The 56790-nt window shown below is 69.6% G+C and carries 49 protein-coding genes and 1 rRNA gene (2 of these 50 only partly in view); 23 read left to right on the top strand and 27 right to left on the bottom strand.

Annotated features, from left to right (window positions below; genetic code table 11):
- Positions 1-302, top strand: a 23S ribosomal RNA gene (locus POL67_RS24825); it begins 2704 nt to the left of the window's first position.
- A 156-nt stretch (positions 303-458) separates the two neighbouring features.
- Here the strand turns inward: POL67_RS24825 and POL67_RS24820 are convergent.
- The 3 genes from POL67_RS24820 to POL67_RS24810 form a co-directional block, all read right to left on the bottom strand.
- Positions 459-899, bottom strand: coding sequence for a DUF488 domain-containing protein (locus POL67_RS24820; RefSeq protein ID WP_271921239.1), 441 nt, complete (start codon positions 897-899; stop codon positions 459-461).
- Positions 865-1095, bottom strand: coding sequence for a hypothetical protein (locus POL67_RS24815; protein ID WP_271921237.1), 231 nt, complete (start codon positions 1093-1095; stop codon positions 865-867). The genes POL67_RS24820 and POL67_RS24815 overlap by 35 nt, the downstream gene beginning before the upstream one ends.
- Before the next feature lie 68 nt (positions 1096-1163).
- Positions 1164-1580, bottom strand: coding sequence for an organic hydroperoxide resistance protein (locus POL67_RS24810; protein WP_271921236.1), 417 nt, complete (start codon positions 1578-1580; stop codon positions 1164-1166).
- Positions 1581-1788: 208 nt separating this feature from the next.
- On the opposite strand from POL67_RS24810, the gene POL67_RS24805 reads away from it, so the two are divergent.
- The 4 genes from POL67_RS24805 (at position 1789) to POL67_RS24790 (ending at position 6421) form a co-directional block, all read left to right on the top strand.
- Positions 1789-3552 (top strand): DUF1549 and DUF1553 domain-containing protein, encoded by a 1764-nt coding sequence (locus POL67_RS24805; protein WP_271921233.1) that lies wholly within the window; start codon positions 1789-1791, stop codon positions 3550-3552.
- 14 nt (positions 3553-3566) lie between these two features.
- Complete coding sequence (locus POL67_RS24800; protein ID WP_271921231.1) at positions 3567-4853, top strand: DUF1501 domain-containing protein; 1287 nt, start codon at positions 3567-3569, stop codon at positions 4851-4853.
- Between the two features lie 51 nt (positions 4854-4904).
- Positions 4905-5909 (top strand): sigma-70 family RNA polymerase sigma factor, encoded by a 1005-nt coding sequence (locus POL67_RS24795; RefSeq protein ID WP_271921229.1) that lies wholly within the window; start codon positions 4905-4907, stop codon positions 5907-5909.
- A 95-nt stretch (positions 5910-6004) separates the two neighbouring features.
- Positions 6005-6421 carry a VOC family protein gene (locus POL67_RS24790; RefSeq protein ID WP_271921227.1) on the top strand — a complete coding sequence of 139 codons (417 nt, stop codon included), beginning with the start codon at positions 6005-6007 and terminating at the stop codon, positions 6419-6421.
- A gap of 13 nt (positions 6422-6434) precedes the next feature.
- Here the strand turns inward: POL67_RS24790 and POL67_RS24785 are convergent, their stop codons facing one another.
- The 3 genes from POL67_RS24785 to POL67_RS24775 form a co-directional block, all read right to left on the bottom strand.
- A complete protein-coding gene (locus POL67_RS24785; protein ID WP_271921224.1) occupies positions 6435-7049 on the bottom strand; it encodes a hypothetical protein in 615 nt (204 codons plus the stop codon).
- 91 nt (positions 7050-7140) lie between these two features.
- On the bottom strand, positions 7141-8376 hold the full coding sequence (locus tag POL67_RS24780) for a hypothetical protein (RefSeq protein WP_271921222.1): 1236 nt from the start codon (positions 8374-8376) through the stop codon (positions 7141-7143).
- Positions 8373-9011 (bottom strand): RNA polymerase sigma factor, encoded by a 639-nt coding sequence (locus POL67_RS24775; protein WP_271921220.1) that lies wholly within the window; start codon positions 9009-9011, stop codon positions 8373-8375. Before POL67_RS24775 ends, POL67_RS24780 begins: the two co-directional genes overlap by 4 nt.
- A gap of 271 nt (positions 9012-9282) precedes the next feature.
- Here POL67_RS24775 and POL67_RS24770 point away from each other — a divergent pair, with 271 nt between their 5' ends.
- A complete protein-coding gene (locus tag POL67_RS24770; protein ID WP_271930888.1) occupies positions 9283-10461 on the top strand; it encodes a cytochrome P450 in 1179 nt (392 codons plus the stop codon).
- Between the two features lie 70 nt (positions 10462-10531).
- Complete coding sequence (locus POL67_RS24765) at positions 10532-11665, top strand: hypothetical protein (protein ID WP_271921218.1); 1134 nt, start codon at positions 10532-10534, stop codon at positions 11663-11665.
- Here the strand turns inward: POL67_RS24765 and POL67_RS24760 are convergent.
- The 3 genes from POL67_RS24760 to POL67_RS24750 form a co-directional block, all read right to left on the bottom strand.
- Entirely contained in the window at positions 11662-12135 is a 474-nt protein-coding gene (locus POL67_RS24760) for an HAD domain-containing protein (protein WP_271921216.1), read from the bottom strand. The two genes, POL67_RS24765 and POL67_RS24760, sit on opposite strands and share 4 nt — an antisense overlap.
- Positions 12136-12396: 261 nt before the next feature.
- Entirely contained in the window at positions 12397-13158 is a 762-nt protein-coding gene (locus POL67_RS24755; RefSeq protein ID WP_271921214.1) for a hypothetical protein, read from the bottom strand.
- Between the two features lie 34 nt (positions 13159-13192).
- On the bottom strand, positions 13193-13522 hold the full coding sequence (locus POL67_RS24750) for a hypothetical protein (RefSeq protein ID WP_271921212.1): 330 nt from the start codon (positions 13520-13522) through the stop codon (positions 13193-13195).
- 202 nt (positions 13523-13724) lie between these two features.
- Here POL67_RS24750 and POL67_RS24745 point away from each other — a divergent pair, with 202 nt between their 5' ends.
- Positions 13725-15041 (top strand): MFS transporter, encoded by a 1317-nt coding sequence (locus tag POL67_RS24745; protein WP_271921210.1) that lies wholly within the window; start codon positions 13725-13727, stop codon positions 15039-15041.
- A 170-nt stretch (positions 15042-15211) separates the two neighbouring features.
- Here the strand turns inward: POL67_RS24745 and POL67_RS24740 are convergent, their stop codons facing one another.
- Together POL67_RS24740 and POL67_RS24735 are read right to left on the bottom strand one after the other, a co-directional pair.
- The gene (locus tag POL67_RS24740) at positions 15212-15637 is read right to left on the bottom strand and encodes a hypothetical protein (RefSeq protein ID WP_271921208.1); all 426 of its coding nucleotides are present in this window, start codon (positions 15635-15637) and stop codon (positions 15212-15214) included.
- A gap of 3 nt (positions 15638-15640) precedes the next feature.
- Positions 15641-17062, bottom strand: coding sequence for a phospholipase C (locus tag POL67_RS24735; protein ID WP_271921206.1), 1422 nt, complete (start codon positions 17060-17062; stop codon positions 15641-15643).
- Between the two features lie 171 nt (positions 17063-17233).
- Here POL67_RS24735 and POL67_RS24730 point away from each other — a divergent pair, with 171 nt between their 5' ends.
- On the top strand, positions 17234-17947 hold the full coding sequence (locus POL67_RS24730; protein ID WP_271921205.1) for an SPOR domain-containing protein: 714 nt from the start codon (positions 17234-17236) through the stop codon (positions 17945-17947).
- Positions 17948-17971: 24 nt separating this feature from the next.
- Here POL67_RS24730 and POL67_RS24725 read toward each other — a convergent pair whose 3' ends face one another.
- The gene (locus POL67_RS24725) at positions 17972-18565 is read right to left on the bottom strand and encodes a hypothetical protein (protein ID WP_271921203.1); all 594 of its coding nucleotides are present in this window, start codon (positions 18563-18565) and stop codon (positions 17972-17974) included.
- 93 nt (positions 18566-18658) lie between these two features.
- Between POL67_RS24725 and POL67_RS24720 the strand changes: the two genes are divergently transcribed.
- Entirely contained in the window at positions 18659-19060 is a 402-nt protein-coding gene (locus POL67_RS24720) for a group II truncated hemoglobin (protein WP_271921201.1), read from the top strand.
- 15 nt (positions 19061-19075) lie between these two features.
- On the opposite strand, the gene POL67_RS24715 is transcribed toward POL67_RS24720, so the two are convergent.
- Positions 19076-20401: a cytochrome P450 family protein gene (locus POL67_RS24715; protein ID WP_271921199.1), complete on the bottom strand. Its 1326-nt coding sequence runs from the start codon at positions 20399-20401 to the stop codon at positions 19076-19078.
- 160 nt (positions 20402-20561) lie between these two features.
- Positions 20562-23939: a protein kinase domain-containing protein gene (locus tag POL67_RS24710; RefSeq protein ID WP_271921197.1), complete on the bottom strand. Its 3378-nt coding sequence runs from the start codon at positions 23937-23939 to the stop codon at positions 20562-20564.
- Between the two features lie 305 nt (positions 23940-24244).
- On the opposite strand from POL67_RS24710, the gene POL67_RS24705 reads away from it, so the two are divergent.
- Complete coding sequence (locus tag POL67_RS24705; protein WP_271921195.1) at positions 24245-24733, top strand: hypothetical protein; 489 nt, start codon at positions 24245-24247, stop codon at positions 24731-24733.
- 9 nt (positions 24734-24742) lie between these two features.
- Here the strand turns inward: POL67_RS24705 and POL67_RS24700 are convergent, their stop codons facing one another.
- The 6 genes from POL67_RS24700 to POL67_RS24675 form a co-directional block, all read right to left on the bottom strand.
- A complete protein-coding gene (locus POL67_RS24700) occupies positions 24743-25936 on the bottom strand; it encodes a choice-of-anchor L domain-containing protein (RefSeq protein WP_271921192.1) in 1194 nt (397 codons plus the stop codon).
- A gap of 11 nt (positions 25937-25947) precedes the next feature.
- Positions 25948-27090: a choice-of-anchor L domain-containing protein gene (locus tag POL67_RS24695; RefSeq protein WP_271921190.1), complete on the bottom strand. Its 1143-nt coding sequence runs from the start codon at positions 27088-27090 to the stop codon at positions 25948-25950.
- A gap of 68 nt (positions 27091-27158) precedes the next feature.
- Positions 27159-27932, bottom strand: coding sequence for a hypothetical protein (locus tag POL67_RS24690; RefSeq protein ID WP_271921187.1), 774 nt, complete (start codon positions 27930-27932; stop codon positions 27159-27161).
- Complete coding sequence (locus POL67_RS24685; protein WP_271921185.1) at positions 27929-28558, bottom strand: RNA polymerase sigma factor; 630 nt, start codon at positions 28556-28558, stop codon at positions 27929-27931. The genes POL67_RS24690 and POL67_RS24685 overlap by 4 nt, the downstream gene beginning before the upstream one ends.
- Positions 28559-29518: 960 nt before the next feature.
- Complete coding sequence (locus POL67_RS24680; protein ID WP_271921183.1) at positions 29519-30550, bottom strand: hypothetical protein; 1032 nt, start codon at positions 30548-30550, stop codon at positions 29519-29521.
- Positions 30531-31697: a hypothetical protein gene (locus tag POL67_RS24675; protein ID WP_271921180.1), complete on the bottom strand. Its 1167-nt coding sequence runs from the start codon at positions 31695-31697 to the stop codon at positions 30531-30533. The genes POL67_RS24680 and POL67_RS24675 overlap by 20 nt, the downstream gene beginning before the upstream one ends.
- Positions 31698-31807: 110 nt before the next feature.
- Here POL67_RS24675 and POL67_RS24670 point away from each other — a divergent pair, with 110 nt between their 5' ends.
- Complete coding sequence (locus tag POL67_RS24670) at positions 31808-33397, top strand: PAS domain-containing protein (RefSeq protein ID WP_271921178.1); 1590 nt, start codon at positions 31808-31810, stop codon at positions 33395-33397.
- A 94-nt stretch (positions 33398-33491) separates the two neighbouring features.
- Positions 33492-35039, top strand: coding sequence for an alkaline phosphatase D family protein (locus tag POL67_RS24665; RefSeq protein ID WP_271921176.1), 1548 nt, complete (start codon positions 33492-33494; stop codon positions 35037-35039).
- Here POL67_RS24665 and POL67_RS24660 read toward each other — a convergent pair.
- Complete coding sequence (locus tag POL67_RS24660; RefSeq protein ID WP_271921175.1) at positions 35036-35932, bottom strand: LysR family transcriptional regulator; 897 nt, start codon at positions 35930-35932, stop codon at positions 35036-35038. The genes POL67_RS24665 and POL67_RS24660 overlap by 4 nt on opposite strands.
- Before the next feature lie 128 nt (positions 35933-36060).
- Here POL67_RS24660 and POL67_RS24655 point away from each other — a divergent pair, with 128 nt between their 5' ends.
- Both POL67_RS24655 and POL67_RS24650 read left to right on the top strand, forming a co-directional pair.
- Positions 36061-39231 carry an efflux RND transporter permease subunit gene (locus POL67_RS24655; RefSeq protein ID WP_271921173.1) on the top strand — a complete coding sequence of 1057 codons (3171 nt, stop codon included), beginning with the start codon at positions 36061-36063 and terminating at the stop codon, positions 39229-39231.
- Positions 39228-40499, top strand: a complete 1272-nt coding sequence (locus POL67_RS24650) for an efflux RND transporter periplasmic adaptor subunit (protein ID WP_271921171.1) — start codon at positions 39228-39230, stop codon at positions 40497-40499. Before POL67_RS24655 ends, POL67_RS24650 begins: the two co-directional genes overlap by 4 nt.
- 144 nt (positions 40500-40643) lie before the next feature.
- Here POL67_RS24650 and POL67_RS24645 read toward each other — a convergent pair whose 3' ends face one another.
- Complete coding sequence (locus POL67_RS24645) at positions 40644-41000, bottom strand: hypothetical protein (protein ID WP_271921169.1); 357 nt, start codon at positions 40998-41000, stop codon at positions 40644-40646.
- Positions 41001-41418: 418 nt separating this feature from the next.
- Between POL67_RS24645 and POL67_RS24640 the strand changes: the two genes are divergently transcribed.
- The 4 genes from POL67_RS24640 (at position 41419) to POL67_RS24625 (ending at position 45941) form a co-directional block, all read left to right on the top strand.
- Positions 41419-41802: a ribosome-binding factor A gene (locus POL67_RS24640; protein WP_271921166.1), complete on the top strand. Its 384-nt coding sequence runs from the start codon at positions 41419-41421 to the stop codon at positions 41800-41802.
- Positions 41799-42926 carry an RtcB family protein gene (locus tag POL67_RS24635; protein ID WP_271921164.1) on the top strand — a complete coding sequence of 376 codons (1128 nt, stop codon included), beginning with the start codon at positions 41799-41801 and terminating at the stop codon, positions 42924-42926. Before POL67_RS24640 ends, POL67_RS24635 begins: the two co-directional genes overlap by 4 nt.
- 424 nt (positions 42927-43350) lie before the next feature.
- Positions 43351-44505, top strand: coding sequence for a multiheme c-type cytochrome (locus tag POL67_RS24630; RefSeq protein WP_271921162.1), 1155 nt, complete (start codon positions 43351-43353; stop codon positions 44503-44505).
- Between the two features lie 134 nt (positions 44506-44639).
- Positions 44640-45941 carry a hypothetical protein gene (locus POL67_RS24625; protein ID WP_271921160.1) on the top strand — a complete coding sequence of 434 codons (1302 nt, stop codon included), beginning with the start codon at positions 44640-44642 and terminating at the stop codon, positions 45939-45941.
- Here POL67_RS24625 and POL67_RS24620 read toward each other — a convergent pair whose 3' ends face one another.
- The gene (locus POL67_RS24620) at positions 45942-46544 is read right to left on the bottom strand and encodes an RNA 2'-phosphotransferase (protein ID WP_271921158.1); all 603 of its coding nucleotides are present in this window, start codon (positions 46542-46544) and stop codon (positions 45942-45944) included.
- A 76-nt stretch (positions 46545-46620) separates the two neighbouring features.
- On the opposite strand from POL67_RS24620, the gene POL67_RS24615 reads away from it, so the two are divergent.
- Both POL67_RS24615 and POL67_RS24610 read left to right on the top strand, forming a co-directional pair.
- Entirely contained in the window at positions 46621-47487 is an 867-nt protein-coding gene (locus POL67_RS24615) for a LysR family transcriptional regulator (protein ID WP_271921156.1), read from the top strand.
- A 38-nt stretch (positions 47488-47525) separates the two neighbouring features.
- Entirely contained in the window at positions 47526-48086 is a 561-nt protein-coding gene (locus POL67_RS24610) for a hypothetical protein (protein WP_271921154.1), read from the top strand.
- Positions 48087-48101: 15 nt separating this feature from the next.
- Here POL67_RS24610 and POL67_RS24605 read toward each other — a convergent pair whose 3' ends face one another.
- The gene (locus tag POL67_RS24605) at positions 48102-48497 is read right to left on the bottom strand and encodes a VOC family protein (RefSeq protein ID WP_271921152.1); all 396 of its coding nucleotides are present in this window, start codon (positions 48495-48497) and stop codon (positions 48102-48104) included.
- 70 nt (positions 48498-48567) lie between these two features.
- Here POL67_RS24605 and POL67_RS24600 point away from each other — a divergent pair, with 70 nt between their 5' ends.
- Positions 48568-49389, top strand: a complete 822-nt coding sequence (locus POL67_RS24600; protein ID WP_271921150.1) for a TetR/AcrR family transcriptional regulator — start codon at positions 48568-48570, stop codon at positions 49387-49389.
- Between the two features lie 24 nt (positions 49390-49413).
- Here POL67_RS24600 and POL67_RS24595 read toward each other — a convergent pair whose 3' ends face one another.
- From POL67_RS24595 to POL67_RS24585, 3 genes are all read right to left on the bottom strand, one after another.
- Entirely contained in the window at positions 49414-52887 is a 3474-nt protein-coding gene (locus POL67_RS24595) for an ATP-binding protein (protein ID WP_271921148.1), read from the bottom strand.
- A gap of 39 nt (positions 52888-52926) precedes the next feature.
- The gene (locus POL67_RS24590; RefSeq protein ID WP_271921146.1) at positions 52927-53520 is read right to left on the bottom strand and encodes a glutathione S-transferase family protein; all 594 of its coding nucleotides are present in this window, start codon (positions 53518-53520) and stop codon (positions 52927-52929) included.
- Positions 53521-53667: 147 nt separating this feature from the next.
- Positions 53668-54816, bottom strand: a complete 1149-nt coding sequence (locus POL67_RS24585; protein ID WP_271921144.1) for an iron-containing redox enzyme family protein — start codon at positions 54814-54816, stop codon at positions 53668-53670.
- A 449-nt stretch (positions 54817-55265) separates the two neighbouring features.
- Here POL67_RS24585 and POL67_RS24580 point away from each other — a divergent pair, with 449 nt between their 5' ends.
- Positions 55266-56790, top strand: partial view of a protein kinase domain-containing protein gene (locus POL67_RS24580; RefSeq protein ID WP_271921142.1) — the beginning only. Its footprint extends 2450 nt past the window's final position; only the first 1525 of its 3975 coding nucleotides appear in the window; it begins with the start codon at positions 55266-55268; its stop codon lies beyond the right edge, outside the window.

Raw genomic sequence — 56790 nt, 5'->3', positions numbered from 1 at the left:
CAGTTTGGTCCCTATCTGCCGTGGGCGTAGGACACTTGAGAGGAGCTGCTCATAGTACGAGAGGACCTGAGTGGACGTACCTCTGGTGTTCCGGTTGTTCTGCCAAGGGCATAGCCGGGTAGCCATGTACGGAACGGATAACCGCTGAAAGCATCTAAGCGGGAAGCCGGCCTCAAGACTAGGTGTCCCGAGCCGCAAGGCTCCTAAAGACCCCTCGTAGACCACGAGGTTGATAGGCCGGGTGTGGAAGCGGAGTAATCCGCGGAGCTAACCGGTACTAATCGGTCGTGCGGCTTGACCATACCTTTGAGGCAAACGTCGAGAGGCGTGCCCAGAGCTCGGATGACGAGCCGGCGCGCGCGAACGCAGCAACGAGACGCACTACATTCCGTTGTCCGGAGCCTTCAGGCCCGCGTGAGGTTTTCTCACGCGGGCCTTTTTCGTTCCATCCCCCGGCGTCAGGCCCTCGCGGCCGCGTCGTGCTCCAGGAGCCCGGCGAGCAACGTCCGGTGACATCGACCCGGATCGACGCACGACGACGAGCAAAGCAAGGTCATCCGCTCCCCGAGGCGGAGGCGCTCGGCGAGCGAGCGGATGAGGTCGCGCTCGGCCTTCATTTCGGCCCGGTACTGCCGCGCAAAGTCCTTCCACGGAAGCGGCGGGCCGCTCTTGCCCTGGAACGCGGCGAGTAGCTCGCGGCTCGGGCCCAGGTTCTTCGCCCAGAGATCCCAGGTCTCGTCCTCCTTGCGCACGCCACGCGGGCGAAAGCGGCACACGAGGACACGCAGCCCGTCGTCCGGCTCGACGGGCTCGTTCCAGCGCTTCGTCTTCAGGGGCAGGCGCGCGGCCGAGCGGCCGAGCGTCTCAGAACCCGCCGTCCTCGTCGCTCGATGCGCCATGGCCATTCGGACCGGACCCCCCCGGGCCCGACCGACCTCCCTGGTGTGTGCCGCCGGGGTTCTCGCCGGTCTCGTCCCGGCGCGCGCTCTCCTCGGAGGAAATCCCGCCGTGCTGCGACTCGGCCGAGCGCCGCTGGGCCTTCTCGTCGGCGTGCGCGGGCTCGGTTCGGCCGGGATCCTTGGGGCGTTTGTTCATGCGACGTCTGTGGGGCGTGGCCTCCGCGTGGCCAGTGTCGGCCGCGGATCCACGCCCCGATCGAGACGTCAGGCGACGGAGAGCTTGACTTCGATGTTGCCGCGCGTGGCCTTGGAGTACGGGCAAACCTGGTGCGCCGCGTGCATCAGCGCCTCGGCCTGCTCGCGCGGGAGGTTCGGGATGTGGCCGATGAGCTCCACGGCGAGGCCGAAGCCGCCGCTCTCATCCTGGCCGAGCGAGACCCTGGCCTCGATCTGCACGGGCCCGGTCTGCACCTTCTGCATGCGGGCGACGAGGGCGAGCGCGCCGCCGAAGCAGGCCGAGTAGCCCATCGAGAAGAGCTGCTCGGGGTTCGTCCCCTCCCCGCCCGGCCCGCCCACGCTCTTCGGCAGGCTGAGCTGGAGGTCGAACTTGCCGTCCTCCGTCTTGACGCGCCCCTCGCGCCCGTTCGTCGCCGTCCCCGCCGTCGTGTACAAAATCTTCATGACTTGCTCCTCTCCAACGTAGATGCGGGATTCCTTTTCGGCCGCGAGGCCGCGGCTGCAATCGAAATCCGCGTGGCTCCCGTGCTCCCGCGGAGCGTCCGCCGCACCGCTCGGGCGCGCGGCAGGCCGTCCGCAGGCCACGCGCCCCCAAAAGGCCGCGTTTTCAGGGAGGCTCGGGCTGGCATTGGTCCTGCTTGGGCGGCCCTTCATGCTTCGACGGACCTCGGCTTGGGTCGCGCTCGCCTTGCTCTCCGCTTGCTCGGGGGGCGGCGCGGGCGGTCTCCCCTCCCCGTCTGCCACGCCCTCGGCTCCACGGAAAGACGCGGCCACGGCGCCCGCGACGACCGACATCCCCCAGCGCGTCGACGCTCTCCTCGAGGCCGAATGGAAGGCCGCGGGCGTATCTCCGGCCAAACCTGCCACGGACGCCCAGTTTCTCCGCCGCGCGTGGCTCGATCTCGTGGGCACGTTGCCGCCGCCCGAGGTCGTCACGAGTTTCCTCGCCGATCCCGCGCCGGACAAACGCGCGCGGGCCGTCGACGCGCTGCTCGCGAGCCCGCATTTCGCCGAGCGCTGGGCCGCGTACTGGGAAGACGTCCTCCTCCGTGACGACGCGAAGGGAAACCTCGTCGACCGGGCCGCGTTCCGGGCCTGGCTGCGGGCGCGGTTTGCCGACAACACGCCCTGGGATCACGTCGTGCGCGAACTCGTCGGGGCGACCGGGAAAAGCAGCCCCGGCGGCCCCGCCCGCGAGCGCCGCATGGCCGCGCAGAACGCGGCCGCCGAGGCCGAGGCCGAGGGCGTGAACGGCGCGACGAACTGGATTGTGCAGTATCGGGGCGGCGTCGAGGACCTTGCGGGCGCCACCGCGCGCACGTTCCTCGGCGTGCAGATCCAGTGCGCGCAATGCCACGACCACAAGACCGAGAACTGGACGACCACGGACTTCCGCCGTTTCGCCGCGGCCTTCGCGCGGACCCGCGTCAAACCCGTCGAGGAGAAGGAAAAAGGCATGGCCCGCGCCTTCGAGGTCGAGGACGGCAAGCGCGGGCGGCCCGGGAAAAAGGCGACGGACGAGGCGCGCGAGATCGCCACCCTCGCCCCGGCCGCGCTCGACGGGACCGCGCTTGCCGGCGAGGTGCCGCGGGCCGAGCTCGCCGCGTGGATCACCTCCCCGACGAACCCCTGGTTTGGCAAGGCGCTCGTCAATCGTGTATGGGGGCTCTTTTTCGGACATGGATTCGTCGAGCCCGTCGATGATTTGCGCCCCTCGAACCCGCCCCGCGCGAAGGCCGTGCTCGACGCGCTCGCCGCCGATTTCGTGGAGCACGGTCACGATCTCAAGCGGCTCTTGCGGACCGTTTGCGCGACGCGCGCCTACGGGCTCGCGGCAGGACCACCCGCGGCGGAGGCGACGTTTGCGGCGTTTGCCCCGCGTCGTTTGCCGGCGCCGGTGCTGCTCGACGCGGTTCTCGCGGCGACGCGCCTCGATCCGTGGATCGAGGACACGCTCGGCGAGCGGGCCGACGCGCTGCGGGCGAAGATGCGCGAGCGCTTCCGGTTCGTGTTCGACGTCGACGAGGATGGCGCGCGCGCGGAGTTCGACGGGACGATCCCGCAGGCGCTCTTGCTCCTGAATGGCCCGCTCGTCGGCTATGGGTCGACCGCGCTCTCGGGCGGCGCGCTCGCGGACGTGCTCGTGATGCCGGGCGGCGACGCGGCCAAGATCGAGGCGCTTTACCTGCGCACGCTCTCGCGCAGGCCGACGGCCGAGGAGATTTCCCGTTGGGTGCAGTTCCTCGACGAGGCCGCGGCGGCTTCCGAAGAACACGCCGCGCCGCCGAACGGCTCGGGTCCGCTCGGGAAAATCGGCAAAAAACGAGGCTGGGTCGCGAAGACGCCGCGCGACCGGGCCTACGAGGATCTGTTCTGGACGCTGCTCGATTCGAGCGAATTCGCTTTCCAGCACTGAGACCGGAGGACGCCATGGAGACCCAAGACAAACCCGTGACGATCGATCGCCGGCGCCTCCTGCAGGCAGGGCTCGGAGGGCTCGGGGCGTGGCTCGCGCGGCGATGGCTCGTGGCGCCCGAGGCGCGCGCGGCCGAAGCGAGCGCGACCCCCACAAAACCCCGCGCGGATGCCTGTATCGTGCTCTGGATGAACGGCGGGCCGAGCCACGTGGATACGTTCGACCCGAAGCCGGGCACGAAGGACGCCGGGCCGTTCCGCGCCATCAAGACCCGCGCCAAGGGCGTGTCGATCTGCGAGCATCTGCCCCGCGTCGCCGCCGAGGCGCACCGGCTCGTGATCCTGCGCGGCATGACGAGCCGCGAGGGCAGCCACGAGCGCGCCCGGCAGCTCGGCCATACCGGGCACATCCCCAATCCGACCGTTGATCACCCTGCCCTCGGCGCATGGGTGAGCGCGCGACGCGGCGATCCCAAGGCGGAGCTGCCCGCCTTCGTGAGCCTCGGCGGGCCGAGCGCGGGCGGCGGGTTTTTCGGGCGCGCGCATGGTCCGTTCGTGGTGCGCGAGCCGGGGCGACCACCCGAGGACATGGCATACGGGCCGGGCGTCTCGGCCGCGCGGTTCGATCGGCGGCGCGCGGCCCTCGGGATGCTGGAGGACTCGTTCGAAAAAGAGACGCAGAGCGCCGCGGTGGCCGAGCGGCGCGCCGTGTTCACGCAAGCCGTCCGGATGATGCGATCGCCGGCCGCGGCCGCGTTCGACGTGTCGAGCGAGCCCGCGGCCGTGCGCGAGGCCTACGGCGACACGGCGTTCGGGCGCGGCTGCCTCGCGGCGCGGCGGCTCGTCGAGGCGGGCGTGCCGTTCGTCGAGGTCTCGCTCGACGGCTGGGACACGCACGAGGACAACTTCGAGCGCACGAAGCGGCTGATGGGCGTGCTCGATCCCGCCATGAGCGCGCTGCTCCGCGACCTCGCCGAGCGCGGCAAGCTCGATCGCACGCTCGTCGTGTGGATGGGCGAGTTCGGACGGACACCACGCCTCAATGGGCGGGGCGGGCGGGATCACCACCCCGCCGCGTGGAGCGCCGTGCTCGCGGGCGGCGGCGTACGCGGCGGGATCACGCTCGGCGCGACGGACGCGCAAGGTGAAAAGGTGGTCGAGCGGCCGGTGCCCGTGGCCGACCTGTTTGCCACGATCACCTCGGCGATGGGCCTCGATCCGTTGGAGACGGTCCCGTCCCCGGGCGGCCGCCCGATCACCCTCACGGACGGCGGGCAGGTCGTGCGCGAAATCTTGCTTTAGGCGGCGATCGGGGTTTGTCCTCGGGGGGCGAACCTGTTAGACACGGCCGAGATGGCTGACCTCTCGGCACCGAGGAAGCACGCCGCCGGCTTCGACGTCACCCAGGCGACGGCGCAACAGCTCGAGGAACATCGCGCCGCGCTCACCGGGCATTGCTACCGCATGCTCGGGTCGGTCTCGGAGGCCGAGGACGCGGTGCAAGAGGCGATGCTGCGCGCCTGGCGGAGTTTTTCCCAGTTCGACGGCCGTTCGTCGCTGCGCACCTGGCTCTATCGCATCGCCACGAACGTCTGCCTCGACGCGCTCGCCGATCGCTCGCGCCGCATCCGCCCGATGGAGTGTGGCCCCGTCGGCACGGTCGACGACACCCTCAGCACCCTGCCCACGTCGAGCTGGGTCGAGCCCATCCCCGACGCGCGGGCCCTGCCCGACGACGCGACGCCGGCCGAGCTCGTCTCGATGCGCCAGAGCATCCGCCTCGCGTTCGTGGCCGCGCTCCAGCACCTCCCGCCGAAGCAACGCGCGATCCTGCTCCTGACCGAGGTCCTCGGCTGGGCGGCCGCGGAGGTCGCCGAGAGCCTCGGCACCTCGGTCGCCGCGGTGAACAGCGCCCTGCAGCGCGCCCGCGCCACGCTCCAGGCCCGCGACCTCAGCGAGCCCCCTGCCCCGCTCGCCGACGTGCAGACGACGATGCTCGACCGCTACGTCGACGCGTTCGAGCGGTACGACATGGACGCCTTCGCCGCGCTCCTGCACGAGGACGCGACGCTCTCGATGCCGCCGTACTCGCTCTGGCTGAAGGGGCATGCCTCCATCCTGGCCTGGCTCATCGGCCGCGGCGCAGGGTGTCGTGGCTCGCGGCTCGTGCCGACGGCGGCGTGTGGCTCGCCTGCGTTCGGGCAGTACCGTCCCCCGCACGCGCCGGGCGAGCCCTACAAAGCGTGGGCGCTCATCGTGCTGGAGGTCTCGGGCGACCGGATCACCGCGATGAACTCCTTCCTCGACACGGCGGCGCTTTTCCCGCGGTTTGGCCTGCCGCTGGAGCTCGCGCCGTAGCCGGCTCGGCCGGGTCGAACTTTTTCTCTCGCGGACCGATGAGTTCGGACCCCCCGCGGGGTCCATACGCCGAACCCACAGACATGGAGGCGCCTATGACCACGACCCGTTCCCGCAAGCTCTTCGTCAACATCGCCGTCAAGGACCTGAAGCGCTCGGTCGAGTTCTTCACGAAGCTCGGCTTCACGTTCAACCCGCATTTCACCGATGAAACCGCGACGTGTATGATCGTGAGCGAGGAGGCGTACTTCATGCTCCTCGTCGAGTCGAAGTTCAAGGAGTTCACGAAGAGGCAGATCTGCGACACGAGCACGGCCACCGAGGGCCTCTATTGCCTCTCGTGTGAGAGCCGCGACGAGGTCGACCAGATGGTGAAGACCGCGGTCGAGAATGGCGGGTCACGCGCGATGCCCGCCATGGATCTCGGCTTCATGTACAACGGCAGCTTCTACGACATCGACGGCCACCACTGGGAAGTCATGTGGATGGATCCGGCCGCGGTCCAGAAGTGATCACGTCGCGGGCTCAAGGGCAGACCGAGCCACCCGCCGTGCAGAAATAGGTCATCTTGATGGCCTCCGCGGGGCTGCAATCCCCCGCTTCGAGGACCAGATCGAAGAGCTGCAAGCCCGCCTGATTGCAGGCGTCGTGCGCCGCTTGCTTGAGGAAGTCCCGCGATTGGCAGGAAATCCCGTCGCCGATCGAGCCGCTCGCGCAGATGGCCGGCGGCTCGGGCGGCGGCGGATCGACCGGCGGCGGCGGATCGACCGGCGGCGTGGGGGGCACCGGACAACATTCGTAATGGGCTTGTGTGGTCTGCCAGCCGCAATCGCCACCCTGGTACTCGAAGACCGTGAAGAGGAGACCGTTCTCCTGGCAGATCGCAAAGGCCTGATCCTTCAAGATCCCCGGATCCTCGCAGGTCGGGCTCTCCACGGTGCCCTGCAAGCAGCCGGACGGCAGCACAGGGGCCTCGGGGCTCTCCTCGCTCACCTTCCCGTCCCCCTCCTCTTTCCCGTCGCCTTCGAGCGCGCCCTGCGCCATCTCCTGCCCGCTGTCCTTCACCTCCGCCGTGCAGGCGACGAACCCGGACGCAAGAAATACGACCACGAGCGACCGCAATCCATTCGACAAACGCATGGGTACCTCCGCGCGCCCCGCTGCGGGGCGCCGTCGTGACATCCGTTCTTCTTCAATCGCGAGGTGGCCTCGCGTTTCCTCTTTTTTTACGTCAAGGCTCGCAGCACGAAAAACCGACCTTCGACGCCTGGTCGGCCGGGCAATCCCCCGCGGTCTGAAGATCCGCGAGGGAAAGGCCGAGCGCATTGCAGGCCGCGTAGGCCTTGTCCTTGAGCAAACCCTTGTCGAGGCAGGTCACGCCGTCGCCCAGGGCGCCGCTCTGGCAAACGAGCGGCGGCGGTGGCGGCGGCGGCGGATCGACGATCGGCGGGCAACACGTGTAACTCGCCTGCCGCGTCATCCAGCCGCAATCGCCTGTCGTGTACTGAAAATCCACCATCTGCTGCCCCGCGATCTGGCAGACCTGGGAGGCGATGTCCTTGAGCTTGCTCGGATCCTGGCAGGTGACACCGTCGCCCACGGTATCGATCGTGCACACGTCGACCTCGGGATCGGGCTCGGCGCATTCGTGTTCGGCGCTCCGGAAGAGGCCGTCGCCGCACGCATCGAGGTAGGTGATCTCGGCGAGGATGAGGCCATTTTCGTCGCAATCGAGCTCGGCGCGCTCCTTCCAGGTCTCGGGCGTCGCGCAGGAGGCCTGCGGACCGGCCGGATCGACGGGGGGCTTTGGCATATTCGTCGTCGCGCCGCGCGCCCCGCCGAGCGAGCCAGTCGCGGGTGCGCCGGATTCGCCGGCGAGGGCTTGCGTCGGCGACCAGAACACGAGCCCCTCGGAGCCGTCCACGTCCCCGGACCCGCCGGGCGAATGCATGCGAGACCGAGGGCCCGAGGGCACGTCGCGTCTCGGGCCGCGCCCATCAAGCTCGATAGGCCGCCGCTCGGGATCCGCATCAAAAGGCGAAGACGGATCCAGCGCGCGCCACGAAGGCGACGGCGCGTGCGGCCGGGCATCGGGCGCGCTCGGAACGGGGGCCCGCGGCGGGCCGAGCACGCGCGGGTTCGTCTCCGGCGCGCGATCGGCGGCCGGGGCCACGTCCGGATCGGCCGCGAATTCGGTTTGTTTCGGCGAAACGAGCCCGGAGCGGGCGTGTGGTGTGTCGTCGTCGAGCGACAGGAAAAGCACGAGGGCGCAGGTCGTCACGAGGGCCAGAGGACGCGCGAGCCCGCGGAGCGACGTCGACCCCACAACACGCGGCGGCTTCGCGCCGAGGCTCCGCAGGCGCGCGCCGAGCCGCGCTTCGAGCGTCGGATCCGGCGTGACCTCGGCGTACAGCTCCTCGGCCGCGCGCAGCCGCGCGAGCAGATCGTTCGACGCGGGTGTGGTCATGGGGAAACCCCCCAGCCGTCCTTCTTCAGCCTCTCGACGGCGCGCTGGATCAATTTGCAGACGTATCCCTTCGAATGCCCCAGGATCTCGCCGATCTCCTCCTGCTCCTTGCCGTCGAGCCAGTACATTGAAAAAGCGACCTGTTCCTTCACCGGCAGCGCGGCGATCGCCTCGATCGCGCGGCGTAAATCCTCGCGGGCCATCACCAGCGTGTCGGGCTGCTGCGGCTCGGGCTGGTCTGCGCCGAAGAGCCAGCGGATCGGCGCGAGCGAGCGGAATCGATCCCGGCGCATGCGGCTGAAGCAGCGGTTCGTGGTGGCGCGATACAGCCAGCCCGCGAGGTCGTCGTGGTCGTCGAGCGCCGGCAGCGCCTTCATCAGGTCGAGGAAGACCTCCTGCGTGATGTCCTCGGCCCAGGCGACGTTGCCCTTGCCGTAGCGGAGCGCGAGCCGGTACACGAGCCCGTGGTGCTTGCGGTAGACGACCTCGACCGCGCTCGGCGTGGCCGTCCGGGGCAACTCCGCGGCGCGCGCTTGGGCCTCGCCCGGGGGCGGACGCTCCTCGACGAGCCTCTTTCGCGCGAGGGGCGCGAGGAGGTCGGCGACGTCCGGGGGGGCGAGGTTCGGGCTCGGCACGAAGGTGCTTCCTTCGCTCCCATCATGCGCGAGGGGCCGGCCGGTTTCCTCGGCAGCGCGTTTTTTGGGAGGGGCGGGCGGCGCCGCTCCGTTCGCGGGGCAACGGCGCCGCCGTCCCGAGCCCGTTCGTCGTGAAGACGCGCGGACGAACGGCCGTCCGCGTCCCCGCGCCAAAAGCGCAAGCGCGAGCGGCTGTGGGCTCGCGCTTGCGCGGGGCGTGCTCGAAGGGGGGCGCGTGGTCCGCGGGCGCGGACCGGGGAGGCACGCCGTGATGGAAGAACGAATCAATGTCCTTTCGCCCTCGTTTCGGGCGAATCCGTACCCTCGTTACGCTGCGATGCGGACGTCCTCCCCCGTGTGCCAGGTCGATCCCGGCGGCATGTGGGCCGTGAGCCGCTGGGACGATGTCCTCTTCGTCCTGAAGAACCCGGCGCTCTTCTCCTCGCAAGGCTTCAAGGCGGCCCTGGAGCCCCCGTGGATCGGGTACAACCCGCTCGTTCATTCGATGGTTGCGCTCGATCCGCCGGCGCACACGCGGCTCCGCGGCCTCGTCACCCGGGCGTTCGGCGGGGGCGCCACGCGCCGCCTCGCGCCGAAGGTCGAACGCCGCGCGGAAGAGCTCGCGGGGAAGCTCGTGGGGGATGTCGATTTCGTCGAGGCCTTCGCGATCCCGCTGCCGGCGTTCGTGATCGGCGAGATCCTCGGCCTCGATTCCTCGCTGCACGTGCATTTCAAGCGCTGGGCCGACGAGATCGTCGCGATCACGCCCGAGCCTTCGAGCGCCGAGCACGCCGCGCAGGTGCGGACCACGATCGCCGAGCTTTCGGGGTATCTCCGGCAGGTCGTGGCCGCGCGGCGGCAGGCGCCGGCGGACGACACGGTGAGTGATCTGATCCACGCCGAGGTGGACGGCCATTCCCTCACGGAGGAGGAGATCCTCGATTTCCTCGTGATGCTCCTGCTCGCCGGCCTGGAGACCACGACGCACCTGCTCGGGAGCTCAATGCTCTTCCTCGCGACGCATCCGGCGTTATGGGAAAAGCTCCGCGGAGATCCCGCGCTCGCCTCGCCGTTCGTCGAGGAAATGCTCCGGTACGACGGACCTGCCCACGCGCTGCCGCGGATCACCACGGCGGAGGTGACGCTCGCGGGGATGACGATCCCGCCAGGATCACTCGTGCTCGTGCTCCTGGCATCGGCGAACCGGGACGAGCATCATTATGCGGATCCGGATCGCTTCGACCTCGATCGTGCCGCGCAGGGCAGCCTCCCGTTCGGGCACGGGATCCATGCCTGCATCGGCGCGCTCCTCGCGCGAATGGAGGTGCGGACCGCGCTGGAGGTCCTCACGCGGCGGTTTCGGCGGGTGGAGCTCGGCGCGGGCGAGATCCGCTACAACCGGACGATCCTGGTCCGCGGGCCCGTGGCGCTTCCGCTGCGGTTCTCGTGAACACGCGCGCGGCGCTCGGGCCGGCGCGACGTGGCCCTGCGGGAATGGTTTTTGAAACGGATCTCGCATCATGACCGCGCACGACGAGGCCCCTGCCGCGCTCCCCTTTCCGCTCGAACGTTCGGATGAGATCGGCTGGGCGGACGAGTTCCTCCTCCGGCTCGTCTCGACCACGATTCGCCGGTACAACGAGGCCGCGGACGAGGCGGGCCCTTCGGCGGCGACGGGCGTGACCGAAGCGGGGCGCGGCAAGGCGATCATTCGGGGCGGCGCGCTGTTTTCCGCGCTCGCTGGCGCCGGCGCCGGCCTCGTCTCCACGGGCGGGGCCTTGTTCACGGCCGGCACGGAAGGGGTCGGCGCGCTCGTCGCGCTCCCGGCGACCGCGCTCGGCGCTGCGCTCGACGCCGCGCTCCGCCTCGTCACGCAAACGTACACCGCTTGCCGCCTCGCGGGCTGCGTCGGCGTGCGCTTCGATCCGGACGACCCGGCCGACGTGTGGGCGCTCTTCAAGCTCGTGCAGGGCGCCGAGCAGGCCCCGGAAGAGCAGGATCGCCCGGGCGCCGCGCTCGCCCGCCTCGCGCGCACCGACCTCGAAGGCGCGACGCAGGGCCTCGCCGCGCGCCTCTTCGGCGGAAGCCTCGCCCGCAGCTTCGTCCCGTTCGTGGGCATCGTCGCCTCGTCCGTCACGAATTACCTGGGCACGCGCAGGCTCGGCCAGACCGTCCTCCGGTACGTGCGGTATCGCGCCGCCTTCGACCGCGTCCTCGCCGACGAACGCCTTTCCCCCGTGAAAGATCGGCTCTTCGAAGGCCTGTGGTTCCTCTTCGAAGCCGACGGATGGCTGCGGCCGGAGGAGACGGCGCTCCTGTTCACGTTCTTGCGCGGCTGCGAGACGGACATCTCGATCGGCCTCGACGAGCGGCTCGCGGATCCGATCGGCTGGTATTTGCGGCTCGGCGACGTCCCTTCCCCGGCGCGGGGGCCTTTTTATCATGCGCTCGAGATTGGCGCGGCCGTCGACGCGCGCGCCTCGCTCCGGGAGCGCGAGCTCCTCGCGCGCGCGGCCGAGGCGCTCGGCGTCCATTTCGACGAGGCGCGCCTCGAACGAATGATCCACGAGATGCACGAGAGCGGGATGCTGTCGTCCGAGCTCTCCGCGGATGGGCTCACGCAAAGGGAGGAGCGCGGCCGCAAGGCAGCTTAGGGGGTTTCTCCAAGAAGGTCGACCGAAAGCTCCACGTGCTCGTCGAGCAGCCCCATATCCGACTCCGTCTTCACGTGGTAGGCGGCGAGCAGCTCGAGGTCGAGATCGTCGAGGGCCACGAAACGCTCGGGCCGCTCGGGCCGGGCGTCGATCCATTGCATGATTTCCATGCACCGGGTCTGGCCGGGGTTCGGGTCGGGAAAGCGCTTCGTCCTCGGGTGCAGGATGGGCGTGTGATCGAGGACCTCGCCCACGAATCCTTCCTCGGCGAGCAACGTCCGCAGCCTGTCGACCGTGTTCCACTCCCGCCAGGTCGAGCTGACCACGACCCGCGCGCCCGTGCGCTTCACGATCGTGTTGAGCCGCTCGACGGCCGGCGGGCTGAACTGTTTCCGCGTGTCGCGGTCCTCGTGCAGGAGCATGAGGTAATGGTTCAGCACGCCGTCGAAGTCCAGAAACACGATCTTCATGGCGGATCGAGGACACCACGAGGCGGGGCCGAGCGTCAAGCCGGGGCTGGAGGACGTCGGCGGCGGGGCTGAGGAGCGTCAACCAACCATGGAGACGACCCGCAGCTCGTCGTCCCGCCCGTGCGCGGCTCTCGGGGGGGCCCGGCTTGAACAGGAAGACTGGTAGGGTGCGCAGGGAAATCCCTCCGGCACGGTCCAATCGCCGGAGCGACGGGTCTCGACATGGAAGTAAAAGTCGAGGCTCATCGGAGGCGCCGGCCCCTATTCGAGGAACGGGAGGACCACGATGGCGCGGCCCGTCGGAGGCGGGAATCGCAAAGGCTCGAACACGCGAACGAGGCAAGACACGAGCTCCGGGCTCGCGCCGCTGAGCGCGGAGAACCCGATCGGGCCGACGAGCTCGACGTGTCCATCCGCAGCGATATGGAGCTTCATCTCCAGCTTCCCCATCTTGCGGTCGGGGGCGCGCTGCTTTTCTTGGAAGTGACATTCGCTGATGGCGGGCGTGCGCTCTTTCAACGTGGTCTGGAGCGCCTCCCCCCATTCCGGCGATTGGTCGCGGGACCCGTCGTCGATGCAACGCGCCCGCGCGCTTCGATAGGCGAGCTCGCGCTGGCGCGTCGCGACGTCGGCCGCGCGATCGAACGGGGCGAGGTCCGGCTCGCCCCGGTGCGCGAGCCCGAAGACGTGCGCCGTCGTGAGCAGCAGGTAGGCCGTCGCGAGCCGGAACTCGTTCGCCTCGGAGGCGAGCGTGGGGTCTTGGAGCTCGTCGCTGAGGCGCTCGCTGGTGTCGCAGGATTGCTCCAGGCGGTGCATCAGCGCCTCGACGCGTGGCATGGGCGTCGTCGAGCGAATCTCGGCGGCCGGCACGTCGCGCATTTCCGTGTCGAGTACGGCCTGAAGGCGCGCGCATTCCGCGGCGCGATCTCCCGCGACCGCGGCCGGAGCGGCCGGTGTCGCAACCGGTGTCGCAACCGGGGGCGCGCCGCAGGCCGCCACGAGGGTCGCTGCAAGGGTCGCCATCACAAGCGCGTGGGCAGGGCGAAACATGCGCGGGTCAGGACCCGAGCGGCAGAATCTTGGCCTGACACGTATGGTCGACGCATTCGGCGACCGCATCGCCACATCCGCGGCGGGTACACGCGACGCCTTCGCAGCCTTGCGGGCGGTGCGCGTTGGCGTGCGCCTTGTTGAACGCCTCGGCCTTTCCGCCGTTGCAGTGGTCACAACACGCGGTCTCGACGACGACGCAGTCCGCGTCCGACTGACACGTGGTGTCCGCCGAGGCCGCGCTCGGCACGTCGTCGCCGGGCGCCGCGCCGGCGCAAGCGAGCGCGGCGAGCGTCCACAAGGAGAATCCCAACGTCCCGAGCACGCGTCTGTTCATGGAGCATCTCCTCGTCGAGGGGGGAGCGAAGCGTCTGCACCGGAACGTACGAGATCCCCGCCTCTTCCACCAGGGTCTGCGCCCGCTTCTGCTTCCTCCGGAACGCCGCCAGGCTGGCGCGCTTGTTGCCGATCCCCGACCGTGGCAACCTCTCCGCGAGCGTTTCCATGATGCGCCCCTGTCCACCTGAGGTCGTCGCCTCGTGATCCCGAAGGCGCCCGTCGAATCGACGCTCCGGGCCATGGGACGGGCGCTCCTGCACCGCAATTACCGGCTCTTTTTCTTCGGCCAGGGCGTCTCGCTCATCGGCACGTGGCTCACGCGCGTCGCCACGAGCTGGCTCGTGTATCGGCTGACGGACTCGGCGCTGATCCTCGGGCTCGTCGGCTTTGCCGGGCAAATCCCGACGTTCGTCCTCGCTCCGTTCGGGGGCGTGCTCGTCGACCGCTGGAACCGCCACCGCATCCTCGTCGTCACGCAGGTGCTCGCGATGGTGCAATCGGCGCTCCTCGCGTTTTTCGCGCTCACCCACACGATCACGGTCGCGCACGTGCTCGCGCTCTCGGTGTTCCAGGGGGTCATCAACGCCTTCGACACGCCGGCGCGGCAGGCGTTCGTCGTCGACATGGTGGAAGATCGGGCGGATCTCCCGAATGCAATCGCCCTCAACTCCTCCATGGTCAACGCCGCGCGGCTGCTCGGCCCGTCCGTCGCGGGCGTGCTCATCGCGGCCGTCGGCGAGGGAACTTGTTTTTTGATCGACGCCGTCAGTTACGGGGCCGTCATCGCCTCGCTCCTCATGATGCGCCTCCCGCCCGTGGCGCGGGCGCCGGCGCGGAGCCGCATCCTCGCCGAGCTGCACGAGGGCTTCCGGTATGCGGCCTCGTTCGCGCCCATTCGAGCCATTCTGCTGCTGCTCGCGCTCGTGAGCCTCACGGGCGTGCCGTACACGGTGCTCATGCCCGTCTTCGCCGCACGGGTCATCGGCGGCGGCCCGCATATTCTCGGAATCCTCATGGGCGCGTCGGGCGTCGGCGCGGTCGCTGGGGCGCTCCTCCTGGCGTCGCGCCGGAGCGTGCTCGGCCTCGGGCGCACGATGGTCATCGCCGGCGCGCTCTTCGGCGCAGGGCTCATCGCCTTCTCGTTTTCGAGGTGGCTGCCGCTCTCGATGGTGATCATGGTGGTGGTCGGCGGCGGCATGATGGTGCAAATGGCGGCGAGCAACACGCTGCTGCAAACGCTCGTCGACGAGGACAAACGCGGCCGCGTGATGAGCTTTTACACGATGGCATTTTTCGGCATGGCTCCGTTCGGGAGCCTCGCAGCCGGCTGGCTCGGGGCGCATGTCGGCGCGCCGATGACGGTGCGGCTCGGCGGCGTGGTGACGCTCGTCGGCGTGGCGGTCTTCCTGCACAAGCTGCCCGCGCTGCGCCGCGCCGTGAGGCCCACCTACGTCCGGCTCGGGATCCTGCCGGAAATCGCAGCCGGCATCAGCCAGACGACGAACAAGCAGGGATAGGAGCGGAGCGCTTTCGCGGGGGGCGGCGTCGCGCCGGGGCGCTGCCCCGGACCCCGCGGGGGCTGTTCGCCCAAAGGCCCGAACCAGGCACGACCTGGACCGAGGGTGGAAGAATCGCGCTCCGCGCAGTTCTTCCAAACGGGCCCGTGGCAAGACCTTGAAGGTGGGTTTCAAGCCGGCGACGCGTACGCTGCCGGTGAAACCTGCAGCGCCGCGGTCTTGGTGGGCAGGCCCGTCGCCGGTCTTGGCCTGGCCGTTCGATGAACTGCGCAGGTCGAGCCTTCGATCGACGTGTCGTTGATGAGATCCGGCATCGGCACCGGGGGACGTCCTTCGTTCGGCCGGTAGACGAGCGCGTGCATGGCGTTGCCGAAACAGAGCATGTCGTCCGTCCCCGTGTCCTCGGTCAGGAAACGCAAATGCACCTCGCCCAGGTAGTCGTCACTGAAATAGAGGTGGGATCGAGGGAACGCGACGATGATGCCGTCGGGCAAATCGTCCTCGAGCTCATAGGGGGCGGGCCACGCGAACTCGGCCAGCACCTCGCGGAGGAGGGCCATCGTCAGGTAGGATCGCGTGAGGAACGGATCCTCCATCCTCTATTCGCCCCAGAGCGCCCTGCATTCGCTCATGATGGCCTCGTCCACGGGCACGTTCGGCACGTTCGGGAGCTCTTTGGCGGGGGTGGACTTGAAATCGAAGACGTCCCACGGCGCGAGCGCATTGGCGTCGCGATGGGTGAGCGCCGGGATCTGGAAGCGCGCCTCGATGAACCGAACGACCGAGGTGTGATCGTAGACGTCGTGGCTCACGTAGCCCTTTTTCGCGTACGGCGAGACGACGAAGAACGGGACACGGACGCCGTACGATTCGAAGACGGCGCGATCGGTGTCGTCGAGCTCGCGATCGTCGGGCGCGCAGGCCTTCGGCGGTGGCACGTGGTCGTAAAGCCCGCCGTGCTCGTCGTAGTTGATGAACATCGCCGAGCGGCTCCAATGCGGGCTCGCCACGAGCGCGGCGATCGCCTCGGCGAGCCAGTTCTGCCCGAGCGTCGCCGGCGTCGGGGGGTGCTCGTCGGTATGGTCCATCTGCCCGCTGCTGGTGCCGTCGGGATCGATGAACGCGACCTGAGGCAACTTGCCCTCCGCCGCGTCGGTGAAGAACTGGCTCATCGGCACGAAGCGGTTCTCCTCCTGCCGGAGCTCGAGGTACCGCTCGATGAACATGGCGAACGTGGGCGTGTTCTCGTAATAGAAGCGCCACGAGATTTTCCGCTTGTTCAGGTAATCGATCAGCGTCGCCTCCACGCCCTGCGGAAAATCGTTCGACTTCAGCCCGAACGAGGTCGCGGCGTGCATGAACATTCGATTGGGCCAGGTCGCGGTGGGCGCCGACGCGAAGTACCGATCGCCGATCGAGAAGTTTTTCGCGAGCCAGTACACGAGAGGCAGATCGGCCTCGGTGTAATACCCCATCGCGCGTCGTCCGAGCAGCATGCTGAGATCGCCGTTCATGGGGAGCTCGTGCGCGCCCTCGTTCGTGGTGACGAAGCCGCTCATCGCGCCGCCGGCGATCTGCTGCTTGATGGCGCCCCAGCTATGCGCGGTGTCGACGAAGCAGTGTTGATCGAGCGGGAACGGCGCGATGGGGTTCCCGTCCGGGTCGAGGTTCGTGAAGCCTTCGGGCGCGACGTCGGCGTCGATCCCCACGTCGCCGATCTTCTGGAGGTAGTGATCGAAGGAGCGGTTTTCCATCATCGCGACGATGATGTGATCGATCGGGATCTCCGCGCCGACGGGGTGGCTCTCCCCTTGCGTCTCGGCCGGCAGCGCGCCCGCGCGGTAGGCGCAGCTCTCGCGCGCCGTCGCGGCTTCCTGGTCCGCGGGCTCGACGACGTCGCGATTCCACTCGGGCGGGCCAGGCAGCTCCGGATCCGCCGGCGCCGGCGGCGAGGACGGCGAGGTGCACGCCGGAATGCACGAAACGAGCGCCAAGGCGAAGAGCGGGCGGGGGATGCGCATGCGGCGGAGTATCGCCCATGCGCGGGACGAGGTCCATAGCGCGGGAGCGGAGGCGGGCGTGGTGCAGAGCGTCCGAGGCTCGGCCGACTCGGGCGGCGATTTTGATCCGATGCGGCAGGGGCAGGCGGACGGCGCGGAATACGCCTCGCGCCCGGGAGCGTTCGGCCCATCATGCGTAGCTCCCTCCATGCGGTTCTTCGCCCCTTTTTGGCCCTCGGCCTCGCGGGCCTGCTCTCCACCGCCACACGCGACGCTGCGGCTTGCTGGGACGGCTGGTACGCCGAGGTCGGCGGCGTTGGCATCACCCGCGGCCTCGGCGTCGCCGAATGGAACCCCGAGCACGCCCGCGAGGCCGCTCGCTGGGGCGCGCGCATAAATGCCCTTCTGCCGCCTGGCGCGGCGCTCGCCATCGAATGGGACGAGGCGACGTGTGCGAGCGACCAGGGCGCGTGTGGCGCAGTGACGACGATCGCGGCTGGCTCGGAGGACCTGCCGGCGACGTTCCGCGCCGTGGCGAAGGCGTTTCATGTTCCCGCCGCCAAGGTGCGGAAGGCGCGCGCGCTCGATCCCGAGCTCTACACCGTGCAGATCTTCGCCGGCAGCAAGCGCCGCGCCCTCGCCGTGAAGGACCACGTGGCGGCTCTCGACGCCGGCGATCACGGCTTTTTCGTCGAGGGAGGGTTTCCCGCCCCCAAGCAAACCGCGCACGTGCTCCGTGATCCCGAGGCCGATGGTCCGCACCGGGTGATTGTCGGCACGTTCTTGAGCCGCAAGGAGGCCCGGGCCGCGCTCGCCGGGCTGCGCGCCAAGGGGTTCGGCGGGTACGTGCGCGCGTTGCCTGCGGGCAAGGCAATCCAGGAGGAGTCGTTCACGAAAATGGGGTGACGGGCGAAGGCAGCCGGCCCTGATCTACTTGCCCTTGCGCCGCGTCGCTCTCGCCAAGGCGAATGCCGCGCCGACCAGGAACGTGGTGGCCGCGCCTCCCTCCTCGCCGACCGCGCAGCCCCCACAACCGCTGCTGCGTCGGGGCAGGCCCGTGGCCTCGTACTGGCCCGGCGGCGGCACGTAGACCGTGGCGACTTCGCCGCCGCGCACGCAGACCGAACGTTTTTCGCAGCGGCGCGGCGCATCGCAGGCCGCGCCGGGGCCACAAATGCCTAGCTCCGCGTCGTAGGACATCGGCATGGCGAGCGGATGGCGCCGATCGAAGAGCGGCCTCGTTTCGATGCAGGCCATCACCTCGTCACACGTCTCGTCCCCCGCGCAGTCCCTGTCGCTCCGGCACGTCGCGATCCGACATTCGCCGCCGATCACGCCGCCCCACCCCGGCGGGCAGTTCGTCGGCGCCTTCTTCTCGCAACGCGAGCCTTCATGACTGGAGACGCCGACCTTGCCCGGCCCGCAAAAAAACGGCTTGGGGCCGACGACGTCGGCGCGCGCCGGCTCGGTCCGCGCGAGCATGGCGACCGCGAGGCCAAGGAGGATGCGGGCGAACCGATGCATCCAACGACGATCATCGCACCGAGCCGCGCGCGTCAAGCCCGGATCACCCGAGCGCCTCATCCGACCCGCCTCGACGTGCTACACAGCCCCCCGATGTCCGAGCCCCAAGAGACCCCGTTCGATCGTATGGGCGGCGAGGCCGCCGTCCGGAACCTCTGCGAGCACTTTTACGATGCGATGGACCGCGACGAGCCCGTCCTCGCCAAGCTGCACGAGCTCGACGAGCAAGGCCGCGTCTCGCGCCGCAGCCGCGATCGGTTTGCGCTGTTCCTGATCGGCTGGCTCGGCGGGCCGCAGGATTACATCGCGCAGAACGGCCACCCGCGCCTCCGCATGCGCCACGCCCGCGTGCCCGTCGATATCGCCATGCGGGACGCCTGGATGCGGGCGATGACGACCGCCATGGATGAGGTCGGCGTGGCGCCGGACCTCCGCACGTTCCTCCTCGGCCGCCTGGCCGACGTCGCCGACTTCATGCGCAATCAACCGGGCTGAGCCCGCGTCGTCCCGCTAGAACAAGACCGGCAGCGCCGTGAGGCCCCGCAGGAAGGATTTGTTCCAGCGGACGTCGTCGGGCGGCACGGCGAGGCGCATCGCGGGAAACCGTCGGAACAAGGTGTCGAAGGCGATCTGGCCCTCCACCCGCGCCAGCGGCGCGCCCACGCAGAGGTGAATGCCTTTTCCGAAGGCGACGTGCCGCTCGGCGCCCTGGCGCGTGATGTCGAAGGTGTCGGGGTTCGGGAAGCGCGCCGGGTCGCGGTTCGCCGCGGCGAGGCCCACCATGACGGGCTCGCCTTTCGGAATGCACGCCCCGCCGAGATGCACGTTCTCCTTGGCGATGCGCGCGGCGACGAAATCGACCGGGCCCCAGTAACGCAGCGTCTCCTCGACGACGCCCTTCGCGAGCGTCGGATCCGCCTTCAACTTCGCGAGCTCCGCCGGATGCTGGAAGAGCGCGAAGGCCCCGTTGCCGATCAGGTTCACGGTGGTCACGTGCCCCGCGAGGTACAGGAGAAAGACCGTCGACAGCACCTCGTCCTCGCAGAGCTTGTCGCCCGCCTCCTCGGCCCGCAGGAGGTCCGTGATCATGTCCTCGGCCGGGGTGTTTCGCTTGAGGACGAAGAGATCCCGCAAATACGCGGTGAACTGGCGCAGCCCCGTGATCGTCTCGGCATCCATGCCGCCGGCGCGGCGACGGTCGGCGCGCAGGAGGTTCTCCGTCCATTGTTTTACCTGCGCGCGGTCCGCGATCGGAATGCCGAGCATGTCCGAGATCACCGTGACCGGCATCGGGTATGCGAAGGCCTCGATGAGGTCCATGCAGCGATCGGGCGCGCGCTCGCCGCGGGCCTCGGCGGCGCGCTCCGCGGCGTCGAACAGGTCGTCCGTGAGCTTCTGGATGCGCGGGCGCATCGCCTCCATGGCGCGCGGCGAGAAGCTCGGCTGGATGAGCTTGCGCAGGCGCGTGTGATCCGGGGGATCCTTGGAAAGCAGGGTCTCCGAGAGCAGGCGTAGCTCCTCGATGACGGGCGGCAATTTCTCGCGTTGCTCCGGGGTCATGGCCGTACGTCGATCGGACGAAAAGCGGCCATCGACCAGGGCGGAGAGCACTTCTTCGTAATGCGACACGAAGAGATGCTCGCGCGCGAGGAAGGCTTCGAGGTTGGCCGCGCTTTCGCCGCCGCCCGCGTCCATGTCCGCGTCCGTGAAGGAGACGGCGACGACGGGGCCCTGGGCCCGCGCGGCCGCGTAGTCCTCGATGGCCCGTCCCGGGTCGAGCGACAACGTCACGGTCCCCGTCGCCTTTTCGCTCTCTCCGCTGGATCCGTTTTGCATGACGTCCTCCGCCTGCACACGCGCGTAGCGCTCGCGGCGCCTTGCCATTCTAGGGGCCGCGCGCGGCGCGTCCACGCAGGGAGGCGCTTCGTCAACGGGAAATCGTCAGGCGGGAATTCAGGGATTGGCGGGCAGCCAGGCGAAGGTCTCGGACGCGGCGTCACACCTCGCGACGCGCGACGCGCGACGCCCGGATCCCGCGGTGCGCCGGCAAGGACTCGATCGTCATCGCCTCGGCTTCCTCGGCCGCCCGCGCGACGTCGTCGTCGACGAGGACCTCCCCGTCCCGCGCGGCGCCCGCGAGCTCGGTGGCCTCCTGGACCGCCGCCCCGAGGATCATGCAATGCGAATGAAAGGGCGCGCCGAAGGTGCCCACCGTCAAGAGGCCCCGCGCCACGCCCACGCGCGCGCGGACGAAAGGCGCCCCATGCCGCGCCGCGATCTCGGCGGTCTGCTCGATTTGATGGAGCGCCGCGCGCATGGAGGCGAGCTCGACCGCGCTCCGATCCTCGCCGAGCGCGCCGAACGCAAAGAGCATCTCGTCCCCGCGCGAGGCGTGCATCGTGCCGGCCATCGTGAACGCCGCCGTCGCCGCGGCCTCGGAGAGCTCGTCGACGAGGACCTTGAATCGGCGCGGCGGCAAGCGGTCCGCGGCCATGTCGAGCCCGGAAAAACGCAGCACGAGCGCCGTGGCGAGGCCACGCGCGGGCACACCCCCGACGAGCTCCGCCCCCGGCGCGCCCGTCTCGCCGCGCGCGGGGCCAAAACATCGATCGAGCAGCAAACGTTTCTCGGCGTCCGCGCGTTCGCCGAGCGCGTGCAGGCGGAGCGCCGCGATCCGCAAGAGGCCCGTGACGAGCGAGGCGTCGTACGACGAATACGCTTTGCCGTCGGCGCGCGCGCCCACGACGACCACGGACGCCGGCGCGGCGGCGGCCCCGGCGGCGCCCTCGGCCCCGTCGAGCGGCAGGACCAGGAAGGCATGGGCGTCGAAATGGCCAAGCCGCGTGAGGCTGCGGCGAATCTCGTCCACGGGCGTGCCATGTGCAGGCTCGCGGGTCGCGCCGCTGAAATCGCCGTCGACCTCCGTGCGGGGCCCGGTGACGGAGCGCGGGCCCGTCATGGATTGCGAGGGCGGCGCGCCGGGGGCACGCGCCCAGTAAATGCCGCCGTCGCCGCGCTCGAGGAGGCGCGTCGTGCGCGGGGAGAAGCAGCGCCGGATCGTGTCGACGAGCAGCGTGACGACCTCGTCCTCGGAGGCGGCATTGGCCACGGCGCCGGCCATTTCGTCGAGCACGGAGGCCGCGTCGACGTCGGCGCGGCGCTCGAAGAGGCGGCGGATCCGGAGCGAGACGGGCTCGGCCGCCGCCACGACCGCAGCGACCCCAAACGTGGCGCCGAGGCCGAGGTACATACCTTCGGAGCCGGAAAACGCATAAGCGAGGCCGCCGAAGGAGAAGGCCACGGCGGCGAAGACGGCGCCGAGCACGACGAGCATGGCGAGGACACGGGAGACCTCGCGGAGCGCGACGTCGACGTCGAACATCTGCCGGCGCTGGATCTGGTGCGCGAAGGCCGCCGGAAAGCCCGCCAGGGGGAACATCGCAAGCCAGCTCAAGCCGGCCACGGACGACGTGTGGAGGCCGAGGCTGATCGGCACGAGCTGGAGCACGAGGCTCGGCAGGACGGAGAGGCCCGCGGTCCACAACATGAAGCGCGCCGATTGCCGCGCGGAGAGCGTCCGGCCGCGGAAGCGCGCGTAGAGGAAGGAGCCGAGCAGCGCGAGGAACCCGAGCAGCATCATGCCAATGCCGGCCCGGGTGCAGGCGTTGCCAATGGCGGGATCGACGCCGATGGTCGTCCACGTGACGAGCAAGGCGAGCGCCGGCACATACGGGAGCCAGAGGAGCCACGGGCGTTTTCGCGTGGCGCCGCCGAGGCCGGAGAACACGAGCGCGAGGTGGACCTCGGCCGCGCCGGTCGACGAGCAGCCGAGGTAATAGATCCAGGTGAAGGCGCTGTCGACGAGGTCGAAATCGACGGAGGCAATGAGGAAGAGGCCGACGGCGCTGGTGAAGGCCACGAGCGCCTGCACGGGGCGCAAGGTCGGCCGTTTCCAGCCGGCGATGCCGCCGACGAGGAGGAAGAGAATCGCGGCGATGAGCCCCGAGGCGTAGAGCTTGAACAGCGAGGCCCAGCCGAACGGCGTGACCGGCACCGCCACGTCGTACGTGCGATCGTCACGGCGCAGGGTATACGTCACGAGCGTGCCCGGGGCGAGCCGATGCACGTATTCGTGGACGTCCCTGCCGCGATGCACGGGCGTGCCGTCGACCGCGAGGAGCGCATCGTAGGGCTCGATGCCCCGCTCGATTCCGGGCCAGGTCGGCTCCACGACGGCCGAGACGAGCAGGCCCGCCTCCACCGTGAATCCGGGGAACGTCGCGCGCGCGACGCGGGGAAACTCGGCCAGCGCGACGAGCGCGAAGAGGCACGTGGCGAGGATCCACCCGCGCATCCCGAGGCTCGTGAGCCGCCCCGCCTCGGCCACGGGCGCCGGCGCAGGCTCGCTCTGGAGCGCCCGGAGATCCTCGGCCATCTCGGCGGCCGTCGAATACCGCGCGTTCGGGTCCTTTTCGAGCGCGCGCATCACGACGCGCCCGAGCTCGAGGGGAATGCCGAGATCCGGGCGGCGCTTGTCGGGCGGGACGGGCGCCTTGTGCGTGAGCGCATAGGAGAGCTCGGCCACGCTCGCGCCCTCGAACGGAGGTTCGCCCGTGAGCGCGCGGTACATCATCGCGCCGAGCGAATAGAGGTCGCTGCGGCGATCGATGGGCTGTCCCCTCGCCTGCTCCGGGCTCATGTAGCGCGGCGTGCCCCAGATGGCGCCGGTCTCGGTGAGCTCGGTGGATTCGTGGTCCTCGAGCTTGGCGATGCCGAAATCGAGGAGCTTGACCACGGGCTCGCCGTCCTTGCCCGGCCCGCGCGCGGCGAGGGCGAGGAAGACGTTCTGCGGCTTGATGTCGCGGTGGACCACGCCGCGCCGATGGGCGTCCGCGAGGACGTCGAGCAGATCGAGGGCGATGCGGGTGACGCGCGCCGGGGCGAGCGGCGCTTCCCGCTCGATCAAGCTGCCGAGCGTCTCGCCCTCGAGGTACTCCATGACGAGGTAGAGCGCCCCGTCGTCGGTTTGTCCGAAATCATGAATGGCCGCGGCGTGCGGGCTCGATAGCTCCCGCATGATGCGCGCCTCGCGGCGGAAGCGGTTCACGACCGTGAGGTTGTCCGCCATGCGGCGGTGCAGGATCTTCACGGCGACGCGGATGTTTTTCCACGCGTCGCGGGCGAGGAAGACCTCGCCCATGCCGCCCACGCCGAGCTTTCGTTCGAGGCGATACCGCCCGGCAATGGTGGCGCCGACGTCGGTCACGGACGCGGGCGGCGGCACGCTCGGCCGCACGCTGCGCGGCGGCAGCTCGACCTTCGTCGGCGCATCCTCGCGGCTCCGGCTCTCGTCGCGCTCCGTGTCGCCCTTCACGCCCGAGACGGTACCACGAGGGAAGCCCCCCGCGAAAGCGCCTCGTCTTTCAATACGAACGGCGCTCCCGGTCCGAGGTGGGATCGTAATGGGGCACGCCCATCATCTCCGACTTTTCGGATCCCGCGCGAGGAAGTACGCGTGGGGCGGCAATCGTCCTAAGGCCCCGAGGGGACGTGGTGACGGAACGGGCGCCGCGCGTACCGCAGGGTGGCAACGATCAGGGCATATGCATTGCACCGGGGGCGCAGCGAGGGTCGGGCGCGAGAGGGTTCGCGCGTCGTCCTCACCGTAAGGAGGAATGTATGAGCAAGGGTCGTACGATCGGAATGGGTCTCGGAATGGCGATTCTCGTGATGGCCGGCGCGGCGTCGGCGGGCACCCCGGGCGGATTGTTCGGCAAGCTGAACAAGGCGCGCGCGCGGCATCACGCGTCGCAGTCGACGCAGGTCGAGCGCACCGTCAAGGAGCGCGCCGGGGCGAAGATCGAGCGCACCGTCAAGGAGCGCGCCGGGGCGAAGATCGAGCGCACCGTTCAGGAGCGCGTCGAGTCGCAGCGGGATGTCGGGATCCAGGGCGAGGTCGCGCTCCAGGGCGAGTTCGGACTCCAGGGTGAGTCCGGAATCCAGGGCGAGATCGCGAGCCAGGGCGAGATCGCGAACCTGGGCGAGGCCGGACTCGAGGCCGGACTCCAGGGCGATGCCGCGCTCATCGAGGATACCGGGAGCATCCAGGAGGCGCTCGGGACGCAGGAGAGCTTCATGGAAGCGGAGGAGGTCGAAGCCCAGGAGTAGACAAGCGGATCACGGAGGCACGGGCCGGTAGGTCTTCACGACCGGCTCGCCCGTGCTGATCCAGCGGAAATGGTCGATGAGCGTGGCGCTGTCGAGCACGGCGTCGCCGGAATCGTAGACGGCGAAACGGATGGTGAACGTCTTGCCCCCCTGCATTGGCGCGGTGGTGGTGAGCCAGCCCGTGGCGCCGTTCCCCGACCCCGAATCGTATCCCGTCCCCAAAAGCTCGCTCGTGCCGAGGCTGCAAGGATAGACCGCGCCGCCGACGCTGCAGGGCGGGCCGCCCTGGCAGGCGCACACCTCCAGAAAGACGTTGTTCACGCTGATGACGTTGCCCTGGCCGTCGAAGGAAATGTTGCCGTCGGTTTGTCCCGGCGGCGGCGGCGAGAGCAACGCGACGAAGGCGTCATTGAAGGTGGAGCAGGTAAAGGCCGGGAACTCGGTGGTGTAATAGTTGAATTCGAATGAGAAGCCCACGGTGCCCATCGGGGCGCGGAGTGTCACCTCCAGGGCCACGCCGTCATAGGGCTGGCCCGTGAGGACGCCGGGGCACGCCGGCGAGCTTTTCGGAAACCCCTCCGGCGCGGCGTGCGAGTAGTTCTTGGTATACCCGGCCATCGGGGTCGTGTAGCCGGGATCGCCGGGACGGCGGGCGGCGCCGCTGGAGAGCGCGAGCAATCGTTTTCCAGCCCGCGGGAGCACGTTCGGGCCAAAACCGTCGAAGAGGCCGTGCCCGAGCGCATAAGGGAGGTCGTATCCCGAGGGAATGGGGTCGCCGTCGGGGAGCACCCAGCGCGCATCCTGCAAGCCCGCGCTGTCCGGGCCCGCGGCGAGCGTGCAGATCTCGATGGCCTGCGCGGCATGGAACGGATCCGCGTCGTCGAGCGCGAGGTCGTCGTCGCACGGCGAGGTCCCGCTGCCGCCATTTCCACCGCTGCCGCTGCCGCTGCCGCTGGACGACGACGCCCCGCCCTCCCCGCCGGCGCCGCTGCCGCCACCGCCGTTCCCGGTCGTGGCGCTCGTGGTCACGGAGCTACCGTCGCTCGTGCTGCTGCTTTCGGGATCCCCCGAATCGGGGCCGCCGCCCGCTCCCCCGCTGCCGCTGCCGCCGCCGAGCGAGACGAATTGGCCGCAGGCAGCGGCAAGCGCGGCGAGCGCGGCGAGCGCGGACAGGAGGGAGAGCGGGAGGGGCCTTGTGCGCATGGGCGAGAGGATCACTCCATCGGGCGTTCGGTGGCTACGACGCTGGCCGGCTGCGTGCTCCAGCGGAAGTGGTCGATGAGGGTGGCGCTGTCCATGATCGCGTCGCCGTTGTCGTAGGTGGCAAAGCGCAGGGTGAAGGTGTCACCGCCCGTGATGGGCGCGGAGGTCGTGAGCCAGCCGGTGGCGCCGTTGTTCTCGAAGCCCGTGCCCGTGAGCTGCCCCGGGCCGAACGCGCAGCTCGGGCTGCTGCAGACGTCGAGGAAGACGTTGTTCACGCTGATGAAGTTGCCCAGGGAGTCGAAGGAGATGTTGTCGTCGGTCTGGCCCGCGGGCGTCGGCGAGAGCAAGGCGACGAAGGCGTCGTTGAAGGTGGAGCAGGTAAAGGCCGGGTACTCGGCGGTGTAGTAGGTGAAGTCGAAGGCGAAGCCGTGCGCGACGTTCGGAGCACGGAGCGTGACCTCGAGGGCCACGCCGTCGTAGGGCTGGCCCGTGATGACGCCGGGGCAGGCCGGCGAGGGCTTCGGGAAGCCGTCGGGCGCGTCGTGCGTGTAATTCTTGGCGAAGCCGCCGCTCGGGGCCGTGTAATTGGGATCGGTCGGGCGGCGCGCGGCGCCATTGGAGATGCCGAGCATGCGGTCGCCTTTGCGCGTGGCCACGTTGGGGCCGAAGCTGTCGTAGATGGCGTGGCCGAGGGCATAGTTCGCCTCGGAGCCCACCGGGATGTCCGAGCCGTCGGGCAGCACCCACTTGGCCTCGATGAGGCCCCAGCTATTCGGGCCATTCGACAATTTGCAGATCTCGATCGCCTTGGCGGCGTTGTACGGATCGGCGTCGTCGAGGGCGAGGTTGTCGTCGCACTTGGGGGGGCCGAAATCGTCGGGCGGCGCGCCACCCGAGCCGCCCGTCCCGCCGCCCGAGCCACCCGAGCCACCTGTGCCACCCGTCCCACCCGTGCCGCCTGTGCCGCCGCTGCCGCCGGGGCCCGCCGTCGGGGTGCCGGAGCTGCTGCTCGAGGTGTCGGGATCGGGGGCCGCGCCAGTGCCGCCGTCGCCGTCGCCGCCGCCGCCCTCGGCGACGGTGCTGCCGCACGCGGCGAGCACGAGCAAGGACGCAAGCGAGAGCGACAACGTGGAAAGAGCAAGTCGATTTTGCATGGGGGGTCTCCTATGCCGACGTGAAAAGAGGGGCCGACGCTACCGATGGCCGGGGAGGGCCGAATCGATCACGGAATCGACGGGCCGCCGGCGAGAGGGCGGAGGCGCTCGGCATACGGGCTCTGCGGGTGCGCTTCGAGGAAGCGGCGGGCACGGGCGGCGGCCGAAGCGTCGCCGGCGCGGGAGAGCGCTTCGATTCGAAGAACCTCGGCCTCCAGGGCAAGGTGGCCGCGCGGAAACCTCGTGGCGTAGTCATCGAGCGCGTGGAGGGTGCGGGGGCCGTCGCCGGAAGCGAGCGCCTCACGCGCGACACGCAAGGCCTGGAGTTCTGCCGCGAGGCGCGCAGCGCGGTCAGCCGAAGCGCTCGGCGCGGGGGCCGCGGGGGCACGTTTTCCTTTGGGCGGTGCCGTCGGCTCGGCGGGCGCCGGTTCTTGCGGCGCGCGTGGGGCTTCGGGGGGCGTCTCGGCGGTCTCGTTGATCTCGTTGGTCTCCGGGGCGGATGCTACGGCGACCGGGGACGGGCGCTCCCGCCACGCCGGTGCAAATCGGCTCGCCGCAACGGGGACGTCGCCCTCGCCCGCCGCCACGCCGACCGCAATCCCAAGGCCGAGGGCCGACACGCCGATCGTGAGCGCGATCCATTTCGCGAACACCCCCTGCAACAAGCCCTTCGTCGTCCCAGCCGAAGCCGCCTTCGTCGCCGCAATCGCGCCGAGCCCCGCAGCAGCGCCAATCAGCGCAGCTCTCCGCTCGCGGGCATGCCTCGCGTCGAGCGTACGAGCCGAGCGCAAGAGCTCCGCCCCCAGGTCGTCCCCCTCGACGAGTCGCTCGGGATCCGTCATCGAATGCTCCGTTTCTTGCGCGCCTGGATCCGCGAGAGCTCCGCCTGGAAGAGCTCACGGCCACGGCGCAGGCGAGACGCCGCCGTCCCGAGCGGGATCCCAAGCAAGCTCGCAATCTCCGGGACCCGCATCTCTTCAAGCTCGAACAGGACGAAGACCGCACGCACGTCGAGCGGCAGCGACTCCAGGACCTCGTCCAGCATCGCCCGAGCCCGCCGCTGCGCAAGCAGCTCCTCCGCATCAGGCCCCGTATCCGGCGGCTCCAGCGGAAGCCCCGGCGCCTCATCCTCCCCCGAAAGCGAGACCTCGCCCCGGCGCCGCACCGTTCGCCGGACCTGCATGGCCACACGCATCGCCGTCCCAAACAGGAAGGCCCGCTCACTGCCAGGAGCAATCTCCTCGAGCCGTCGGCTCAGGACGATGAAGACCTGTTGCGCAGCATCGTCCACGTCGGCATCCGGCACCCCGAGGCGGCGCACCGAGCGCCAAACAAACTCGAAATGCTCATCCCGAATCGCCCGGAAGCGCGCCGCAGCCTCCCCATCCACCGGGGCAACCGAGAGCGGCGACGAGAGGGTCCAATCCACCCCCTCGCCGCCCTCCCGCGTGGTCCCCACAGTCGTCATCGTCCCCCCGATGTCGCAAGGACCGCGTTTCGATCACGAAAACGACAGGTCTCGTCGTGGGGCGTCGCGCCGGGGCGCTGCCCCGGTCCCCGCGGGGGCTGTCCGCCCCTCGACCCGGACCAGGCACGGCCTGGACCGGTGATGGAAGAACTGCGCGGTGCGCAGTTCTTCCAACGGGCCGGTGGCAAGACCATGGAGGGGGGTCTCAAGCTGGCAAGGGGCACGCTGCCGGTTGAACCTGCAGCGCTGCGGTCTTGGTGGGCAGGGTCGTTGGCAGTCTTGACTTGCGGCTGTTCGAGGAACTGCGCATCGCGCAGTTCCTCGACCCCGCGTCCAGCGCTTGCGCTGGTCCGGGTCCAGGGGCGGATAGCCCCGGTGGGGCCTGGGGCAACGCCCCAGCTCCGCGCCCCCAACCTGAGACCCATCCTCAGCTCCAGGTCCCTCATGGGGTCAGCACCGGGCGCGGAAGGCCTTGCGTCCCCGCAAGATCGTGATCGCTCCTCGGGGATTGCCGCCTGCCGCGCCGCAACCTGGCCCCCGTCCGAGCGCCTGCCGACCTTGGGCGTCGTGAACCGCTGCTCCCCGGGCGCGTCCTCTGCCCTGCGGCGCTGCAGGCGGCCCTCCGCGCTCACCTGCACCTGATCGACGGCGCCGCGGCTCGAAGACACCCCTCTGGAGACGCCGACTTGCGGCGCGGCAAGTCTCCCTCCGCGAGGCCGCCTCCCGTTCGACGGCCCCGGAGGTCCCCGAGCGCGCTCTGCGCCCTCCATCCTGCAGCGCCGTGGTCTTGGTGGGCAGGGTCGTTGGCAGTCTTGACTTGCGGCTGTTCGAGGAACTGCGCTCCGCGCAGTTCCTCGACCCCGAGTCCAGCGCTTGCGCTGGTCCGGGTCCAGGGGCGGACAGCCCCGGTGGGGCCTGGGGCAACGCCCCAGCTCCGCGCCCCCAGCCTGAGACCCATCCTCACCAGAACACCCACCCTGCCCCGATTGCGCCGTAGCCTCCGAGGGCGGGGGTTGCGTGGAGGATGCGCCGGGGGTCTTCGAAGCCGAAGAGCTCGCGGATGAGGGGCACGACGAGCCCGGCTTCGGCTTCCAGGGAGAGGGATGGCAGGGGCCGGGCTTGGAGCCGGCCTGCGGCGGTCACGGCGAGCCAGGGGCGTGTTGCTTGTTGGGGGTTGACGATGGTGAGGCCTTGGCCTTGGAGGGCGCCGAGGTCGATGCCGGCGCAGGGCCGTGTGACGACGGGGCCGATGGCCCAGGTGAAGGGGCAGCCTGAGAGATGGGCGGCGATCCAGCGGAAGCGGGCGGCTCCGCCGTCGGTCTCGGTGGTCGGGCTTTGGGCGATGGCCAGGCCGAGGCGGAAGGCGGGCGCGAGGCCTGTGTGGCCCCAGGAGGCCCGTTCGGCGAAGAGGACGAGGCCCCAGGCGGGCTCGGGGGCGAGCGCGCTCCAGACGGCTCCCTGCACGCCGACCTGGACGTGGTGTGCAGCCCCCGGTGGCGGCGATGGCGGCGGCGGCGGCGGCGGTGGCGGTGGCGGCGGCGGCGGCGGTGGCGGTGGCGGTGGCGGTGGCGGTGGCGGTGGCGGCGGCAGCTCGATCGGCTGGTTGAGCCCTCCCTCGATGGCCAGCGCCGTCACCAGGGAAAGCGCCTCCATCACCTCCTCGCAGCTCTCGCCGGACACCTCTCGCAGCGAGCTCTCCCCTCCTGGCACCTCGATGCGCAGCTCCCCCCGCAGCCGCCCCCTGTTCTCCTCGAACAGGCTCGCCGTCAGCGTCCGCGCCTCCTCCCCGTCCTTGGCCACGTGTAGGTCGGGCACCTCGGCCCGCACGGCTGCGAGGAAATCCTCGGCGCTGGGACAACGGGCGGGGGCCGTGTACACGAGCCGGACCGGGGCGAGCTCGCCCTGGGAGGGCCGCGCCGCGAGCAGCAGGGCGGCGACGACCGCGGCTCGCGCGAGCCGCTTCGGCGCTCGATCAGGACGCGCGCCGCTCATCGCCGAGGGCCGGCTCTTGCAGGTACCGTGTCTCCGGGTTCTCGCGACGCCAGAGGACGGTGTCCATGAAGTAGTGGTGGATGTTCACGAAGCCGTAGAGCGCCGCGAAATACGGCGTGGGCCCGAAGTCCTCGTAGACGGCTTTTCCGCGTGGCCCGAGCGCCTCGTCGAGCGCCGTGGGCGCGCCGTGGAAGAGAAGCCAACCGAGCCCGAGGGCCGACACCGCGAGGATGCCGAGGCGCGTCCGCGCCGAGCGCTCGAACCAGGGCGGGCCCTCGCGCTCCCGCGCCTCGTTCCCCTTCATGAGCCAGACGAAATACAGGTATTGCACCGAGTGCAGCGCCGGAATGACATACCGCACCAGCGGATCCATGCTCGAGTAGATCGACCACGACCAGATGCTGCAAAGCAGCGCGGTGAGCGGCGTCAGAATGGGCAGGCGCCCCTCGCGCCGCCACTTCTGGAATAGGACCCACGCGAGCGGGAGCAGCGTCGATAAAAACACCACGTGCGTGAGGTGTTCGAGCCAAACGGGATGCGCGAGGGTGGTGTAGACGACGCCCTTCTCCTCCACCTCCCGCCCTGGATCCGCCGGGCTCGCCCAGGCGTACGCCCAGCCGGCAAAGCAGTGCGCGAGCACCACGAGCCGCTCGCGCGGGGCGAAACGAACCCCGCGCCGCGCCGCGAGCACCGTGAAAACGCCGAACCCTTGCTTCACGTAGTGCCAGCCGACCAGGAAAAACATCAGCCGGAAGAGCAAGCTCAACGTGAACGCCGAACGCGTGGCGAGCCCCCCGATCGAAAGGCCGCCGAGGAGCAGCGGGACCCCGAAGCCCGCGACGAGGTATCGAACCCGCTGCGCCCCGCGAAAGGCAGAGCCGATCGCGCGGGCCTTCACGTCCTTGTAAAAGAGGAGGTACGTGACCGCGAAGTGCGGATCGTTGATGACGAACGCCGCGTGGAACATGAGGAAGCCGACTGCATATTCCGCCGGGTCGAGCCCGAAGGCGCGCCGGAGCAACCAGGAGAGGGGAAACAGGAACGGCGTCACGCCGCCCACGAGGAAAAACTCGGCCCAGCGGCCCGGCGAGCCTCGGGTGCGCGACGGTTCGAGAGGTCGCGACGGAGCCATGGGCATGCTGGTCATGGGACACACGCTACCATCCCTTGCGCCCGCCTGGACCCCGCAAGAAATGGACGCTTCGCAGTTGACGGCCTCGGGGGAGTTTGGTTGCCTGGCTGCTCGGAGCTGAAATCATGAGCGATCGCACGCCGAGCGCGTATCTCGCGTTCCTTTCGAGCCAGGAGCGCGAGGTCTGCGCCGCGATTTCCCGGGACGCAGCGGCAGAGATCCCGTTCCTCGGGAAGGCAGGCGAGGCCGAGACCACAACGTGGGTCGAGGGGGCTGCGGCGACCACGATCCGCGTGCTCGCCGGCGAGGCCGAGGCCAGCGCGATCACGGCCCATTTCGTGGATCTCGCGCGGCGGGGCGCGACGGCCGAGGAGGTCGTCCGGGCGGTCACCCTCTGCCGGCGCCATTGGCTGCGCGTTTCGCTCCGCGCGCTCGCCGAGCACCCGTTCGCGGCCGAGGGGATCGAACGCCTGTCGGGGTGCTTCGACACGGCCTTCGAGGCCATCGGCCGGCACTACGCCGAGGTCGCCGCGGCGCGATGCCGGGACGGCGCGGCGCGCTTTCGCAGCCTCGTCGGCGCGATCGGCAACGTCATCGTGATCATCGACGAGGACGGTCGCATTTCCGAGTGGAATGGGGAGGCCGAGCGCATTTATGGTTGCTCCAGGGACGAGGCGCTCGGCAAGGAGTACGTGGGCACGTTCCTGCCGCCCGAGGTCCACGAGAGCGTGCGGGCCGACATGCGCAAGGTGCTCGCGGGTGAGCCGACGCGGCACGGCGAGAACCCGGTCATCGCGCGCGACGGGACGGTCCGGCTCCTCCAGTGGAACGTCGATCGTGTGCTCGACGGCGAGGGCCGCGCCGTCGCCATCGTGGCGAGCGGCTACGACGTGACCGCGCATCGGGAAGACCAGGACCGGCTCGAACGCAGCCGCGCCGAGGTCCAGGCCATTCTCGACAACGCGCCCATCGTCGTTTTCGTCAAGGACCTCGAAGGCCGCTTCACCTTCGTCAACCGCCAATTCGACGATCTCTTCGGCTTCTCCCGCGGGTGGACCCTCGGCAAGCGCGACGCGGATTTCCTTCCGCCCGAGGCCGCCCAGCAGAACCGCGACAACGACCGCGAAGCGCTCGCGGCGGGGCGCCCGCTCAACAGCGAGGAGATCATTCCGGGCAAGGACGGCATTCACGTCTACATGGCCTCGAAGTTCCCGCTCTTCGACGAGGACGGGGCGCCGTACGCCGTCTGCGGGATCGCCCTCGACATCACCTCGCGCAAGCGCGCCGAAGAGGAGCGGGAGCAGCTCGCCCAGCGCATCATCGAGGCGCAACACACGGCGCTGCGGGCGCTCTCGACGCCGCTCTTGCCGATCGCGAGCGGGGTCGTGCTCATGCCGCTCGTCGGGGCCATCGACGCGGCGCGGGCCGGGCTCGTGCTGGAGACGTTGCTCGACGGCGTGGGCGCCCATCGGGCCGAGGTCGCGATCCTCGACATCACGGGCCTGCGGGAGGTCGACGCCGAGGTCGCGACGGGCCTCGTGCAGGCAGCGCAGGCGGCGGCGCTGCTCGGGGCGGAGGTCGTGCTCACGGGCGTACGGCCTGCGGCGGCGCGCACGATCATCGAGCTCGGCGTCGACATGCGCGGAATCAAGACGCTGAGCAGCTTGCAGCAGGGCGTGACGCACGCGATCACGCGCACCCGCGGCCGCCGCTGAGTCCGCCGCGCCGAGGCATGCGCGGGCGACGGGAACATGCTGCCCGGGGCGCGGGGAGGTGGTAGACTGCGGCACAGGGGAGGGCTTAAGACCTATGGATTCACCGCTTCCCATCACGGGATCCTATTCCACCACGTTCGGCACGCTGCGGCTCGAAGCGCGCGGCGACAAAGTGACAGGCCAATACACCCACCAGGAGGGCTCCGTCGTGGGCACACTCCAGGGGAATTCGCTCCGCGGCACCTGGGTGCAGAAAGGGAACGCGAGCGAGGGGACGTTTTCCTTCGAATTCGATCGCGGCGCCAATGGGTTCCGCGGCACCTGGGAGGGCGGCGGCAGCGGCCCCTGGAACGGCGTGCGGCTCGAGCTCGCGCCCGCGGATCGGGGCGGCTTTCCCGGCGGCTGGAACAGCCTCACCGAGGGCCCGCTCCTCGCCGGACCGATGATCGGCGAGGTCTCCACGCAGGGCGCGTGGATCTGGGCCCAGGCCCGCTGCACCTCGCCCCTCACGCTCGTGGTCGCGACGCCCGACGGCGAGGTCTCCCGCATCGCCCGGACGCCCGCCTGGAATGAATGGCTCTGCCAGGTCTTCCACGTCGAGGGTCTACGCCCCGGCGTCCCCTACACCTACTGGTTCGAAAGCACGCACGGAAAGACGCCGGCGCGGCCGCTCTCGCTCGCCCCTGCCCCCGACACGCGCGCCGTGCGCATCGCGTTCGGCTCGTGCCTCTGCTTCTACCATCACACCGATCTCCCCATCCTCGAGGCCATCGAGCGCGACGCGCCGGCCTGCCTCGCGATGATCGGCGACAACACCTATTATTATTCGTTCGACTGGCAAAGCGAGCACGCCATGATGCTCGCCCAGCTCCGCGCCCGCAACAATCCCTCGTTCCGGCGCCTCGTCTCCGCGTTGCCGACCGTCGGCGTATGGGACGACCACGATTTCGGCCCCAACGACGCCGACAATCGGTTCTCCGGCAAGGACATGGCGTTCCGCGCGTTCCGCCGCTCCTGGGCCAATGCCCGCTGGGGCACGAACGGGACCGCCGGCGTGTTCTCCTCGGTGCGCATGGGCCCGGCCGAGCTCTTCCTCCTCGACAGCCGCTGGTATCGGAATCAGCCCGCGCATACCCTGCTCGGCGAGTCGCAGCTCGTCTGGCTCGTCGAATCCCTCGCCCGGAGCACCGCGCCCGTCAAGATCATCGCCTCGCCCACGCAGGTCCTGGCCGACGCCGCGGTCGCGAAGGAATGGGAATGCTTCCGCCGCGACGCCCCCCAGGAGCTCGAAGGGTTGCTCGGCGAAATCGAGGCGCGTGACATCCGCGGCGTCGTCTTCGTCAGCGGCGATCTGCACATGGCGAACCTCTTCCACCAGGAGGGACGCGATTTGCACGGCCGCCGCGGGCCCGAATGGTGGGAGCTCACCACGAGCCCGCTCGCGAACGATCCGTGGATGGAGTCGATCGCCGGCAAGGATCGATACCTCGTCGCCGAGGTCGTCGATCGCTGCAATTACGGGCTCATCGACGTCGATCTCGATCGCGCGGGCTCCGAGGTCCTGCTCGTTTGCAAGGACGAGAAGGGCCGTGTCCTCTTCGATCAGCCGATCGCGCTCCCGACGCTCGCGGTCCGTCGTTAATCGGCGGTCTTTTTCTTCACGAACACACTCCGCACGAAGCCGATGAACTCCCGGAGCGCCGGGGCTGTGTCGTCGGCGCGCCATACAATGTAGAGCGTCGCGCGCGGCGCGCCCGCGATGGGCCGGATGGCGAGGCCTTTGCGGCCGGCGCGGCGGATCGAGCCGGGCATGATCGCCACGCCGAACCCCGCGGCGACGAGGCTCACGATGTCGTCGAGCTGCGGCGCCTCCTGCACGATCCGCGGCGTGAAGCCGGCGTCGCGGCAGAGCGACATGATCTGATCAAAAAACGCCGGGCCCCGTTGCCGCGGGAAAATGACGAACGGCTCGTGCGCGAGCATCCCGAGCCGGATCCGTTTGTGCTCGGCGAGCCGGTGCCCGTCCGGCAGCACCACCACCAGCGGATCCCGCGCCACGCACGCGGAGGCGAACGACGCGTCGTCCACCAATCCACGCACGAGGCCCACGTCGATCCACCCCTCCTTGATGGCGTCGAGCTGCGCCTGCGGCGACATCTCGCGCAGGGCGATCTCGACCCCCGGGAACCGCTCGTGAAAGGCGCGCAAAAGGTCGGTGATGCCGCTGTAGGCCAGCGACGAGATGTAGCCCACGGCCACCCGCCCGATCTCCCCGACGCTCGCGCGCCGGGCCTCGTGCACGGCCTGATCGAGCCCTTCGAGGACGCCACGAATACGACCGAGGAACACCACGCCGGCGGCCGTGAGCTCCACCTGCCTCCGCGCGCGATCGAAGAGCTCGAAGCCGAGCTCGGCCTCGAGCTCCTGGATCTGCCGGCTCAGCGGGGGCTGCGTCATCCGAAGCCTCCGCGCGGCGCGGCCGAAGTGTTTCTCCTCGGCGACCGTCAAGAAGTAGCGCAGATGGCGCAGTTCCATACCCACAGGGTATCAGACGATGCCCCGGAATGCATTGGACCGTGGCGACCGACCCCAGGAAGCTTCCCGGGCCCTCGGGTCGTCCCGTTTTTCCGGGCAGGTCTTCCGAGGGCCGCAGGGAGTGGCACATGTGGCTCGTCGTCACTGCGCTCAAGCGCCCATACACCTTCATCGTGATGTCGATGCTCATCGTCCTCACGGGGGTGTTCACCATCCTCCGGATGCCGACCGACATCTTTCCGGAGATCGACATCCCCGTGATCTCCGTGATCTTCAACTACGGCGGCTTGCCGCCCGAGGAGATGGAGAAGCGCGTCGTCAACAACTACGAGCGTTTCCTCACGACCATCGTCAACGACATCGAGCACGTCGAGAGCCAATCGCTCACGGGCATCGCGATCGTAAAAGTGTACCTCCAGCCCGGCGCGAGCGTCGAGGCCGCGACGGCGCAGATCACCGCGGCCTCGCAGGTCGCGATCCGCCAGATGCCGCCGGGCATGACGCCGCCGCTCGTCATCCGCTACAGCGCCTCCAACGTGCCGATCATGCAGGCCGCGCTGGAGAGCGAATCGCTGAGCGAGCAGCAGCTCTTCGACTACGGCGTCAACTTCATCCGCGCCGACATCGCGACCATCAAGGGCGTCCAGATCCCCTGGCCCTACGGCGGCAAGCAGCGCCAGATCATGGTCGACATCGATCCGGCGCGCCTCTACGCGTGGGGCCTGTCGCCGCGCGACGTGAACGCGGTCATTGGTCTGCAGAACGTCATCCTGCCGGCCGGCTCGGCGAAGATGGGGGAAAACGAGTACCCCGTCATCATGAACTCGAGCCCCGCCGCGCTCGAGGAGCTCGGCAACCTGCCGCTCAAGACCGTCGACGGCAAAACGATCTACGTGCGGGACGTCGCGAACATCCGTGACGGCAACGCGCCGCAGCAAAGCATGGTGCACGTCGGCGGCCAGCGCAGCGTGCTCATGACCATGCTGAAGGGCGGCAACGCGAGCACGCTCGACGTCGCCGGGCGCATCCGCGAGATGCTGCCGGGGACGATGGAGAAGCTGCCCAAGGACCTCCGGGCGACGCTCCTCTTCGATCAGTCGCTCTTCGTGCGCGCCGCCGTCGAGGGCGTCGTGCACGAGGCGCTCATCGCCGCCGTGCTCACGGCGCTGATGATCCTGCTCTTCCTCGGGAGCTGGAGGAGCACGCTCATCGTCGTGCTCTCGATCCCGCTCTCGATCCTGGTCTCGATCATCATCCTGAACGCCCTCGGCCACACGCTGAACACGATGACGCTCGGCGGCATGGCGCTCGCCGTCGGCATCCTCGTCGACGACGCCACGGTCGCGATCGAGAACATCCATCGAAACCTCGGCCAGAAGAAGTCGTTCATCCGCGCGATCGTCGACGGCGCCCAGGAGATCGCGGTCCCCGCGCTCGTCTCCACCTTGTGCATCTGCATCGTGTTCGTGCCGGTCGCGTTCATCACGGGCGCGGCGAAGTCGCTCTTCATCCCGCTCGCGCTGGCCGTCGTCTTCGCGATGCTCATGTCGTACGTCCTGTCCCGGACGCTCGTGCCCACGCTCGTCCGGCTCTTGCTGGCGCGCGAGGCCGAGGAACACGCCCCCGGCCATCACGAGGCGCCGAAGAGCGTGTTCGGCCGCATTTTCGTGCGGTTCAACCACGCCTTCGATCGGCTGCGCACGTCCTACGGAAAGCTCCTCGCGTGGACGCTCGCGCATCGCGTCGCGTTCGTGGGCGGCTTCCTCCTCTTCGTCGCCGCGTCCGTCTCGCTCTTCCCGCTCCTCGGGCGCGACTTCTTCCCGCGCGTCGACGCGGGGCTCATCAAGCTCCACGTCCGCGGCGCGCCGGGCACGCGCCTCGAAGAGAGCGAGCATCACTTCGCCCGCATCGAGGACACGATCCGCGAGGTCATCCCCCCGCGCGAGATCGAGACGATGATCGACAACATCGGCATCCCGGCGAGCGGCATCAACCTCTCGCTGAGCGAGGGCGCGCTCATCTCCTCGGCCGACGGGCAGATCCTGATCTCGCTGAAGAAGGGCCACGCGCCGACCGAGGCGTACGTCCAGAAGCTCCGCGAGAAGCTCAACACGAGCTACCCCGACTCGACCTTCTTCTTCCTCCCGCCCGACATCACGACGCAGGTCCTGAACTTCGGCCTCCCCGCCCCCATCAACGTCCGCGTCGTCGGGCCGATCGGCAAGGAAGAGGACACGTACGCCGTCGCGGAGAACCTCGTCGCGCGCATGAAGCAGATCCCTGGCGCGGTCGACGTCCACCTCGCCCAGGTCTTGCGCCGGCCGCAGCTCCGCATCGAGGTCGATCGGACGATGGCCGACCAGATGGGCCTTACGCAACGTGACGTCGCCAGCGACATCCTGGTCTCGCTCTCGTCGAGCGGGCAGGTCTCGCCGAGCTACTGGCTCGACAAACGCGGCGTGCAGTACCTCGTCGCCGTGCAGACGCCCCAGTACGCGGTGGGCTCGGTCGACGCCCTCAACGCGACGCCGCTCTCGACCGGCGACGGGAGGCCTCAGCTCCTCTCGAACGTCGCGCAGGTCCAGCGCGGCACCGGGCCCGTGAACGTCACGCACTACAACGTGGCGCGGACCTACGACGTCCAGGCGAACGTCGAGGGCACCGACCTCGGCTCCGTCGCGACTGCCGTCTCGAAGCTCGTCGACGGCATGCAGGGCGAGCTTCCGCGCGGGACGAAGGTGACCGTGACGGGGCAGGTCGAGAGCATGGACTCCTCGTTCCGCGGCCTCGGCTACGGGCTCTTGTTCGCGATCGTGCTCGTGTACCTGCTCATGGTCGTGAACTTCCAGTCGTGGCTCGATCCCTTCGTCATCCTGATGGCCCTGCCGGGCGCCATCGCGGGGATCGCGTGGATGCTCTTCCTCACGCGCACCACGCTGAGCGTGCCCGCGCTCATGGGATCGATCATGTGCGTCGGCGTGGCCACGGCGAACTCGATCCTCGTCGTGACCTTCGCCAACGACCAACGAGCGATCGGACGTGACGCAACGTCAGCAGCCCTCGCCGCGGGCATGACGCGCCTCCGGCCCGTCCTCATGACCGCGCTCGCCATGATCATCGGCATGCTCCCCATGTCGACGGGTCTCGGTGAGGGCGGCGAGCAGAACGCACCTCTCGGCCGCGCGGTCATCGGCGGCCTCCTCCTCGCGACGGTAACCACGCTTTTCTTCGTGCCGGTGATGTACAGCATCCTCCGCAAGAAAGCGCCCATGACGGATCCGCTGACGGAGTCGCTATGAGCCCCAACGAGTCGCATCCCATCCAAGATCCCGCGTCGACCCCGAAGGCCGACGACCTCGGCTTTGACCTGCCGCCGCCGGCGGCATTTTCCCGGACGCAGGTGATCGCCGCATGCACGGCGCTCGCCCTCGTGCTCGGGGGTGTCTTCGCCGTGACCTACCTGCCCCGCCGGAGCGCCCGCGCGGCGCTCGAAGCGGGCGTGAAGGCGGCCGAGACCACGGCGCCGCGCGTCGAGGTCCTCACGCCGAAGGTCACGTCGAGTGATCGCTCGCTCGTCCTGCCGGGCAGCATCCGGCCGCTCGAAGAGACGGTCGTCTACCCGCGCGTGAGCGGCTACGTGCGCAAGTGGAACGTCGACATCGGCGACAAGGTCGCGGAGGGGCAGGTCCTCGCCGAGATCGACACGCCCGAGCTCGATCGGGAGCTCACGCAGGCGAGCGCCGAGCTCACGCAGGCCAAGGCCGCGCTGATCCGGGCCGAGGCGAGCCGTGATCTGTCGAAGTCGAACCTCGCGCGGTACGAAAAACTCGTGCCCGCGGGCGTGGCCTCGCAGGAGGACCTCGACCAGCGGCAGGGGCAAGCACGCGTCGACGCGGCGAGCGTGACCGTGGCGCAAGCCTCCATCACATCCGCATCGGCGAACATCCAGCGCATCCGTGATTTGAAGGGGTTCGCGAAGATCGTCGCGCCCTTCGCGGGCACGATCGTCACCCGGTCGATCGACCGGGGGGCGCTCGTCTCGTCGGGCAACGGCACGCCGCTCTTCCGCATCGCCGCGACGGACCCCGTGCGGGTCTTCGTCGGCGTCCCGCAGGACATCGCGCCGAGCGTGAAGGCGAACGCGAAGGCCATCGTCTCCGTGCGGGAGTTCCCGGGGCAGAACTTCGAGGGCACGGTCGCGCGCACCTCGGGCGCGCTCGAAGCGGCGACGCGCACGATGAACACGGAGGTGCGCGTGCCGAACCCCGACAACAAGCTCCTCTCGGGCATGTATGCCGAGGTCTCGCTCACCCTGCCCTTGCCGCACCGGGTGCTCGAAGTGCCCGCGACCGCGCTCTTCAACGACGCGAAGGGGCTTCGCGTGGCGGTCGTGGACGCGGAGAACAAGATCCGCTTCGTGCCCATCACGGTCGAACGCGACACGGGCGCGACGATCCTCGTCTCGACCGGCCTCGACGGGACCGAGCGCGTCGTGAAGCTCGCGAACGTGCAGCTCCTCGAGGGGACGACGGTCGAAATTTTGCTCCCCGCGCCCCCTCCGAAGTAGCCCGGACGCCCGGTCAGCGCCCGCCGCCGCCTCCCGGCGCGCCTTTTTGCCCCCCAAACGTCGATCCCCCGGTCCCGGGAGCCGATCCCCCGGTCCCGGGAGTCGATCCCCCGGTCCCGGGAGCCGATCCCCCGGGGGAGTCGCTTATGGGACCGGGCGAGGCGCTTTCGGGGCCGGGGGAGGCGTGCCCGGGCTCGGCGGTTGTGTGTCCGGCTGCGGAGGTATCGCACCCGGCCCAGGAGGCGACCCGGGCAGGCCCTCCGGCGGGCAAGCCAGCCCCTCGCCCAGTTGCTCGTCGCCCGGCGGACAGGTGTAGGGGGTGGTGCGCGTGCCGGGCGGCTGGCCGCGTTGTGTCCCCTGGTTGTCGATATCGTCCTGCCCCTGCCCTGCCCCGCTGCTCTGGCCCGCGCCGCCGCCGGCTCCGTTTTGCGCGAATGCCGCGCCGATCAAACCCATCCAGATGCCGAGCGTCGCCGCTCCGCGTTTCCACCCACGCGCCATGACGTGCCTCCGTCGTCGTCAGGCGGCGACCGCGCCGCCCCCGTGCGTCCCGCCTGCAATGGAAAGGCCACGCCCCGCCGACGTGCGTTCGCGCTCAGCATCCAGCACAGCCCAGCTCGGCAAAGATGCGAGCTGGAGGGCCAGGGATACGTCGATGGGCGGAGTCAATGGCTCGCATCGCGCGCGTGTGGGTGGACGCGTCGAAAAGCAATGGGTCGCCCGCGCAGCCCCTCTTGCATTTCTTCCAGCCTTCATGCATCTTGTCGCTTCCGAAGGAGGCCCGTCATGCGACCGATTGCGATGATGAGCCTCGCCCCGACGTCCCGCTGACGCCGGCGAGGCTCCTACCCCGGACCGAACGAAGCGCGCCGCGAAGACACGCGGCAGGCACGGGTTCGTCACGCAGTCGGAGCATGGAATGACGAGAGATCGTTCGCGGGGCCGCGCTGGCTCCGCTCGGGATGCAGATTCATTTTTCGGAGCAGCAGACGACCGGAAGGTCGAGCGCAAAGAGCGCCAGCTCTGCCGGCAGGTGCAAGAAGCGGTGAGCGAGGCGCTCGCCGGAATCGAGGACGATGTCCTCCTCGAGGTGTGGGTGGCCGACGTGGAGCCCGCACCCGACGCAGGCAGGCTCGCGGTGATCGTGCAAGCGCCGCGGGGTGCGTCGCCGGAGGAGGTGGCGGCGCGGCTGGAGAAAGTGGCCGGGTATCTGCGCGGGGAGGTGGCAAGCGCAATCACGCGAAAACGCGTGCCGACGTTGACCTTTCGCGTATTGCCGCCCGAGACGGGAGGAGAATCGTGACCGCACACGTCGCGACCTTTCTGCCCGACGGAATGAGCGCCGAGCTTCGGGCGGCACTCGCACGGCTCACGCGAACCGAGGATGTCGTGCACGTCGCGGTCATGCCGGACGCGCACGTCGCCGAGGAGGTCTGCGTGGGCACGGTGACGGCCACGACGCGGCGAATTTTGCCAGCCGCCGTGGGAGGCGACATCGGCTGCGGAATGGTGGCCGTGCAGCTCCAAGCGGACGCCGGTCGGCTCGCAGATCGCGACCGGGCGGCGCGGCTGCTCTCGGGGTTGTACGAGCGCATTCCGCACGTCCTGCACCCGACCGCAGCGGCGCCGGAGCTGCCGGACGAGCTTCGAGAGGCGCCGATCGGCGACGGCGCGCTCGAAGCCCTGAAGCGGCGCGAGGGCCGGATGGAGTTCGGCACGCTCGGCCGGGGAAACCATTTTCTAGAGGTGCAGCGCGACGACGAGGAGGCGCTCTGGCTGCTCATACATTCGGGCTCCCGCGCGATGGGTCCGGCCATCCGGCACCATTACGAGGGCCGCGCAGAGCGTGATCCCTCGGGGCTCGCATTTCTCGAAGCAGACAGCGAGGCCGGCCGGGCCTACCTCGACGCCGCAGAATGGGCCGCCCGGTATGCGAAGGCAAGCCGGGCGCGCATGCTCGACGCGGCAATCAGCCTCTTCGGCGAGCTCTTTGGCATCGAGGCCGATCCAAGCTCGCGTATGGAGGTCGATCACAACCACGTGCGGCGCGAGTCACACAGCGGGCGCGAGCTTTGGGTGCATCGAAAAGGCGCGATGGGCCTGCCAGCAGGCGAGCCCGGCTTGGTACCCGGTTCGATGGGGAGCGAGAGCTTTCACGTCGAAGGCCGCGGCCACCCCGAAGCACTCGATTCCTCGGCACACGGAGCCGGCCGAGCACTCTCGCGTTCCGAGGCGCGCAAGCGCATCGGGCACCGGCAGCTCCTCCGCGAGGCCGAAGGCGTATGGTTCGACCACCGCATCGCCGATCGGCTGCGCGAGGAGGCGCCAAGCGCGTACAAGGACATCTCCGCAGTGATGCGCGCGCAGCGAGAGCTCGTCCGGATCGTGCGGAGGCTCCAGCCAGTGCTCGTGTACAAGGCGGCGTGAGCCTCGAGCAGCCTTGAGCCGGGGCGCTGCCCCGGACCCCGCGGGGGCTGTCCGCCCCTCGACCCGGACCAGGCACGGCCTGGACCGAGGGGGGAAGAACTGCGCGGTGCGCAGTTCTTCCCACGGGCCGGTGGCAAGACCATGGAGGTGGGTTCCAAGCGGGCGACGCGCACGCCGCCGGTGGAACCTGCGGCGCTGCCGCGTTGGTTGGCAAGGTCGTCGCTGGTCTTGACCTGGCTGTTCGATGAACTGCGCATCGCGCAGTTCATCGACCCCGCGTCCAGCGCTTGCGCTGGTCCGGGTCCAGGGGTGGACAACCCCTGGTCGGGGTCCGGGGTGAAACCCCAGCGAGGCGCCTGACTGGACAGTTCCCGCAGCACAGGAAAGGTGATACGTCACGGAGCGGCCTGCTTCGGTCGTTCCTATGCTGCGCCTTTCCCTGCTGATGTCCTTTTGCTTCCTCGCCGGGTGCATCCGCGAGGACGTCCTCAACGACGGGCAAGCGACATCGGCGCCGGCGCCTCCGGCCGTCTCCGCCGCGGAGCTCGCCCCCGTGGACGTCGCGCCCGCGGCCGACACGCCGGCCGCGCCGAGCGTCCCCATGCCTCGCGCGTATCGCAAGCGGCTCGACGCGGCCGTGACGCTCAATGCGACGTGCATCGCGTGCCATGCCGACGAGGCCAAGCAATGGCAGGGCTCGCACCATCAGCAATCAAACCTCAATCCGGCGTATCGCAAGGCGTTCGCCATCGAGCCCTCGCCCTTCTGCCGCGGCTGCCATGCGCCGGAGGGGGATCCTCGGATCGACCCGCCCAAGGCCGTGAGCGAGCTTGGCGTCGGCTGCGTGACCTGCCATGTCACGGAAGAAGGTTTTGTCCTTGCCGCGGCCTCTCCCGGCGACGCTGCTGCCCGCGCGCCGCACCCTTTGCGCCGCTCGACCGCCTTCAGCCAGACGGGGGGCTGCTCCGGTTGTCACGAATTTCGTTTTCCGATGGGCATGGGCAACGACGACGGCCAGTTCATGCAGACCACGGCGCGCGAGCACCTGCGCTCGCCTGCGGCTGGGAAGGCTTGCGCCGATTGCCACATGCCGCGCGTCGAGGGCCGCCGCTCGCATGCTTTCGCCGAGGTCCGTGATCCCGTCTGGTTACGGAACAACCTGCACGTGAAGGCCGAACGCGCCGAGGACGATACCCTCCGCGTCACGCTCGTCCAGCCCGCGCCGGGGCATGATTTTCCCACCGGGGACCTGTTTCGCCGCCTCGAAGTCGGCTGCGAGCTGAAAAACGAGCGTGGGACCGTCCTCCGCCGCGAGGTCCGCCACCTCGCGCGGCATTTTCACGTCATCCCGGGACAACCTGGCCGGCACCTCGCCGTGGACGACCGCGTGGGCCGGGATCCGAGGGTCGTCGACCTGGACCTCACGCCTCCCTCCGGGGGGCCGCAGCGCGGGACCCTCTCCTGGTGGGTGCGGTATCAGCGTGTGGCCACCGTCGGGACCGGGACGAACCCGGCCGACGCGAAGATCGAGTCCGAGGTCCTGCTTCATTCGGGGGAACTTCCGTGGGACGCGAAATAAACGCCCTTTCGCTTGGCCTCCTTCTCGCGTCTTTGGTCGCCTGCAACCAATCGACCCCACCCACGCCCGAAAAGGAAACGCCGGCTGCGTCGATTGCGCCGCAGAGCTCGGCGAGTACCGCCACGAATCCCGTCGTGGAGCCCCCTCCTCTGCCGAAGGTCGTTCCCACCCTCGCCGCCGAACCTTTCGCGCCCAAGGGCACGCACCCCGAGATGCTCTTCGGCATTGAAGGCGGGCTCGCCGTGGTGGAGGACCTGCGCGTGGGCCGGCTCGTGGACGGCGAGCGTATCGAATGGGTCGGCCAGATCGTCGACGACAACAAGCACCTCGGAGGGAGCCACATCGTCTCCGTGCACGGTCGATTCCCCGACGCCGTCGACGTCATCTACCAGAGCAACGAGGGACGGGCTCCTCAGCCCACGTATTTCCCGCTGACCGGCAAAGGCGAGCGTTTCCGGGTCGGCGACGGCGGTTCGCCCGGGGTCATCGCCGGCGTCGCCACCGTGGGCGAGTCGACCCTGGTCTCCGCGATGATGTACGAAGGTTACGTCTTCAAGACGGTGCGAGGGCCCGCGCGCGTCTACAAGCATCTCTCCCACGCCGCGGCCGGCTGCAGGCCGGAGGACGAGTTTCGCTTCATGGGCCACACGGGTGAGGTGCCGGCGATCGCCCCCCGGGCCTTCGCCGCCACGGAGACCGGCACGATGATGACCGTGGGGTTCAACTGCGGAAAAGGAAACCCCGCCGCGGAGGTATGGGAAAAATCTGGCAAGTCGCGGCCCCTTGCCCTGAGCCCCTTTCTCCTGGACATGCAATACAGGCCCGAGTTCCTGAAGGGCCGCGGGGACGAGCTCTTCCTTTTCCCCGGCAAGGGAGAGCCCATTCTCCATTACGTGAACGGCAAGTTCGGATCGCTCCCGCGCCTCGACAAGCCCTTCAAGCGGGCCTTCGTCTCGAATGGACAGCTCCACGCGAGTGACGGCCGGACGATTCATCGGTTCGATGACGGCCGATGGACGCCCATCGCGCACCTCGCCTGGCCGACGAGCTTCGACACCATGGCCCTCGAAAAGGACACGTTGTGGGCCTCCGCGGGCATGACCGTCTTGAAGCTCCGCGAGACGAAGAGCATCGCCTTCGAGGACGGCTGCCCGACGCCGTTCGTGTACCTCTACGACGTCGCCCCGCAAAACGCCCCCGACTTCACGTTCCCCACCACGCAAAAGGCGCTCTCCACGTTCGAGGGCGCCGCGGACCTCGGCCTCGTGGAGTTTTTCGAAGGAACCCGGCGCCTCGGGATCACGGTGAAAAGCAAAGCGCAAGGCGAGGCCGTCGTCGCGCACTTGAAGGCCACGATGACGGACGAGGATCCCAGGCTCCTCTGTTACGCCCCGAAAAAAAACCGCGTGATCCCCATGAAGCCGAAGCGGAAGTGATCACGACCGGCGAAAGCCAAACTGCGCTCGAACGCCGGCCTCGGCCTTCCGCGCCGCGTGGGTCGTGCAGACGAGGTCCACGAAACACGACACCGGGACGTGGCGCACGAGCACGACGCCGTTTTGCGCCTCCCACACGCCCTGCCCCACATCGCGCAATCGATCGGCCGAGATCTCCAGCATGATCGGGGTCGCCGAGCGTTTGCCGACCTTGCTTTCGAGGCTCGGGGCCAGGTGCACGTGCGTGCGCTTCTGCGGCGAGAGGCCTTCCCGCGCGATCGGCGCCGTCGCCTCGACCGTCGTCCCGTGCCAGAGGCTCCCGCCGGCCGTGTAGGGGCGCCACGACGCCTCCAGCGCCTCGATCGTGACGGGCATGTTCTCGGTCGAATGCCCCTGGCTCGCGCGCACGCGCTCGCCTTCGAGCTGGAGGCGGCTCTTGTTGTTCGTCGCGACCACCTCGTCGAGGGCCGCGCGGCTGATGCGGAGGTACCGGAGCACCTCGGGCACGGGCACCCAGCCGGCCGCATCCATCGATACGCCGGCCTCGCGCGCCCCGTGGCGGAGGAGCCAAGAGAGGGTCTTGCTAAGCTCTACAGTGTTCATGAGGCCCCGAGGGTAGCGAACCGAGCCATCGGCGGAAGTCGTCTTTTCGGATGAGCTATCCTCCTGGCGGATAGTCATGCTCGAGACCTCGTGGCTTCGCGCCTTCAGCGCCTTCGCCGAACACAAGAACTTCACGCACGCCGCCCGCGCCCTCGGCCTCTCGCAGCCCGCGCTCCACGCGCAGGTGCAGAAGCTCGCGGAGATCGTGGGCAGCCCGCTCTACCGCCGCGTCGGCCGCGCGCTCGTGCTGACCGACACCGGCGAGCGGGTCGCGGCGTATGCACGACGAACGCTGGCGCAGCAGGTCGAGTTCGTCGAGGGCCTGCGCGCAGGTCGGCCGCGCGCGCGTGTGGTGCTCTGTGCGGGCGAAGGGGCGTATCTCTACCTCCTCGGCGAAGCCGTACAGCGCTCGGTGCGGGATGCGCGCACGCCGCTGTCGCTGCTCGTGCGGGACGCGGCGGGCACGCTCGCGGCCGTGCGCACGGGCGAGGCGCACGTGGGCGTGCTCCCGCTGGAGACGCGGCCGCCGAGGCTCGTGGTGGAGCCGCTCGCGGTGGTCGGGCAGATGCTCGTGGTGCCCGAGGGCCACGCGCTCGCTGCCAAGGAACGCGTGGAGCTCGCCGATCTCGAAGGCGCGGCGCTCGTCGTGCCGCCCGAGGGCCAGCCACAACGTGTGGCGCTCGACGAGGCGCTCCGGGCCGCGGGCGTGCACTGGGACGTGGCCGTCGAGGTGCGCGGCTGGCCGCTCACGTTGCGGTTCGCGCGCCTCGGCGCCGGGCTCGCGATCGTCAACGACTTCTGCCGCCTGCCGCCCGGCCTCGTGGGGCGCCCGATCGCTGGGTTGCCGAGCCAAACCTACGCCGCGATCCGCCTCGCCGACGCGCCGCTCGAAGGCAGCACCGAGCGCGTCTGGCGGCGCCTCCTCACGGCGGCGCGACGTTGATCCGGAGGTCCCGATCGAGTGATACTCGCGCGCCCTTCATGCCCCGCGACCCGCTCCGCACCGCCTTCCTCGTGACGATGCTCGGCGCGCTCGCTGGCTGCGCGAAACCGCCGGAGACCGTGTATTTCGTGGCCGTGGGCGCTCGGGACGAGGTGCCCAAGGCCCGCGGCGCTTGCCGCGTCGCCGAGGCCCGGCCGAGCGCGCCGATCCATTTCGACCCCGCGGGCCAGACCTACGAGGCGGTCGACCCGGGCCGCGTGCGGATCCCCTGCGCGCAGGGCGTCGTCGTGCTCGACGTGCGCCGCCCGAGCCGCGTCCACGTCGACACGACCCAGGCCGCCAAGCGCGGCGATCTGCTCGTGATGGAGCTCCAGTCGTTCGACGACACGGGGCAACGCCTCTCGTTCGGCCGTGCGCCCGTCGCGTGGTCGTTCACGGGCGCGCTCGGGCCTCGCAGGCCACCGCCGTGCACGGGCGCGGAGGCGGCCTGCGCGCCGGAAAACGCGGGGTATGCGGTGGCCTTCGACGAGGGCGAGGGCCAGGTGCTCGCGCGCTTCGGCGGGCTCTCGTCGCGGATCGTGGTGACCGTCTTGCCTTGAGCTCGAGCGTGGCGGCTACGCCTCGGGCGACGTCATCCACTGGACGAACTGCACGAGGAGCCCGTTCGGGTCCGTGACCTGGAAAAACCGCTCGCCCCAGGGCTCGGTCTGGAGCGGCGTCGTGATGGGCACGCCCTCGGCGCGCAGCCGCGCCTCCTCGGCGTCCACGTCGCCCACGACGAACGCCAGGATCAAGCCGCCGGCGTGCGCGTGCTTCAGGGTCTCCGGCTGGAGCGAGGCGAGCCCTTGGCGCAGGAAGATGAGGTGGTAGCCGACGTCCTCGCGCTTCATCGAGACGAAGCCGTCCGCCGCCATCCCCGCGGAAAACCCCATGTGCCGGGCGAAAAAGTCCCGGGAAGCATCGACATCCCTGACGTTGAGCGAAATCGCCGTCGCGGTGGTTGCTTGCATGCGTGTGTTCCTCGATCCTGGGAAAGGCCCCTGGTGATGGTGGACGTCAACTGCGTACATCGTACAGAGTATGTCGTACGGTGTTCCGGTCAAGGGGACGGAGACCGATTTCATGCCGCCGAACAAACCCGCGACCCCGGATCCCGCGCGCACGCTCTCGCTCCTGTGGCGGCACACGCTGTCGCCTTCGCGGACGCGGGGGCCGCGGCCGTCGCTCACGGTGGATCGGGTCGTCGAGGTGGCCGTCACGATCGCCGACGAACAAGGGCTCGACGCGGTCACGGTGCGCTCGGTGGCGCAGGCCTTGGGCGCGTCCCCGATGTCGGTCTACACGTACGTGCCCGGAGGAAAAACGGAGCTGCTCGAGCTGATGATCGACGTGGTGTACCTCGGAGAAGGCCGGCCTGCGCTCGATGGGATCGGCTGGCGGGATCGGGTGACGGCCGTCGCGAACCAGAACCGGGCCCTCTACGCCAAGCATCCGTGGCTGATCCACGCGTCCACGAGCCGCCCGCCGCTCGGTCCGGGCGTGATCACGAAGTACGAGTACGAGCTTTCGGCGTTCGACGGCCTGGGGCTCTCCGACGTGGAGGTCGACGCGGCGCTCACGTTCGTCCTCGGGTTCGTGCAGGCGAACGCGCGCAGCGCCGCCGACGCCGCCGCGCTGCCCGAGGCCACGGCCATGACCGACGCGGCGTGGTGGGAAGCCCAGGCGGAGCTGCTCGGCCGGGTCGTGGACCCCAAGAAGTTCCCCCGGGCGACGCGCATCGGCGAGGCCGCGGGCGCGGCCCAGGGCGGCGCGTACCAGGCCGACGCGGCGTACCGGTTTGGCATGGACCGGGTCCTCGACGGGCTCGATCTGCTCGTCGAGCGAACCAAGAAGGCGCGATGAGCGCGCGCCTCCGCGACGACCAGGTCAGCCGTCGGGGCCCATGTGGAACCTCGGGATGACGATCGTGGAGCGAACGCCGAAGTCCCCACGTTCGACCGCGAGGTATCCCCCGAGCTGCCGGCACACCGAGGCGACGTCCTCCATCGACACGACGTCCATCGAGCCCTCGGTGTCCGTCACCTCGAAGCCGGCCCACGGCACGTCGCCGAGGCGCCCCTCGCGCCCTTGAAACACCCGGAACGACACGCTCCCGGGGTGCGGGCGCAAGGCCCGGCCGCCGAAGACGCAGAGCAGGAGCCAGCGCACCTTGGGCTCGTCGGTCTCCATGAACCCGAGCTCGTCCGGTTGCTCGACCTGGAGCGCGTCACGCGTCCGCTCGAAGGCCGGCGCCACGGCCAGCACCACCTCGGCGACGAGCGCGCCAAGCGCGAACGGCACGACCACGACCGGCCGCCCGCGCGCCTCCGCCTCGCTCTCCGTGATCACTTCGTGCAGCAGCAGATCCGCGTGTTCCTGGCGCAAGCGCTCGCCGAGCGCGTCCGTGCCCCAGCGCGCGAAGGCGTCGAGCGCGCCGTGCACGTGGCTCCGCGCGCGCGCCTCGTCGCCCCGGTCGCGGAAAAACGCCGCGGCCCGCTCGTAGGCGATCGCGACGTGCGGCGTGAGCCCCGCCGCCTCGGCCGCCTCGATGGCGCGTTCGTAGAGCGGGCCGGTCGCGGCGTGATCTCCCGCGATACGCGCGCGCTCGGCGGCGAGGAGGAGTTCCTTGTGCGCGAAGTTTGCGGGACAGGCCTGCGCCCAGCCGGCGATGCGCGTGGCGTTTCGCTCGAACGTCGTGTACCGCGCCTCGGAGGGGCTCGCCCCTTCGGTGCAGAGGCGGGCGGCCGCGAGGGCGGTCAGGTACACGGCGTCGGTCGCGAAGTAAAACCACGCCCCCTCCCCGCCTTCGCCGGCGATCACGAGCGCGTCCTCGTCGTCGCCGTTGAGGAAGGCCAGCGTGATGCGCGCCGCGCGGTACCACGAGAGCGCGAAATGCACGCCCCGCTCGCGCAGGGAGGCGACGAACGTGTCCTCGTCGAAGCCGTCCCCGGAGAGCGAACGCACGTCGAGCGTGCGCCCCGCGAGCGCCGCGAGGATCCGCCGCACGAGCGTCTGCACAGCGATCGACGAGGCGACCTTGGTCCGCTCCATCAAAGCGAGGAGCCGCTCGGCCTCCTCGTCGACGTCCTTCAGCGGATCACCGAGGGCGAGCCGCAAGAGCACGATGTGGCTGCAAGCGTACGAAAGGTAGATGTAATCGCCCGTCGCGAGCCCCGTGCGGTAGGCCTTCCGGAGATAACCGAGCACGTCGGGGATGGGTTCGAGGAAATGGGCGTACGAGCCGTACACGAAGTTCAAGCGGCAAGGCTCGCCCGCGCTGCCGCGCCGCTCGTCGAGACGGAGCGCGAGCTTGCCGAACGCCCCCGCCTCGGCATAACGGCCGAGTGACGTGGCGAGGTGCATGCCGTAGAGCATGTACCCGTAAATGGATTCGTCGGCGTGGCCGGATTCGAGCGAGATGTTCGCCTGGATCGCCGCGCAAAGGCTGAAGAGCGCCGGCCGCACGAGGTTCGCCGGCGCGAGCAGGTTCGTGAGAATTTCGAGCTTGGCCCGTTTGTCCGGATCTTCGAGCGGCGCACCTTCGGCCAGGGCTTCGAGCCCCCGCGCCGAAAGCCGCTCGCGCACCCGGGCGTGCTCCTGCTCCGCGAGGATCTTTGCCGTGGCCTCGTCCCGCGGGATGTCGAGGCCGAGCGCCGTGAGAGCGTCGAGCCCCACTTCAATGGCAGAGGCCGCGTGCCCGCGCGTCGTGCGGACGGCCATGCGGACCCGACACACGGCGGCCTTTTCGGAGCTTGTTTGCGGCGGGACCGGCAAAGCAACGAGGAGCGCCTCGGCTTCGTCGAGCTGGCCGCGCAGGTAGGCGCATTCGGCCCGGCCGAGGTGGAGCGCGAAGACGAGCGCTGGATCCCCGCCGGAGAGCGCGAGCGCCGCGCCTGCGCCATAATAACGGGCGGCGGCGTCGTAGGCCGTCCGGGCCTTCGCGCGCGCGCCGGCGGCGAGGTCGAGCCGGGCGAGCTCGTCGCGCTCGGCCGCGTCGGTGAGCAGCGAGGCGCCGGCGTTCAGGTGCTCGACGAATTCGAAGAGCTTTTCGTCGATGACGTTGCGGGCGCGCGCGTCGGCATAAAGACGGCGTCCGACGAGGAGCCGGATCCGCGGCAAATCGTCCTCGCCGATGAGCTCGTAGGCGGCCTGGCGTACGCGATCGTGCAGGAAACGGAACCGGAAACGAATGGTAGCGCTGTCCGCGGCGTCCCCCCGCCTGCGTGGCTCGACGGGCATGACGAGGTCCTTCCCCATCGCCGCCGCGAGGGCCGCGAGGGCCTCGGATGCCGTGGTGCCGCGCGCCGCCGCGAGATCGTGCACGTCGAAGAGCGCGCCGACGCAGGCGGCGATCTGCAGCGTCACCTGCGTCTCGGCCGGGAGCTTGCGCATCTCCCGGACGATCAGGGTGACCTCGTCCTCGGGCAAGGGCGCCGTCCGGATCTGCGCGAGATCCCAGGCGAACGCCCCGGGGCCCGCGCCCTCCGCGAGAAACCCTTCCTGGACGAGGAACCGGAGAAACTCCCGCGCGAAAAACGGGTTTCCGCGGGTGCGCCGGTGCACCTCGGCTGCGAGCGCCTGGATCTCCGGCCCCGTGGTCGTCGCGAGCGCGTCGGCGATCATCGCCTCCAGGTGCTCGGGCCCGAGGGGCGGAAGCTCGATCTCTTCGAGGCGCGCGCCGCGCTGCCGGAGCGCGACTTTCGCCTCGGTGACCGGGTGCTCCGGGCCCACCTCCTGATCACGGTAAGCGCCGATCAGCAGGGTGTTGCGAATGCTGGGATCCCCCGCGACGGCCCGAAGAAAACGCAGCGACGCGTCGTCGGCCCATTGCAGGTCGTCGAGGAACAGGACGAGCGGATGCTCGGGCCGCGCGAACACGGAAAGAAATCGCAAGAGCGCGTGCTCCAGGCGGGCCTGCGATTCGGCCGCGCTCGCCGAGGACGACGAGCTCGTGGGCGACGGCGAGGATTGCGCTCCGATCACCGATCGCGCGCTCGGAAGCGTCTCGACGAGGACGGCCGTGCCCTCGCCGAGCGCCTCGTACAAGCGCTCTTGCCATTCAGCCGTATCGTCCCCCTCGCCGTCGCCGAGCACGCGCTGCGCGAGATCGTCGAGCGCGCGCAGGAGCGTGGCGAAGGGGACCGTGCGGTTGTATTGGTCGAATTTGCCCGCAACGAGGTGCCCGCGGCGGGCGGCGAGCGAGGCGCCGAGCTCCTCGACGAGCGTCGATTTCCCTGCGCCGGCCCAGCCCGAGACGAGCACGATTTCGCTCGCCCCGGTCGCGGCGCGCTCAAAAGCCCGGAGCAGGGCCCATACCTCGGCCTCGCGCCCGTACCGTTTGTCGGGTAACTGGAACGTCACGCGTCGCTCACCGCTTTGCCACGAGCCCGCCGCGCAGAATCAAAGACCCGGCATGGCCACGTATCCGGGCAGGGTGTGGATACGTTCGATCCAGGCGACGACGTTGCGATAGTCGTCGAGCATGACCTTGCCCTCCCGGACGAGGCCGACGTAGGGGAAGACGGCGAGGTCGGCGATGGTCGGCCGATCGAGCTCGAGCCACGCGCGCCGGGCGAGGTGGGCGTCGAGGATGTCGAGGGCAGCGCGGCTCCGGTCCTGGGCCAGGCCGAGATCGAGCTGGATGCCGAGAAGGAAATGCAGCCGCGCGAGGAACGGGCCGTGGTGGACCTCGTTCGCGGCGAACGATAGCCACTGCACGACACGGGCCATCCCGGCCGGATCCGAGGGCAGCCACGCCTCGCCCCCGTACTTCCGCGCGAGATACACCAGGATGGCCTGCGAATCCCGCAGCGTCTCGTCGCCGTCGACGAGCACGGGGACCTGGCCGAGCGGGTTCATCGCGAGGAACGAGGGCGTCTTGTGCTCGCCTTTCAGGAGGTCCACCACGATCTCCTCGTGCTCGATGCGCAACATCGAGAGCATGAGGCGCACCTTGTGGCTATTCCCGGACAGCGGATGCGAATAAAGCTTCATAACGGTCGGCGTCTTTCCAGGCGAATCGCGGTTTCCGTGACGTCACGAGAGGCCGCGGGTTCACCCGCGCCCCAGGAAAACAGCGGGCTCGGGCGACGAGGTGCGCTCACGGCGCGCGCCGGAGTATCGACCGCCGTGCGGGCGCAGTCAAACTACGTGGAGGGAATCGTCGCCGCTGCCGTGCGTCATCGTGCGCTCGGAAACGAGGAGCGCGCGCACGGCGTTTCGCACCTCGGCGCGTTGCGCGTCGCTGTCGAGCACGAACTCGACGCAGAAACCGCCTTGTTCGCCGGCCGGGGAGCGCACGCGCCCGGGGATCGGGAGCGGGGCGCTGAAAAGCCCGTCGATCGATACCTCGATCGCGGCGTCGAGCGGCGGCGGGAGAACCCCGCCGAGGACCAGGCCAAACGGCCCGAGGGACGTCGCCCGCCCGGCCTGCCACGAGCCCCCGTCGTGACGCATTCGTACGGTCAAATTGCAGGGTCTGCGGCCGCCGGACGCGGGCGCGAGCGGCTCACCGGCGCCGCCTCCGTCGATCAGCGGGCGAATGCCGTCGGTCGCGGACGGGGGGAGGATTTCGGCCGGGCACATCGCATCGAACAACGACCACCACAGGTGGACCCCGTAGGCCATCGCATAGGCAATGCGTCGCGCCGACGCGGGATTTTTCCAGCCCTCCTCGCAAAGCGCGAACAGGGAGACGGCGTGGTCGGCGTCGATCTCCGCGTGCAGGCGGTAATGGCGTTGGGCGTCGAGGTCCCCCCAGAATCGCTCGTGGATGTTCTGTGCGAGCAGGGTGGAAATCTTGATGTGGGTATACTCGACGATGCCCGTGGCCGCGGCGCCCATCTCGGCGGGATTCACGAGGCAAAAGTCGAGCAGGGACTGGTAGGCGACGGCGATGCGGATCGGGCACTCCCGCGCCTCCTCCTCCTCGCGGAGGCCAATGGCGCGCAGGTAGCCCGCGAACGTGCCGCGGTGCGTGCTCTCGATTTCTCCGTGCCCGTGCTCCTCCGCGACATTTTCATAGACGGTGGCGAGGCGCAGATCGATGGCGGGCACGCGCGCGAGCACCGCTGTCAACGCGCGTGAAAAATGCTCGACATAATGTAAATAGGGGGCCTGGCTCCGGCGAAAATCCTCGATTCGTGTCGCAGGCGCCTGCATCCATGAAAAGTACGGGTGCTTGCCGAAGTCATAGACGCGGCTCAACGCCTCGGCGCCGTCGAGCACCGAGGCGCCCGCGGTGATTTCCGAAAGCGTAACGTCGGAAACGCGGTGAAGAAGAATGGACATGGCGTCGCTCCTAGCTATTTCCAGCTTTCGAGTCGACCGTTGAAGGTAGAGAATGAAAGAAAACACGGCTTGGGCGCCAGGTCAATGACGCATTCGTGCAGTCTTCCGCACGACGCCGATTGAAGTGTCATGCCCCGCGCACGGGACGCCTGGCGCGGGAGCGGACACCGGCGCGCCGCCCCCCCGCGCCCCTTGCGTGACGATACATGCCTTGTGCTGCGTCGACGCCTTCGCGACGGCCCGCGCCTCGTCCTCGATTCTGGCCCAAAAGGCCTGGGAGATGAATCCGTCAGAAATATGACTCCTGGTCCGCGAGAGAAATGCGAGCCGAGGGAGGAAAATCGCTGACGGCCTGGCGGGTGCTGGGGTAATGAGCACATTGTGGGGGGATAGAGATCCATCGTGAAATTTCTTCTTATGAAGGGTGGGATCCACCTATGGGGGCGCCCATGAACGGATCCCGCCGCGAGGGCGCGCGCCCGGGGACGGTCGTCGCCGGGCGCTTTCGCCTCGAAGAACTCGCAGGAAAGGGCGGGATGGGCGAGGTCTTTCGCGCCCGCGATGTCAGCACCGGCGCTGTGGTCGCCCTCAAGCTCCTGCATTCGACCGACGGCGGCTTCGAGCAGGCCGCGCGGTTCGACCGCGAGGCGCGGCTCCTGTCCCAGCTCGGGCATCCGGGAATCGTCTCGTATCTCGCGCACGGCAAGGCCGAGGACGGCCGGCCGTATCTCGCCCTCGAATGGATCTCCGGGCAGGACCTCGGCAAACGCCTCGCCGAGGGCCCGCTCGAGCTGCGCGATTGCGTGACCTTGCTCCTCACGGTCGCGGACGCGCTCGCCGCCGCCCATCAAAAAGGAATCCTCCACCGCGACATCAAGCCGAGCAACCTGTTTTTGCGGGACGGCCGCATCGATCGCGTCACGTTGCTCGATTTCGGCATTGCACGGAGCGCCCTCTCCGCGACGGCACTGACGCGGCCCGGCGCCCTCCTCGGGACGCCCGGCTACATGGCCCCCGAGCAGGCGCGTGGCGAGGGGGATCTCCGGCCGAGCGCGGACGTCTTCGCGCTCGGCTGCGTCGCATTCCACGGGTTGACCGGAAAACCTCCGTTTTTCGCGCCAAGCGCGCTCGTGACGCTCGCCAAGATCCTTTTCGAGGAGGTCCCCAGCGTCGAGATGCTCCGGCCCGACACGCCTCGGGGGCTCGCTTCGCTCGTCGCGCGTATGCTCGAAAAGGATCCGTCGCGGCGCCCCCCCGACGCCGCGGCGCTGCGCGACGAGCTCGCGATCCTCGCGTCGCGCCTCGCGGACGACGTCGCGGTGGAGGTGGGGCGCGCGGATCCCTCCGCCCCCCCGGCGCTCAGCGGCGATGCTTTGCAATTGCTCTCCGTCGTCGTCGCCGTTCCGGGCCAGGAGCCGCCGTCCGGCGACGAGGACACCATCTTCACGCGGACCGCGTGGGTATCGCTCCGGGAAGCCCTGCGCGCCCGCCTGCTTCGCCTCGGCGGACGCGTCGAATGGCTGGCGAGCGGCGCGCTCGTCGTCGTCGTCACGCCCGCGCAGAGCGCCGTGGATCAGGCCACGCAGGCCGCGCGTTGCGCGCTCGCCATCCAGGCGTCCTGGCCCGCGGCCCGCATCGCCCTGACCACGGGCCGCGGGGTGATGAAAGAAAAGGTCCTCGTCGGCGAGGCCATCGAGCGCGCCTTTTCCCTGCTCGCCACGCGCAACAGCGAAATGCCTCCGGAGGCCGCCGTGGAGACGGACCCTCCCACGACCACACAACCGAGCATTTTCCTGGACGAGCTCTCCGCGAAGCTGATCGAGCCTCGGTTCGGCATCACGTTCACCGCGGATACGCCGCTCCTGCACGAAGAGCGCGCCGCCCTGGTCGATGCATCACGCCTCCTGCTCGGCCGGCCGACCCCTTGTGTGGGCCGCGAGCGAGAGCTCGCCTTGCTCCTCGCGGCGATCGAAG

Source organism: Polyangium mundeleinium, from assembly GCF_028369105.1.
Taxonomy (GTDB): domain Bacteria; phylum Myxococcota_A; class Polyangia; order Polyangiales; family Polyangiaceae; genus Polyangium; species Polyangium mundeleinium.
This window is presented reverse-complemented; position numbering and strand designations above follow the sequence as displayed.

Bases quoted from the DNA above. Each gene is read 5' to 3' on its own strand.
- POL67_RS24795 (WP_271921229.1), top strand. From the start codon at position 4,905: ATGGCTGACCTCTCGGCACCGAGGAAGCACGCCGCCGGCTTCGACGTC.
- POL67_RS24810 (WP_271921236.1), bottom strand. From the start codon at position 1,580: ATGAAGATTTTGTACACGACGGCGGGGACGGCGACGAACGGGCGCGAG.
- POL67_RS24725 (WP_271921203.1), bottom strand. From the start codon at position 18,565: ATGCATCGGTTCGCCCGCATCCTCCTTGGCCTCGCGGTCGCCATGCTC.
- POL67_RS24670 (WP_271921178.1), top strand. From the start codon at position 31,808: ATGAGCGATCGCACGCCGAGCGCGTATCTCGCGTTCCTTTCGAGCCAG.
- POL67_RS24675 (WP_271921180.1), bottom strand. From the start codon at position 31,697: ATGACCAGCATGCCCATGGCTCCGTCGCGACCTCTCGAACCGTCGCGC.
- POL67_RS24685 (WP_271921185.1), bottom strand. From the start codon at position 28,558: ATGACGACTGTGGGGACCACGCGGGAGGGCGGCGAGGGGGTGGATTGG.
- POL67_RS24640 (WP_271921166.1), top strand. From the start codon at position 41,419: ATGACGAGAGATCGTTCGCGGGGCCGCGCTGGCTCCGCTCGGGATGCA.
- POL67_RS24815 (WP_271921237.1), bottom strand. From the start codon at position 1,095: ATGAACAAACGCCCCAAGGATCCCGGCCGAACCGAGCCCGCGCACGCC.
- POL67_RS24660 (WP_271921175.1), bottom strand. From the start codon at position 35,932: ATGGAACTGCGCCATCTGCGCTACTTCTTGACGGTCGCCGAGGAGAAA.
- POL67_RS24735 (WP_271921206.1), bottom strand. From the start codon at position 17,062: ATGCGCATCCCCCGCCCGCTCTTCGCCTTGGCGCTCGTTTCGTGCATT.
- POL67_RS24700 (WP_271921192.1), bottom strand. From the start codon at position 25,936: ATGCGCACAAGGCCCCTCCCGCTCTCCCTCCTGTCCGCGCTCGCCGCG.
- POL67_RS24800 (WP_271921231.1), top strand. From the start codon at position 3,567: ATGGAGACCCAAGACAAACCCGTGACGATCGATCGCCGGCGCCTCCTG.
- POL67_RS24760 (WP_271921216.1), bottom strand. From the start codon at position 12,135: ATGAAGATCGTGTTTCTGGACTTCGACGGCGTGCTGAACCATTACCTC.
- POL67_RS24650 (WP_271921171.1), top strand. From the start codon at position 39,228: ATGAGCCCCAACGAGTCGCATCCCATCCAAGATCCCGCGTCGACCCCG.
- POL67_RS24740 (WP_271921208.1), bottom strand. From the start codon at position 15,637: ATGGAGGATCCGTTCCTCACGCGATCCTACCTGACGATGGCCCTCCTC.
- POL67_RS24585 (WP_271921144.1), bottom strand. From the start codon at position 54,816: ATGTCCATTCTTCTTCACCGCGTTTCCGACGTTACGCTTTCGGAAATC.
- POL67_RS24665 (WP_271921176.1), top strand. From the start codon at position 33,492: ATGGATTCACCGCTTCCCATCACGGGATCCTATTCCACCACGTTCGGC.
- POL67_RS24690 (WP_271921187.1), bottom strand. From the start codon at position 27,932: ATGACGGATCCCGAGCGACTCGTCGAGGGGGACGACCTGGGGGCGGAG.
- POL67_RS24630 (WP_271921162.1), top strand. From the start codon at position 43,351: ATGCTGCGCCTTTCCCTGCTGATGTCCTTTTGCTTCCTCGCCGGGTGC.
- POL67_RS24720 (WP_271921201.1), top strand. From the start codon at position 18,659: ATGTCCGAGCCCCAAGAGACCCCGTTCGATCGTATGGGCGGCGAGGCC.
- POL67_RS24590 (WP_271921146.1), bottom strand. From the start codon at position 53,520: ATGAAGCTTTATTCGCATCCGCTGTCCGGGAATAGCCACAAGGTGCGC.
- POL67_RS24615 (WP_271921156.1), top strand. From the start codon at position 46,621: ATGCTCGAGACCTCGTGGCTTCGCGCCTTCAGCGCCTTCGCCGAACAC.
- POL67_RS24610 (WP_271921154.1), top strand. From the start codon at position 47,526: ATGCCCCGCGACCCGCTCCGCACCGCCTTCCTCGTGACGATGCTCGGC.
- POL67_RS24770 (WP_271930888.1), top strand. From the start codon at position 9,283: ATGGAAGAACGAATCAATGTCCTTTCGCCCTCGTTTCGGGCGAATCCG.
- POL67_RS24600 (WP_271921150.1), top strand. From the start codon at position 48,568: ATGTCGTACGGTGTTCCGGTCAAGGGGACGGAGACCGATTTCATGCCG.
- POL67_RS24605 (WP_271921152.1), bottom strand. From the start codon at position 48,497: ATGCAAGCAACCACCGCGACGGCGATTTCGCTCAACGTCAGGGATGTC.
- POL67_RS24620 (WP_271921158.1), bottom strand. From the start codon at position 46,544: ATGAACACTGTAGAGCTTAGCAAGACCCTCTCTTGGCTCCTCCGCCAC.
- POL67_RS24790 (WP_271921227.1), top strand. From the start codon at position 6,005: ATGACCACGACCCGTTCCCGCAAGCTCTTCGTCAACATCGCCGTCAAG.
- POL67_RS24820 (WP_271921239.1), bottom strand. From the start codon at position 899: ATGGCGCATCGAGCGACGAGGACGGCGGGTTCTGAGACGCTCGGCCGC.
- POL67_RS24780 (WP_271921222.1), bottom strand. From the start codon at position 8,376: ATGACCACACCCGCGTCGAACGATCTGCTCGCGCGGCTGCGCGCGGCC.
- POL67_RS24805 (WP_271921233.1), top strand. From the start codon at position 1,789: ATGCTTCGACGGACCTCGGCTTGGGTCGCGCTCGCCTTGCTCTCCGCT.
- POL67_RS24755 (WP_271921214.1), bottom strand. From the start codon at position 13,158: ATGGCGACCCTTGCAGCGACCCTCGTGGCGGCCTGCGGCGCGCCCCCG.
- POL67_RS24645 (WP_271921169.1), bottom strand. From the start codon at position 41,000: ATGGCGCGTGGGTGGAAACGCGGAGCGGCGACGCTCGGCATCTGGATG.
- POL67_RS24705 (WP_271921195.1), top strand. From the start codon at position 24,245: ATGAGCAAGGGTCGTACGATCGGAATGGGTCTCGGAATGGCGATTCTC.
- POL67_RS24765 (WP_271921218.1), top strand. From the start codon at position 10,532: ATGACCGCGCACGACGAGGCCCCTGCCGCGCTCCCCTTTCCGCTCGAA.
- POL67_RS24785 (WP_271921224.1), bottom strand. From the start codon at position 7,049: ATGCGTTTGTCGAATGGATTGCGGTCGCTCGTGGTCGTATTTCTTGCG.
- POL67_RS24750 (WP_271921212.1), bottom strand. From the start codon at position 13,522: ATGAACAGACGCGTGCTCGGGACGTTGGGATTCTCCTTGTGGACGCTC.
- POL67_RS24655 (WP_271921173.1), top strand. From the start codon at position 36,061: ATGTGGCTCGTCGTCACTGCGCTCAAGCGCCCATACACCTTCATCGTG.
- POL67_RS24715 (WP_271921199.1), bottom strand. From the start codon at position 20,401: ATGCAAAACGGATCCAGCGGAGAGAGCGAAAAGGCGACGGGGACCGTG.
- POL67_RS24730 (WP_271921205.1), top strand. From the start codon at position 17,234: ATGCGTAGCTCCCTCCATGCGGTTCTTCGCCCCTTTTTGGCCCTCGGC.
- POL67_RS24695 (WP_271921190.1), bottom strand. From the start codon at position 27,090: ATGCAAAATCGACTTGCTCTTTCCACGTTGTCGCTCTCGCTTGCGTCC.
- POL67_RS24680 (WP_271921183.1), bottom strand. From the start codon at position 30,550: ATGAGCGGCGCGCGTCCTGATCGAGCGCCGAAGCGGCTCGCGCGAGCC.